Source organism: Mycolicibacterium houstonense (assembly GCF_900078665.2).
Taxonomy (GTDB): domain Bacteria; phylum Actinomycetota; class Actinomycetes; order Mycobacteriales; family Mycobacteriaceae; genus Mycobacterium; species Mycobacterium houstonense.
Genome location: NZ_LT546207.1, coordinates 2,245,190 through 2,301,365 on the forward strand (window position 1 = coordinate 2,245,190; position 56,176 = coordinate 2,301,365).

The following is a 56,176-nucleotide window of genomic DNA, read 5'->3' on the forward strand; positions in this document are numbered from 1 at the left end:
ATTCCCGCCAGACGGCGAATTCGCCTGCAGTGACCCAGATATGGCCCTGCGTCAACTCATCATGGAGGCCGGCTCCGACATTGCCATTCTGGAGCCGACACACTCGGAGCACCGCCTGGGCGAGGCGACCGCGGCGTACTGCACGGCCACCAATCTGTGGCTGGCCAACCACTGGCTGGACAGTCACAACAACTGGCACGAACGCTGGCGCGGATCGGTCTGTGTGGCCATCGAGGAACCGCACCTGGCGGTGTCCGAGATCGAGCAGTGGGCCGAACACCCGTACATGGCACAGGTGCTGATCAAGGCCGAGCCGCGGCCGTCGTGGGGTGATCCGAAGTACGACCCGATCTGGGCGGCGGCCACCAAGCACGACATCACCGTGAGCTGCCATCTGTCCCGCGGTGAATACGAAACCCTACCGACGCCACCGGTGGGGCTGCCGAGCTACAACCACGACTTCATGGTCAGCTACTCGTTGCTGGCGGCGAATCAGGTGATGAGCCTGATCTTCGACGGGGTCTTCGACCGGTTCCCGACGCTGCGCATCGTGTTCGTCGAGCACGCGTTCACCTGGATCCTGCCGTTGATGTGGCGCATGGACGCCATCTACCAGGCCCGCAAGAGCTGGATGGACATCAAGCGCAAGCCCAGCGAATACGTCAAGGACCACATCAAGTTCACCACCCAGCCGCTGGACTACCCCGAGGACAAGACCGAGCTGTCCCGAGCCTTCGAATGGATGGAATGCGAGAAAATCCTGCTGTATTCCAGCGATTACCCGCACTGGACCTTCGACGATCCCCGCTGGCTGGTCAAGCACCTGCCCGAGCACGCGCGTGAGGCCATCATGTTCCGCAACGGGATCGAGACGTACAAGCTGCCCGAGACCGTCCCGGTGCTCGAGGGACAGGTCAGGGTGTTCTGAGATGGCCGAACCGGAGAAGCCCAAGCGGCTCGCGCAAGGCCGCGAACACGTGGTGGCCACCGTCGACGAGATCCCGCCCGGGACACACAAACTGGTACCGATCGGGCGGCACGGCGTCGGTGTGTACAACGTCAACGGCACGTTCTACGCGATCGCCAACTACTGCCCGCACGAGGGCGGACCGCTCTGCTCGGGCCGGGCTCGGGGCCGCACGATCGTCGACGAGGGCGTGCCCGGCGACGCGGTGATGGTGCGCGACAAGGAGTTCATTTATTGCCCGTGGCACCAGTGGGGTTTCGAGCTGGCAACCGGCACCACCGCGGTGAAGCCCGAATGGAGTATCCGCACCTATCCGGTCCGGGTGGTTGGAGATGATGTGTTGGTGATGGCATGAGCGAGCTCGCGAGCGAATCAACGGTTCTGGCAGCAGTTCCGCAACTCAAGCCCGGCGAGAAGGCCATGGAGATCAACGGCGGCAACGTCGTCTACGAAATCCTCGGCGAAACAGGTGATTTCATCGCCCTGACCCCCGGCGGCCGGTTCAGCAAGGATATTCCAGGGCTACGACCGCTGGCCGAAGCCCTGGTCGAGGGCGGCTACCGGGTGCTGCTGTGGGACCGGCCCAACTGCGGCAAGTCCGATGTGCAGTTCTACGGGCAGAGCGAATCGCACATGCGGGCCGAGACGCTCTACCGGCTCATCACCGCCCTGGGAATCGGGCCGTGCTTCATCCTCGGCGGTTCCGGCGGTGCGCGGGACTCGATGCTGACCACCATGCTGTACCCGGAGATCGTGCGAAAGCTGGTGGTGTGGAACATCGTCGGTGGCGTGTACGGGTCCTTCGTCCTCGGCGGCCATTATGTCACGCCGAGCATCCTGGCGGTCCGGGGCCTCGGCATCGAAGGGCTGCTCAATGTGCCGGAGTGGCGCGAGCGGATCGCGGAGAACCCCGCCAACCGGGAGCGCCTCCTCGATCTCGACGCCGACGAGTTCCTCAAGGTCATGCTGCGCTGGCTCAACGCGTTCGTCTCCAAGCCCGGCCAGACCATCCCCGGCGTGCCCGACGAGATGTTCGACAACATCACCGTGCCGACACTGATCATCCGAGGCGGTGAGAACGACTGGGATCACCCCAAGCGCACCTCCCTCGAAGTGAGCTGTCTGATCAAGGGCTCCAAGCTGATCGATCCGCCGTGGCCTGAGGACGCCTGGGAACGCGCCGGCGAGCGGTTCGCCCAGAGCGGCGGGAAGACGTTCTGCCTGTTCGACACCTGGGTGCAGGCCGCCCCCGCGATCCTCGACTTCCTGAGGTCCTCATGAGGGTGGCGAGCACAGTCCTGTCGCCTTCACACCGTCCGGATGTGCACCTCGCAGTTCAGCGAAGCCTCCAGGGCGGTGTGGATGCGGCTTTCCGGGATGCGTGCCAGATCAGACCGGTCCAGGGTCACCGTCACCACGTCCCAGCCGTCGCCGTCGACAGACCGGCTGACTTCGCCCGTCACGCCGAATCCGGCCAGCACGCCGCGGACGTCGTCGTCGGTGCCACGGCTGACGAAGGTGACCACCCCGGCGGCCGGGCTGGTGCCAAACGCCTTGGCGCACAGCTCCATCACGATGGCCTGCAACTCTGGTGCGTTCTCGCCGGCGATCAGCACCTCGACTTCGCGGCGATGCGCGGGCAGTCCGGAGAGCTCATTGTTCAGCACCTCGGCGCCGCGCTCACCCAGCAACTCACGAAGTGTTGCCATGCCGTCGGATAGCTGCTTGGCCCCGAGCTCACCGGCCGGGTCCACTCCGACGCGCACCACCGCAGTTCTCATGCCGGTAAGCCTAGCCGGGGACGGGATGTGACGATGACAGCCGAACTGACGGTCGCGGCATGGCCGGGACTCACCCCGCGTCTGTTGCGGGTCGGGCCCGAAGGCTTCGCCGACTATCGGCACGCGGGAGGCTATGCGCCCCTTGCCGATCCGGACCACCTGCTGTCCGAGGTCGAGGCGAGCGGATTGCTGGGCCGCGGCGGTGCCGCCTTCCCGATGGCGGTCAAGCTGCGCACGGTACGCGACAACGGAGCCGAGGCCACCGGAACCGTGGTGATCGCCAACGGCGAGGAGGGCGAGCCGGCCTCGATCAAAGACCGTTGGTTGCTGCGCAACCGTCCGCACGTCGTGCTGGACGGCCTGCGGCTGGCCGCGGGCATCGTCGGCGCGGACCGGACCGTGGTGTACGTCTCGGACGCTGCGGCGGCCGACAGCGTCGAGCGCGCGCTCGCCGAGCTCCCCGGCGATCTGACCGAAGCGCCGGTCGAATTGCTCACCGTCGCTGCGGGTTACGTGGCCGGAGAAGAGACCGCTGCGGTGCACGTGGTCAACGGTGGCCCGGCCAAGCCCACTGACAAACCCCCGCGCCCGTTCGAGGAAGGGGTCGCTGGCAAACCGACGCTGATCAGCAACGTCGAGACGCTGGCCCACCTCGCCTACCTCCACCAGCACGGCGCCGAGTCGTTCCGCGAACTCGGGACCGACGCGTCTCCCGGGACGTTTCTGGCCACGATCACCGGAGGCGGACGCGCACCCGCGCTGTACGAGCTGCCGCACGGCGTCGCATTCGCCGATCTGCTGACCGTGCACGGGGTCTCCCCCGAACACGTTCGCGGCGCGCTCATGGGTGGGTACTTCGCCGGCTTGGTCAACCGCGACATCGTCGGGGCCACATTGGATCACGAGTCGGTGCGAGCCCTGGGCAGTGGATTGGGGTGCGGTGCGATCGGCATCCTGACCGCTGACTGCCCGGTGGCAGTGGCCGCGTCGGTGCTGGCCTACTTCGACCGGGAGAACGCCGGCCAGTGCGGATCGTGCTTCAACGGCACCGCCGCGATGGCGGCCGTCGCGACCGGGCTACGTGACGGCGTGGCCACCGAGGAGGACGTGGACCGGCTCAAGCGCTGGTCGGTGGTGCTGCGAGGCCGCGGCGCCTGCGCCACCCTCGACGGTGCGGCCAACGTGGCGGCCAGCCTGCTCGCCCGGTTCCCCGACGAGGTGCAGCGCCACCTCGAAAATAGCTGTCAGACCTGCCTTTCCGGCGCTTTCACCGCCGCACGGCCATACGAAGTCGAATCCGGGGTGGTGCTGGTATGAGGATCAAGCTGGATCGAACGTTGTGTGATGGATTCGGGTTGTGCGCCAAGCATGCGCCCGATTACTTCCCCCTGGATGACTGGGGATACGCCGTGCTCAAAGGCGACGGCAACATCTCGGCGGCCGACGAGGACGCGGTTCGCCGCGCCCTGCTCGACTGCCCGGTGCACGCGATCATCGAACTGAAAGACAAGAGAGCCGAGCGCGACGCAGGTTGACCCGCCAAGTGTGGATCACCGATAACTGCAACTGGTAACGTGATTCTCCACATCGAATAACCCGCTTACCACCGGAGACGAGTTGTCACAGATACCGGGACGTCCGCTCCCGACGGTCACCACGCTCAACGAGTACTTCTGGACCGCGGGCGCCGATGGGGTGCTGCGCATCCAGGAGTGTCAGGACTGCAGCGCGCTCATCCACCCACCCCAGCCGGTCTGCCGGTACTGCCACAGCCGCAACATGGGTGTGCGCGACGTGTCGGGGCGGGGATCGCTGGCCGGGTTCACGGTCAACCACCGCTTCGGATTTCCCGATCTGCCGCCGCCGTACGTGGTCGCCGAGGTGGCGATCGCCGAGGATCCGCGGGTCCGGTTGACGACGAACATCGTGGACTGCGATTTCGACGACCTCAAGCTCGGGATGCCGGTCGAGGTCGATTTCCAGCACATCGAGGACGTCTGGCTGCCGGTGTTCAAACCGTCGACGGACACCACGTCCACCCCGCCGGTCGCCGAGCCCGTCGCGCCCCAAGACGTCGCCAACCACGTGCGCCCGATGCTCACCAAGCAGAAGTTCGAGGACCACTCGGCCATCACCGGCATCGGGATGTCCAAGATCGGCCGTCGGCAGATGGTGCCGCCGCTGGCGCTGACCATAGACGCCGCCGAAACGGCCGTCGCCGACGCCGGTTTGACGTTCGACGACATCGACGGGCTCTCCACTTACCCGGGCCTGGCGATCGCTGGGATGGGGGAAGGCGGGGTATCCGCCCTGGAAGGCGCGCTCGGGCTTCGGCCGACCTGGATCAACGGTGGGATGGACACATTCGGCCCTGGTGGCTCCGTCATCGCGGCGATGATGGCCGTCGCCACCGGGCTGGCCCGCCATGTGCTGTGCTTCCGCACGCTGTGGGAGGCCACCTTCGGCCAGCTGGTCAAGGAGGGCAAGATGTCCCCTCCGATGGGTGGCCGCAGCGACAACTGGCAACACCCGTACGGCGCGACCTCCGCGGCGCACACGTTGGCGCAGAACGCCGGTCGCCATTTCGACCGGTACGGCACCACGCGCGAGACGCTCGGCTGGATCGCGCTGAACCAACGCGCCAACGCCGCGCTGAACCCGACCGCCATCTACCGCGAGCCGCTCACCATGGACGACTACCTGTCGGCGCGGATGATCACCACACCGTTCGGCCTGTATGACTGCGACGTGCCGTGCGACGGCGCGGTGGCCGTCATCGTCTCGGCGGTGGATGCCGCTCGCGACCTGGCGAAGCCGCCGATCCTGTTCGAGGCGGTGGGCACTCAGATCATCGAGCGCCTCGACTGGGACCAGACCACGCTCACTCACGAACCACAGGTGCTGGGCCAGAGTGCGCACATGTGGTCGCGAACCTCGTTGCGTCCCGGCGATGTCGATGTCGCCGAGCTCTACGACGGGTTCAGTTTCAACTGCCTGTCCTGGCTGGAGGGTCTCGGCTTCTGCGGCATCGGGGAAGCCAAGGACTTCCTCGACGGCGGCCACAACATCGCCCGCGACGGCGTCATCCCGCTCAACACCCACGGCGGTCAGCTCTCGCACGGCCGCACCCACGGTATGGGCCTGATTCACGAGGCCGTCACCCAGCTGCGCGGCGAGGCCGGCGAGCGCCAGGTCAAAGACGCCCGCGTCGCCGTGGCCAGCAGCGGTGGTCTGACCCCCAGCGGCGTGCTGCTGATGCGCCGGGACGACTGAAGCGTGCGCACGCCATGAGTAACACAGCTCCGCACCCGAGAGTGGTGATGGTCGACGGCGTCCCGATATCGGCGCTGGTTGCCGAATCCCCTGACCCGCGGGCTGTTCTCGTCGCGCTGCACGGCGGGGCCACCACGTCGGCCTACTTCGACTGTCCCGGCCATCCGGAGCTGTCGCTGCTGCGGAGTGCGGTGGCGCAGCGGTACACGGTGATCGCGCTGGACCGCCCGGGATACGGCGCGTCGGCGGCCTACCCCGATGCGATGGCTCGACCCGAACAGCGTGTCAACCTCGCGGTCGGCGCCATCCGGCGCATCGCCGGGGCGGCCGGCCTTTTCGTACTGGGACATTCGATGGGCTGTGAGCTGGCTGTGCACCTGGCCGTGCAGCGGCCCGAGGTGCTCGGCGTTTCACTGGCCGGCACCGGCCGCCGGTATCACCCGGCCGCCCGGGAACTGCTCAAAGACGCATCGCCACAACGTCGTCCGCGCGGTCTGCGCGAGCTGCTGTGGGAACCCGCCCGGCTGTACCCGCCCGATGTGATCGGGGCCGGGTTGTCCTCGGACGGCACCGCGTACGAAGGTGATGTCGTCAAAACCTGGTCGTGGCAAGACTTTCCGGTGCTGGCGGCACAGGTGAAGGTCCCCGTCCAGTTCCTCGCCGGCGAATACGAGAACGTCTGGGAATCCGATGCCGAAGCCCTCGCGAGTATCGGTGCGATGTTCACCGCGTCACCGCGGGTACGGACGGGCGAACTCGCCGACAGCGGCCACAACCTCAGCGTGGGCCTGACCGCTCCGATCTACCACCGCGAGGTGTTGTCGTTCGCCGACGAGTGTGTGAACGACAGTGCCCGCGATGCTGTGAAAACCGATGTGGAAGTGGAGGCAGGTTGATGCGAGTCGGATTTATCGGGCTGGGCAGCCAGGGTGCACCGATGGCCCGGCGAATCGTCGAAGGCGGCTTCGAAACCACGCTGTGGGCGCGACGCGCGGCCTCGCTGGAGCCCTTCGCCGACACCGCGGCCAAGACCGCGGGCTCCCCCGCCGAACTGGCCGCCGCGAGCGATCTGGTCTGCCTGTGCGTCGTGGGCGACGACGATGTCCGCCAGGTGCTCGACGGCGAGACGGGGGTGTTGGCCGGCCTCGCGCCGGGCGGCGTCATCGCCATTCATTCCACGGTCCACCCCGACACCTGTCGCGATCTCGCGGATAAGGCTGCCGCCCAGGGCATCACGGTGATCGACGCCCCGGTGAGCGGTGGCGAGCCCGCCGCGTCGGCCGGCACCCTGCTGGTGATGGTAGGCGGTGACGAAGAGGTCGTCGAGCGGGTCCGCCCGGTGTTCGCCACCTACGCCGACCCGATCGTGCATCTCGGCGGGGTCGGCGCGGGCCAGGTCGCCAAGATCTTGAACAACTTGCTGTTCAGCGCCAACCTCGGCGCGGCCATGAGCGCACTGGAACTCGGTGAGGCACTGGGGGTTCCGCGTCAGGCGCTGTGCGAGGTGATCACGCGAGGCTCGGCCACCAGCAAGGCGCTCAACAGCATCGCGATGTTCGGCGGCACGTTGGACAACCTGGCACCGATCGCCGGGGCGCTGCTGCAAAAGGACTGCCGACACGCGGCCAGCCTGGCCAACGATGCGTCGGCCCCGCAGGGGGCAGTGTTTGATGCCGCCGACAATGCCCTCGCCATCATGAACCATCCCCGCTGATGCGCGTCGGTTTCATCGGCGCAGGCCGGATGGGCGCACCGATGGTGCGGCGCCTGGCCGAGGCCGGCCACCAGGTGCGGGCTCTCGGACGCGACGACGAGAAGCGCGCCGCGGTAGCCGAACTCGGGGCCGAGCCGGTCGATTCGGCGGTCGCGGCGGTGGCCGGCGCCGACGTGACGATCGTCTGCGTGTTCACCGACGAACAGGTGCGGGAGCTCTGCCCGGAGCTGATCGACGCGATGGCGGCCGGGTCGGTGCTCGTGCTGCACACCACCGGCAGTCCCCGTACCGCCGAGGCGCTCGCCCAACGTGCGGCGGCACGCGATATCGCGGTGATCGACGCCCCGGTCAGTGGCGGACCGCACGACATCGCGGCCGGGTCTGTCACGGTGTTCGTCGGGGGCGACGAGTCAGCCGTTTCCCGTGCCCGCGACGTCATGCAGTGCTATGCCGATCCGGTGCTGCACGTGGGCCCGGTCGGGGCCGGGCAACGGGTCAAGCTCGTGAACAACGCCTTGTTCGCAGCCCAGATCGGCGTGGTCGCCGAGGGTGTCCGTCTCGGCGACCGGCTGGGCATCGACGAGGCGACGCTGCTGACCGCTCTCACCCACGGCAGCGCCGCGAGTCGCGCGCTCGGCGGTATCGCGGCCACCGGCTCGGCCGATGCGTTCATCGCACGCGTCGGCGAGTTCATCGGCAAGGATGTCGCCGTGGTCCGCCGGACGGTGTCCGAGCTGGACGGCAACCTGGGCCAGTTGGAGGGCCTGCTCGACACCGCGACCCGGTGAAGGGCCAGGGCAGCACGACCTGATCAGCGCCCATTTCGCGCTTTTCAAACACCCCCAAACGGTTTACTGTTAACTTTACAGTTCAACCGTTTCCCGTAACGCGTCGCAGCGCTTCCGGCCCAGCCCGCCGCGAAGGAGGAGCCAGCCAATGACCAAGGCCCAGGTGATTTTCGATCCGTTCTCCGAGGAATTCTTCAACAATCCCTTCGACATGTACCGACGGATGCGCGAGGACGCACCGTTGTACTACAACGAGGACTCCGACTTCTACGCGCTGACGCGCCATGAGGACGTCGCCGCGGCCCTCAAGGACCACGAGGCGTTCTCCTCTTCGCGCGGCTGCGATCTGGCGATGGTGCAGAGCAACGAGCCGCCGCAGAAGTCGATCATCTTCATGGACCCACCGGACCACCGGCACATGCGCAGCCTGCTGAACAAGGCGTTCACGCCCCGCATGATCCAGTCCCAGCGCGACACCGTCGTCGAGCAGATCGACCACTTCCTGGGCCTGATCGACTCCGACGAGTTCGACGTGGTCCAGGATTTCTCGGGGCCGTTCCCGGTCGAGGTCATCACCCGGATGGCCGGTGTCGATCCGGAGTACCGCCAGCAGGTTCGCCATTGGATCGACACCAGCCTGTCCCGGGAACCCGGGCAGATCGGCTACTCCGAGGCCGGTATGCAGGCCAACATTGACACCGGCATCTACTACTACGGGCTGGTGCAGAAGCGTCGGCAAGATCCGCAGGACGACATGATCAGCCGGCTGATCGCCGCGGAGATCCCCGGCGAGGACGGCCAGATGCGCCGCCTCGATGACATCGAGATCACCGGATTCGCCACCTTGCTCGGCGGAGCCGGAGCCGAGACCGTCACCAAACTCGTCGGCACCGCAATCGTGTTGTTCGCCCGCCATCCCGAACAATGGCAGAAGCTGCTCGACGACCGGGAGAAGGTTTCGGCCGCGGTCGAGGAGCTGCTGCGCTACGAGGGCCCGGTGCAGTACAACGTCCGCTACACCCTCAAGGAGGCCCACGTACCCAGCGGCACCATTCCGGCAGGCAAGCCGGTGTTCTTGATCAGCGCCGCCGCCAACCGTGACCCCGATGCGTTCACCGACGCCGACACCTTCGACATCGAACGCGATCGCACCGAGGCGCAGAACCTGGGCCTGGGCTACGGCATCCACAGTTGCCTCGGGGCCGCACTCGCCCGCATGGAGAGTGCCATCGCCCTGGAGAAGCTGCTCGATTTCATGCCGCGGTACGAAGTGAAATGGGATCAGCTGCAACGGGTTCACATGCAGAACGTGGCGGGTTACTCGAACGTGCCGGTGAAGGTGCTGCGGTGACCAAGAAAGTTCACGTCGACTTCGAGATCTGCGAGAGCAACGCGGTCTGCATGGGGATCATCCCCGAGGTGTTCGATCTCGACGATCAGGATTACCTCCACATTCTGCAGGAGGAGGTGGCGCCGGAGAACGAAGCGCAGATTCGCGAAGCGGTCCGGCAGTGCCCCCGGCAGGCCATCTCGATCGAAGAGGAGTAGCCCGCCGATTCGCCTCCCACTGCGCCGTTTTCGACCCCGGGGTCGCTTCGATCGAAGAATCACGACCCAGGCGTCGAAAACGTCGATCCGGCTACGCCGCGGCGATCACCGCCTTGCCGAATTTTTCGGTGGCTTCCAGGGCATGCGCCAGGCTGTCCCCCGGCAGGGTCACGTGCAGCCACGTCACCCCGAGGGCGGCGAGCTTCTCCACACCGGCCAGATAGGCATCGGCGTCGAAGTCGTCGTCGCCGGGACTACCGCCTTCGAAGTTGTTGAACACGATGTCGATTCCACCCGGATCACGACCGGCCGCATCCAACCGGCCCCGCAGGTCATCGACCCCCGCGGCCAGTGCATCAAGTGAGTCGATGGCCGCGGTGCCCGCGGTCTTGGCGAGCCCCGGCGGCGCGGCGAACGGACACCAGCCGTCACCGTGTCTGGCCACGCGTGCCCGAGCGGCCGAGGTGTTGCCACCGATCCAGATCGGCGGGTACGGATCCGCCGCCGGCCGCGGGTGCGCGGTGATACCGCGGGCGCCGAAGTGCTTGCCCTCGAAGGCGTAGTCGTCGGTGGTCCAGATACCGCGAATCACCTCGAGCGCCTCGTCGAACAATTCGGCGCGCTCATCGTAGGAGACCCCGAGCGCGGCGAATTCGCGTTTGAGATAGCCGACTCCGACGGCCAGCGTGAACCGGCCGCCGGACAACAGGTCGAGGGTCGCGCCGGACTTGGCCACCACGAACGGGTTTCGATACGGCAGCACCACGATGTTGGGTACCAGGCGCAGGGTCGTGGTGTGCGCCGCGGCGAACCCCATCGCCACGAACGGATCGACCGCGTCGTGGCCGCCGGCGTCCAGCCACCGCTGTGACGGAGCCGGGTGGTCGGTGAACCCGAAGCCGTCGAACCCGGCCACCTCGGCCGCAGCGGCCATCGCCGCAACTCCGTTGCCACTCACCAGATCCGGATGGTACGGGTGAGTGTGCATCGGATACGTGACGCTGTAACGCACCGCGGCCGCTTCCGGTCAGGCCGGGAAGCCGGACAGAATGACGCCGTTGCACTCGGCAGCGCGTGCGCGAACCTTGGCCGCCGCCTGGTAGGCATCCGAGTAGTACCACTCGCGCGCGGCGTCTACGGATTCGAATTCCAGCACCACGGTCTGCGTTCCGTGCCAGGCGCCCTCGATCACCTCGGGCTTCTGGTCGACGGCCACGATGGTGGCACCGCCCATCGCCTTCGATGCCAGCTTGGCATACTCGCCCATACCGGCCGGGTCCTTGATGTCCTCGGTGATGATCACGTAGCCCTTAGAAGTTCCAGATGCCATGACCAATCTCTTTCTCTAGTTGTCGATTTGGCTGATCGCCCGTTCCGGGCAGTTCTCTATCGCCTCGCGTGCCGCGTCTTCCAGGCCGGCCGGCACCTCTTCGGGATCGGCAACCGCCCACCCGTCGTCTGACATCTCGAAGACCTCGGGGCACAGTGTCAGGCACATGCCGTGGCCGGCACAACGGTCCTCGTCAACCCGGACCCGCATCAGGTGTCGAACTCCAGATGCAGCTCGGTCAGCCCGCGCAGGATGAAGGTCGGGATGTAGGTGTAGCGCCGGTCGCCGTCCGAGCCATGCCTGGCCTCGGAGATCCGGATGTCGGTGGTCCGGTCGAGCAATCGTTCGATACCGACCCGGGTTTCGGCGCGCGCCAGCGGTGCCCCCGGGCAGCTGTGGATGCCTCGGCCGAACGCCAGATGCTGGCGGGCGTTCTTGCGGGCCGGGTCGAACGTGTCGGGATCCTCGAACCGCCGCGGATCGCGGTTGGCCGCACCGTTGAGCACCATGACCGTGGTACCCGCGTTCAGCTCGGTCTCACCGACGGTCACCGGGCAGCGCGACAGCCGGAAGTCACCCTTGACCGGACTCTCGATCCGCAGGGCCTCCTCGATGAAATTCGGGATCAGGCTGCGGTCGTCACGCAACCGCTGTTGGATCTCGGGCTGTTCACCCAGCACCTTCAGCGCCGTGCTGAGCAGACGCACCGTGGTCTCCTGGCCGGCCGAGAAGACATTGGTTGCCACCCGCGCGACATCACCGACATCGGGGACACTGCCGTCCGGGAAGGTGGCCAAGGCCAAACCGGTCAGGACGTCGTCGCGCGGATTGGCCCGGCGGTCCGCGGTGTAGTCGGCGAACTGGCCGTAGAGGAACTCCAGCGGGCTGTGCGACAGCGATTCCTTACTGGTGCTGCCGACTCCGCCTCCGGAATTCTGCTTGATGCCATCGACGAACGCTTGCCGGTCCTCGTCCGGAATGCCGAGCAGGTCGGCGATCACCAGCAGCGTGAACGGACCGGCGAAGCCCTTGATGAACTCTCCCTCACCCGGCGCCAGGTAGTTGTCGAGCACCTCGTCGGCCAGTTGCCACATTGCGTCCTCGTTCTCCTTGAGGCGCTTGGGCGTGATCAGCCGCATCAGCAGTGAGCGGTGATCGGTGTGGGTCGGCGGATCCAGTGTGGGCAGCTGATCGCTGAACGGCAGTTCGTCGCGATGCTTTTCGATGAGCGCGGTGACCTCCTCGGCACTGCGGCCCTCCAGCGGTACCGGGAAACCGGGGAACGGGCCGGTAACCGACAGGCACGACGAGAAGGTCTCCTCGTCGTTGTAGACCTGCACGGCCTCGTCCCAGCCGGTCACCATCGTCACGTTGTAGTGGTCTTCGCGGGTGACCGGGCACTTGTTCCGCAGAGCCTCGAAGAAGGGATACGGATCATCGACCAATCGTTCATCGCGGAAGAAATCGATACCGGTTGGGTCGATCGCCATATGCTGCTCCCGTTCCGGCCGCACCTAGGAGAATGCGGCTCTCATCTCTGAATAGTAGATTTCCACAGCCCGGGGTGCCCGTCAACGTCAGACCCCTGTCCATCTGCGGCAAGCAGCAAGAATAGGATTCTCGCCCCCGCTTTTCCCCGGTGCTGCCCGTCGTCGCACCGCCCGGCCGGTGGCAAGTCGCCGATGGGACATTAGTTAGACAAACGTCAACTATTCTCTTTTGCCGAATCCGCTGTTACGGTGCGTGATATGCCAAGGGGCCCCGTGGCGGATACTGCTGACGGCAGTCAACGCCGCGCCTCGTTTCAGCGGGCCCGCTCGCACCGGACCAAGCGGGACCTGGTGCAGGCTGCGATGGCACTCTGGCGCACCAACGGCTACGCCAAGACCACGGTTGCCGACATCTGCCGGGCAGCCGGGGTGTCCCGCGCGCTGTTCTACTTCTATTTCCCGGCCAAGGAGGACGTGCTGTTCGAGGTCGGCCTGACCTCGACCCGACTGGCCCAGAAGCGGATCGCTGCGCTGCTGGACGGCGACTATGACCTGATGGCAGTCATCACCGAAGCGCTGCGCAGCCTGGAACGGTCGATGGCCCGCAATCCCCCCGATCTGATCGTCGAGACGATCCTCGAGGGGTACCGCCATGAACACCGCATCCTGGCCACCGGCGGTGCCGACCCCGAGACGCAGGACGCCGACATGTTCGGCGAGTTGTTCACCAGGGCCCAGGTCGACGGAAAGCTCGGCCCGCACGTCGACGTGGCGCATCTGTCCCGGCTGGCGCAGATCCTGGTCAGCGAAGGCGTCCGGCATTGGGCCGGCGGCGGTTTCGGCGACCGGGCTTTCACCGACGTCGTCGCACGTGACATCGGCGCGATGATCACCGGCTTCAACAACACCAATTAGATCGGAGGACCCCGATGGCGTGGGATTTCGAGACCGACCCGCAGTATCAAGAATTACTGGACTGGGCCGACGAATTCGTGACCGAACAGGTCGAGCCGCTCGACCTGGCCTTTCCACACCTGCAGTTCACCCAGTTGGAGGGCAAGCGAAGGGAAGCGATCGATCCGCTCAAGGCCAAGGTGCGCGAAAAAGGTTTGTGGGCCACCCATCTCGGGCCAGACCTCGGCGGACAAGGATACGGGCAACTCAAGCTCGCGTTGCTCAACGAGATCCTGGGGCGCTCACAGTGGGCGCCGATCATATTCGGCTGTCAGGCCCCCGACACCGGCAATGCCGAGATCATCGCGCACTACGGCACCGAGGAGCAGAAGAAGCAGTATCTGCATCCGCTGCTCGAGGGTGAGCTGTTCTCCTGCTACTCGATGACCGAGCCGCATGCGGGTGCGGACCCGACGCTGTTCACCACCAGCGCGGTGCGCGACGGGGACGACTGGGTGATCAACGGCTGGAAGTTCTTCTCCTCCAATGCCGCAACGGCGTCGTTCCTCATCGTCATGGTGGTGACCAACCCCGAGGTCAGCGCTTACCAGGGCATGTCGATGTTCCTGGTGCCCACCGACACTCCCGGCGTCAAGATCGTCCGCAATGTGGGCCTGTACGGCGAAGCGGACAACCACGGCAGCCATGCGTTGATCCACTACGACAACGTCCGGGTACCGGCCGAGGCGCTGCTGGGTGGCGAGGGACAGGCCTTCGTGATCGCTCAGACCCGGCTGGGCGGCGGCCGGATCCACCACGCGATGCGCACCATCGGCCTGGCCCAGAAGGCACTGGACATGATGTGCGAACGCGCGCTGAGCCGTGAGACCCAGGGCAGCCGGCTGTCGGACAAGCAGTTCGTCCAGGGCTACATCGCCGACTCCTACGCCCAGCTGCTGCAGTTCCGGCTGATGGTGCTCTACACCGCATGGGAGATCGACAAGTACAACGATTACAAGAAGGTCCGCAAGGACATCGCCGCGGTCAAGGTGGCCATGCCCACGGTGCTGCACGATATCGCCTGGCGGGCAATGCAGGTCCATGGCGCCCTTGGCGTCACCAACGAGATGCCGTTCTTGGGCATGGTCACCGGTGCGGCGGTGATGGGGCTGGCCGACGGACCGACCGAGGTGCACAAGACGACGGTCGCCCGCCAGGTGCTCCGCGACTACCAGCCGACGACCGACACCTGGCCGACCGAGTGGATCCCGCGTAAGCGTGAGGCCGCGAAGGCGAAGTTCGCCGAGTTCCTGGAGGCCGAGGTGGGCAACCTGTGACGCCATCCCTCAGCGAGATCGACACCGCGCGGCTTGCCGAGTGGATGGACAAGGCCGGGCTGCCGGGCAAGGGTGAGCCGCTGGAGGCCCGCTTCCTGTCCGGCGGAACCCAGAACGTCATCTACGAGGTCCGCCGCGGCGAGCACACCTGCGTCCTGCGCATGCCACCGGCGGGCGCCCCGCCGGATCGGGACAAGGGCATCTTGCGGGAGTGGCGCATCATCGAGGCGCTCGACGGTACCGACGTCCCACACACCGCGGCGGTCGGGATGTGCGCGGACCCCGAGGTGCTGGGCCGGCCGTTCTACCTGATGGGATTCGTCGACGGCTGGTCCCCGATGGACACTCATGGTCGCTGGCCCGAACCGTTCAACTCCGACCTGAGCGCCCGCCCTGGCCTGAGTTACCAACTGGCAGAGGGTATTGCGCTACTGGCCAACGTGGACTGGCGTGCGAAAGGGCTGGCCGATCTCGGTCGGCCTGACGGCTTTCACGAACGTCAGGTCGACCGCTGGATCGGGTTTCTCGATCGGATCAAGAGCCGTGAGTTGCCGGGACTGGAGGTGGCCACCGCCTGGCTGCGGGCCCACAAGCCGCTCGATTTCATTCCCGGTCTCATGCACGGCGACTACCAGTTCGCCAATGTGATGTACCGCCACGGTACGCCGGCGACGATGGCCGCGATCGTGGACTGGGAGATGGGCACCGTCGGCGACCCCAAGCTGGACCTGGCCTGGATGGTGCAATCGTGGCCTTCGCGCACGGACAGCCCGGAACCGTCCGAAATGGGTTACGTCGACATGCGCGGGATGCCCTCGCGCGACGATGTGGTGGCGCACTACGCGAAGGTGTCCGGACGCCAGGTCGATGACCTGGACTACTACCTGGTGCTGGCCAAGTGGAAGCTGGCGATCGTGTTGGAGCAGGGTTTTCAGCGGGCCGGCGACGACGAGAAGCTGCTGGCCTTCGGACCGGTGGTCACCGAGCTGATGCGATCTGCCGCCGAACTCGCCGAGTCCACCGATTACCGGTGAAGGCCGCCGTCTGCCCGGCGTACGGGTCACCCGACGTCGTTCGTGTAGACGACGTCCCCACTCCCCCGCTCGCCGCCGGCCAGGTGCGCGTCCAGGTCGGTGCGGCGGCGGTTAATTTCCCCGACGTGCTGCTCGTGGCCGGCCGGTACCAGATCCAGGTCCCGGTGCCGTTCGTCCCCGGCAGCGAGTTCGCCGGGGTGGTGTCCGAAGTTTCCTCTGACGCCGACGGTTTCGCCGTCGGCGACCGGGTGACAGGTGCCGGCCTGTTCGGCGCGTTCGCCGAGCAGGTGTGCGTTCCGGCGGCCGGGCTGGCCCGGATCCCCGATGGTGTGGACGACCGCACCGCGGCAGCCTTCGGCGTCGCCCACCGCACCGCCTATCACACACTGCGNGTGCAGCTCGCGGCGGCGCTCGGCGCGCGCGTCACCGCGGTGGCCTCGTCGGACGAGAAGCTTGCCGTAGCAGCCCAATACGGTGGGGACGCCCTGGTGAACCACGCCGCGGGAGACTTACGCGCCTCGCTGCGCGAGGCGCTGCCGGACGGTGCGCACGCCGTGCTCGATCCGGTCGGCGGCGAGCTTTCCGAGCCCGCCCTGCGGACGCTGCGTCGGGGTGGCCGGTTCGTGACGATCGGCTATGCCTCCGGCGTGATTCCCCGCATTCCGCTGAACCTGGTGCTGGTCAAAGGGGTTCACGTGCTCGGCTTTCAATTCCAGGACATCGCCCCGGATGAGTTCGCCCGCAACGAAACCGAACTGCGAGAGCTGTTGGTCACCGCGGCGGTCCAGCCGCACATCGGAGCCGTTTACCCGCTGGCCGAGGTGCGCGCGGCGTTGCACCTGGTCGCCGCCGGACGGGCGGTCGGCAAGGTCGTGATCGAACTCAGGGCTCCGTAGGCGGATAGAACTACTCACGCACGATCTCCTCGGCCGTCATCTGCTCACCCGTCGGCCGTTGCGGCAGCAATTTACACCAGCTCGACAGGGTGTAATCCCGATAGGCGCCACTTCCGGATCGGTTCCACATTGCAATCCACAACAGCCCGTGGCAGATTCGCCCCGAACCGGGCACCCGCAACCGATCCTTGACCGAACCGCCCCCGGGCTGCTAAGCAGGTGCACAGCCCTTTCATTACGGTCAGGAGACCAGCCGTGCCCACGTCGACCGAAGCCGATCTGTACTACGACCCCTACAGCGTCGAGCTCAACATGGACCCCTATTCGGTGTTCGCCCGAATCAGGGAAGAGGCCCCGCTGTACCACAACGAGCAGCACGACTTCTACGCGCTGAGCCGCTACGACGACGTGAACAAGGCCGTGATCGACCACGAGACGTTCATCTCCGGTCGCGGGGCCCTGCTCGAGATCATCAAGTCCGGCATGGAAATTCCGCCGGGCACCCTGATTTTCGAGGATCCGCCGATCCACAACATTCACCGCAACCTGCTGTCGCGGGTCTTCACCCCGCGCAAGGTACTCGCGCTGGAGCCACAGATCCGTGAGTTCACCGCCCGTTGCCTCGATCCGCTGGTCGGCGCGGACCGGTTCGACTTCGTCAACGACCTCGGCGAGCAGATGCCCATGCGGGTGATCGGCATGCTGCTCGGCATCCCCGAAGATCGCCAACGCGCCATCACCGACCACGGCGAGGAGACCCTGCAGGGGCAGACGGTCGATGCGCTGGCCACCGGGGAGGTGTTCGCCGAGTTCATCGACTGGCGCGCCGAGCATCCGTCCGACGACATCATGACCGATCTGCTCAACGCCGAGTTCGAAGATGAGACCGGCACGGTGCGCACGCTGCGCCGCGACGAACTGTTGTTGTACTTGACCGTCATCGCCACCGCCGGCTCCGAGACCACCACGCGACTCATCGGCTGGGCCGGAAAGACACTGGCCGATCACCCCGATCAGCGCCGTCAACTGGTGGACAACCCTGCGCTGATTCCCCAGGCGATCGAGGAGATCCTGCGCTGGGAGCCGCCGGCCCTGCAGATCGCCCGCTACGTCACCCGCGACGTCGAGTACTACGGAAAGACGGTCCCGGCGGGGTCGGCGATGCTGATGCTCGTCGGCGCCGCGAACCGTGACCACCGCCGGTTCGCGCCCGACGGTGATGTCTTCGACATCCACCGAGAACAGAAGTCACACATGACGTTCGGTGCCGGTACGCACTTCTGCATGGGCAACGCCCTGGCCCGGCTGGAAGGGCGCATCGCCCTCGAGGAGATCCTGAAGCGCTTCCCGGAATGGGAGGTCGACTGGGCAGGCGCCAAACCGTCGGAGACCGCGGCGGTGCGCGGCTGGTCGGCCATGCCAACCTTCGTGTGACATCGACGTCGACTCTGCGTACAGATCGCGAAATTGGCAGTTTTCACGATCTGTACGCAGACTCAATGAGCTCTACGCAGGCTCGTGTTCACCTGGTCACGGTGCGATTGGCAGGATCGATCTGTCACATGGCCGGGATCAGATCGGCAGGCACCGAGCGGCTGACCATGGTGCCGCAGCGGAACGCCTCGGAGTTGCCGACCCCGCGAGCCTCGGGGTGGTTCACGGCCGCCAGCGCCTGGGCCTTGAAAGCGCGTGCGGCGGCTGACAGTTCGTGACGCACCGGGTCAACACTGAGGTCGGCCGGACACTCGTCGCCCCACAGTGTCACTTCGGTGTATCCCTGTTCCAACGCGCCAAGGACGCCTCGTCGCACGCGCTCGTCGCTGTTGAACAGGTCGGCGGCCACCGCGACGGTCTGCGGGTGTGGTCGGTCCTCCCACGACTCCAGCACCGACTCCAGGGCCATGGTCTCCACCCCGAGGATTGCCAGCGGCCGGACGTCCTCGTCGGCGCCGATCAGCACCGTGACATCCCACCCTGCCATCACCCGGTCGACCAGCCACCCTCCGGCGTACCGGACCGCATCCACCACACAGGGGGCGACCACATCGAGCCGATACCGCATGTCGTCCTCCAATCTCACTGGACGGCTGCCCCGTTGCGGCCGCCCGGCTGCTCTGTGCCCTGCGCCAGGTCCCTCCCCAGCATCTCCGCGTAGCTGTTGAACACGTCCGTCAACGGGAGCGAGGGATCGAGTAGCCATGAGGTCTCCATTCCATTGATGAATGCCAGGATTTCCACGGCCTTGACGGCCGCGTCGAAGTCGGAGCGATAGCGGCCGCTGAGCTGGCCGCGGGTGATGATGTCCGCGACGATGTCTCGCGCAGCCTGCTGCCGTTTCAGCAAACGATCGTGCAGCGGAGCGTCAGGTTGGATGTTCTCGACCAGCAGCACCGTGAACGTGCCGACCAGCTCGGGCGCCCGGACGAACCGTTCTGCGACCCGCTTGATCTCCTCGGCCAGATCGCCGGACCGGTCCGCGTGCGTGTCGTCGTCGAGATCGCGCGCGTCGAGCACCGCGTTCAGCAGGTGCTCCTTGGACTCGAAGTGATGCAACAGGCCGGCCGGCGTGACTCCGACTTCCCTGGCGATCTGAGCCAGCGACGTGTTGCGCCAGCCGTTGCGGGCCAGCAGCTTCTCGGCCACAGAAAGTATCCGCTGCCTGCGGTCTTCCCCCTTGGCCAGGAGCGTCTCATAGGGCCGAGCGGCCCCGGAAGACGCCTCTGCCCCTGCCACTGAAGTCACCGAACTCCTTCGTCCAACCAACCTAGTGAACACACAGTAGGTTGGTTGGACAGGCTGTGACAAGGGTCTCAGGAAAAGATTTTCCCGACCGGCGTCACACCGGCCAGGCGGGCCGGGTCAGAGCCCCAGCGACTTGGCGATGATCACCTTCATCACCTCGCTCGTCCCGGCGTAGATGCGCGCCACCCGGGCGTCCGTGTAGAGCCGGGCGATGGGGTACTCCATCATGTAGCCGTACCCGCCGAACAGCTGCAGGCAACGATCGATGACTCGCGCCTGCATCTCGGTGCAGAACAGTTTCACGCGCGCGGCATCGGCGCCGGACAGCTCACCGTCGACGTGCAGGGCCACCGCGCGATCCAGCATCGCCTGGGCCGCCTCGACCTCCGTCGAGCACGCCGCGAGTTCGAACTTGGTGTTCTGAAACGACGCCACCGGCTGGCCGAACGCCTTGCGATCCTTGGTGTAATCGATGGCCGCGGCGATCGCGGAGCGGGCCTGGGCCACCGACCCCACCGCCACCGTGAGCCGCTCCTGAGCCAGGTTGTGGCCGAGGTAGCTGAAGGCCTCACCCTCCTCCCCCAGCACGTTGGCCACCGGGACCCGGACGTCGGTGAACGAGAGCTCCGCGGTGTCCTGCACCTTGCAGCCCATCTTCTCCAGCTCGCGGCCCCGTTCGAAGCCCGCCATACCGTCCTCGACGACCAGCAGGGTCAGCCCCTTGCGCCGGTTCTCCGGGTCCGTGGAGGTCCGGGCCACCACGACCACCAGGTCGGCCTGGATCCCGCCGGTGATGAACGTCTTGGCCCCGTTGAGCACGTACTCGTCCCCGTCCCGGACCGCGGTGGTACGCATTCCGGCAAGATCAGAACCGGTCCCCGGCTCGGTCATCGCCACCGCCGTCAGCAGCGTGCCCGCGGCCAGCCCCGGGAACCAGCGCTGCCGCTGTTCTTCGTTCGCGTAGTGCAGGAAGTACGGCAAGATCACCTCGAGCTGCGTGCGCACCGTGGACAGCGTCACCAGCGCGCGGGCCGCCTCCTCCTGCAGCACCACGTTGTACCGGTAGTCACCGATGCCCGCGCCGCCGTACTCCTCGGGAATCGCCATGCCGAGCATGCCGAGTTCGCCCATCTGCTTGAAGACGTCACGCGGCATCCGGCCGCCCTTCTCCCACTCGGGATAGGCGGGAACGACTTCCTTTTCGATGAATTCGCGCGCCAGCGCGCGGAACGCCTCGTGGTCCTCGGTGAACAGATTGCGTTGCACTACTTCTCCCTCGCGTCAGTCGATGAGCTCGACCAGCGTGGCGTTGGCGGTTCCGCCGCCCTCACACATGGTCTGCAGGCCATAGCGAATTCCGTTGTCGCGCATGTGGTTGATCATCCGGGTCATCAGCACCGCACCCGGCGCGCCCAGCGGGTGCCCGAGCGCGATGGCGCCGCCGAGCGGATTGAGCTTGGCCTCGTCCGCTCCCGTCTCGGCCTGCCACGCCAGCGGCACCGGGGCGAAGGCCTCGTTCACCTCGAACACCCCCACCTCGGCGAGCGCGACGCCGGCCTTGTGCAGCACCTTCTCGGTGGCCGGGATCGGACCGGTCAGCATCAACACCGGATCGGCCCCGGTCACCGCACCGGCGCGGTAACGCACGATCGGTGAAAGGCCAAGCGCCAGAGCGGACTCGGCGGTCATGACCAGCAGAGCGGCGGCACCGTCGGAGATCTGCGACGAGTTGCCGGCGTGGATCACGCCATCCTCGGTGAAGGCGGGTTTGAGACCCGCCAGCTTCTCCACGGTGGTGCCCCGGCGCACCCCTTCGTCGGCGACCACCGGATCGACGTGATCGGCCGGATCCGGGAACACCGTGATCATCTGGTTCTCGAAGGCCCCGCGATCCTGCGCCGCGGCGGCCCGCTCATGAGAGGCGACCGAGTACTCGTCGAGCCGGGCGCGGCTGAAACCCCACTTCTGCGCGATCATCTCGGCCGAGATGCCCTGGTTGAACGCGAAATCCTTGTACCGCTGAAACACCTTCGGCCCGTACGGGGTGCCGGTGGCGCGGGCCGCCCCGAGCGGGACCCGGCTCATCACCTCGACCCCGCCGGCGACCACCACGTCCTGTTGGCCCGACATGACGGCCTGAACCGCGAAATCGAGCGCCTGCTGGCTCGATCCGCAGGCCCGGTTGACGGTGGTGCCCGGGATGTGTTCGGGCCAGCCCGCGGCCAGCACCGAGTACCGGCCGATGTTGCTGGACTGATCGCCCACCTGGGATACGCAGCCCCAGACCACGTCGTCGACGATGTCGGGGCTGATGCCCGCCCGCTCCACCAGTGCGTTGAGCACCAGTGCGGACAGGTCGGCGGCGTGGAATCCGGCCAGGCCGCCGTTGCGCTTGCCGACCGGGGTACGGACGGCCTCGACGATGACGGTTTCGCGCATGAGATTCTCCGGTTCTGTTGTCTACGACTGCGGGTAGGCCGGGCCTATGGCGCCCTGCTCGCGCAGCACGGCGATCTGCCCGGCGCTCAGGCCGATCCCCTCCAGGATGGCATCGGTGTGCTCACCGAGTCCCGGCACGGCTCCCATGCCCAACTCCATGCCGCTGATCACCGGCGGCGGCAACAGCGCGAAGATCTCTCCGTTGGGGGTGTCGACCTGACGCCACCGGTCGCGTGCCTTCAGATGGGGATGTTCGATGACCTCGCTGGGCAAGTTGTAGCGCGAATTGCCGATCCCGGCCTGATCGGCTGTCTGCTGGATGTGGTCGAGATCGTGCTGGGCGCACCAGGATTCGATGGCCTTGTTGAGCTCGTCCCGGTGCGCGCAGCGGTCGGAGTTCGTGGCGAACCGCGGGTCGTCGGCCAGATCGGGCCGTTCGATGATCTCGCGGGCCAGCCGCTGCCATTCCCGGTCGTTGGTGGTACCCAGCACCACCGTCTGACCGTCGCGCGTGTCGAATGCACCGTACGGTGCCACCGCCGGAGAGCTCATTCCCAGCGGAACCTGGTCGATCCCGGAGTGCTGGGTGTAGGTCAGCTGGTATCCCATGATGTCGGTCATGGTGTCGAACAGGCTGACCGCCACGGCCGGTGCGGCACCGGCGTCGCCCGTGCGTGCCCGCCCAAGCAACAACGCCATGACGGACAGCGCCGAGTACAGACCGGTGGTGATATCGGCCACCGCCGCACCGGGTTTCGCCGGCATCCCGGCGTATCCGGTCGCAGCGCATGAGCCGGATTCGGCCTGCACCAGCAGGTCGTAGGCGCGCTTGTGCGACAGCGGTCCGCCGGGACCGTACCCGTCGATCTCGACCGGGATCACCTGTGGGTGCCGCACCTTGAGGTCCTCGGGCCCGAGGCCCAGCCGCGCGGTGGCCCCCGGCGCCAGGTTCGACACGAAGGCGTCGGCACCGTCGAGCAACCGGTGCAGCACCTCCATGCCCTCCGGTGACTTCAGGTTGAGCGTGATCGATTCCTTGCCACGGTTGGCCCAGACGAAATGGGCCGCCTGACCGAGCACCACGTCGTCGTAGTCCCGCGCGAAGTCGCCGCCGTTCGGGTTCTCGATCTTGATCACCCGGGCGCCGAAGTCGGCGAGCACCCGAGTGCACATCGGCGCGGAGACCGCCTGTTCCATCGCGATGACGGTGATGCCGGCCAGGGGCAGGGTGGACCGGTCGCTCGTAGACTCGCTCACGAACTCACATAACCATGCCGCCATCGACCGGCAGCACCTGCCCGGTGATGTACGACGCGGCATCGGAGGCCAAGAACACGAAGGCACCCGCGACCTCGTCGGCCTCGGCCCACCGCTTCAGCGGGATGCGGTTCATCATGTTGGCAGCGAATTTCTCGTTGGTGCGGATGGTTTCGGTCATCGGGGTGGCGGCCAGCGGCGCCAAGGCGTTCACCATGATGTTCTTCGGCGCCAGCTCACGGGCCAGTGATTTGGTGAACCCGATCAGGCCGGCCTTGGCCGCCGAGTAGTTCACCTGGCCCAGTGTGCCGGTGATCCCGGCCGACGACGTGACATTGATGACGCGGCCGGTGCCGTCGGTGGGGATGTGTGGCAGCGCGGCCTGGGTGACGTGGAAGGTGCCCATCACGTGGATGTCGAAGGTGACCCGGAACGTCTCGTCGGTCAGCTTGGGAAACATCGCCGGCGAGGTGACGCCCGCGTTGTTGACGACGATGTGCAGGTTGCCCTCTGTCAATGCGGCGGCCTGCGCCGCGGCGGCTTCCGCGGCCTCACGGTCGCTGACATCCAACGCGGCACTGTCGGCCTTACCGCCCGCCGTATTGATCCGCTCGGCCACCGCGGCCGCGGCATCACCGCTGATATCGGTCACCAGCACCGATGCACCCGCAGCGGCCAACGCCTCGGACACCGCGGCGCCGATCCCGGCACCCGCCCCGGTCACCAGGGCCGAACGTCCGGCCAGGTCGAAATAGGTCCTCATGGATCTGAATGTCTCCTAGTAGCTCTTGGGCAGTCCGAGAACGTTGGCGCTGAGGAAGTTCAGGATCATCTCCTGGCTCACCGGCGCGATCTTCATCAGTCGGGATTCCCGGAAGAACCGGGAGATGTTGTATTCCTCCGAGTAGCCCATGCCGCCGTGGGTCTGCAGCGCGCGGTCGGCCGCGCCGAATCCTGCATCGGCACAGAGATATTTGGCCATGTTGGCCTCCCGACCGCACGGCTTGCCGTTGTCGTAGAGCCAGGTGGCCTTGCGCAGGATCAGCTCGGCGGCGTCCAGGCGGGCCAGCGAGTCGGCCAGCGGGAACTGGATGCCCTGGTTCATGCCGATCGGCCGGTCGAACACCACTCGTTCGTTCGCGTACTTGACCGCTCGGTCCAGCGACACCCGGCCGATGCCGAGGGCCTCGGCGGCGATCAACATCCGTTCCGGGTTGAGCCCGTGCAGGATGTAGGAGAACCCCTTGCCCTCCTCGCCGATGCGGTGTTCGGCCGGGATGCGCAGATCGTCGATGAACAACTCGTTGGAGCTCACCGCGTTTCGGCCCATCTTGTTGATGGGCCGGATCTCGACGTGGTCGCGGTCCAGGTCGGTCAGGAACAGTGTGAGCCCCTCGGTCGGCTTCCCGCCGCGCCGCTCCACGTCCTCGCGGGTCTCGGTCCGGGTCAGCAGCAGGATCTTCTCGGACTCAAGGGCTTTCGAGATCCACACCTTGCGGCCGTTCACCACATAACTGTCGCCGTCCTTCCTGGCGAAGGTGGTGATACGCGAGGTGTCCAGCCCGGCACCGGGTTCGGTGACGCCGAAGCAGACGTGCAGATCGCCGTTGACGATCCTTGGCAGGGTCTCCTTCTTCATCTCCTCGGAGCCGAACACCACCACGGGCTGCATCCCGAAGATCGACATGTGGATCGCGCTGGCGGCGTTCATCGCTCCGCCGGAGCGGGCGACTTCCTCGGCCAGGATCGTGGCCTCTGTGATGCCCAGTCCGTGGCCGCCGTACTCCTCGGGGATGGTCATCCCCAGCCAGCCCCCGCCGGCGATGGCGTCGTAGAACTCCTGCGGGAACTCGTGGGCCTGGTCCTTGGTCATCCAATAGTGATCGTCGAACTTGCCCGCCAGCTCCGCCACCGATTTGCGAATCAGCTGCTGGTCCTCGGTCAGCTCGAAGTTCATACCGCCCGACACTGTTGTTCTCCTATATTCTTCGGCCGTTCGTCTCGGCGTTCAGTCTCGCGCGCCGGCAACGGCTTTGGCGTTGGCCTGGAAGTCGGCGAAGGTGGCGCCCGTCTTCTCCTTGTGGCTCAGGGCGCGGATCGACACGTCATGCCCCTCGGCCTGCTTGCGCAGGGCACCGACGGTCGCCTGGTCCTTGGGGACGTGGACGAACGGGTCGAAGTGGTACAGCCGCATCGCGTTCTCATGGGTGATCTTGTTGATCTCGTCGTCGGGCACCTCGTAGGTGTCGAACACCGCGCTCAGTTCCTCCGGGGCCCCGGGCCACATCGAGTCGCTGTGCGGGTAGTCCATCTCCCAGCAGATGTTGTCCACGCCGATCTCGTGGCGGTTCTTCACCCCGACCGGGTCGGAGATGAAGCAGGTCATGAAGTGCTCACGGAACACCTCACTGGGCAGCTTGCCGCCGAAGTCCTGATGCGTCCACGTCGAGTGCATGTCGTAGGTGCGGTCGACCCGGTCGAGGAAGTACGGAATCCACCCGGTGCCGCCCTCGGACAAGGCGATCTTGAGTCCCGGGTAAGCCTTGATCGGGGCCGACCACAACAGGTCGGCCGCGGCCTGGACGATATTCATCGGCTGCAGCGTGATCATCACGTCCATCGGTGCGTCCGGGGCGGTGATCGCCAACTTGCCCGATGAACCGATGTGCACGTTCATCACCGTGTCGGTGTCAACCAGGGCTTCCCACAACGGCTTCCAGTACTCCAGGTCGTGAAAGGACGGGTAACCCAACGTCGACGGGTTCTCGGTGAAGGTCAGCGAGTGCACACCCTTCTCCGATACCCGCCGGACTTCCTGGGCACACAGTTGCGGGTTCCAGATCGCCGGGATGGCCATCGGGATGAACCGACCCGGGTTCGATCCGCACCATTCGTCGATGTGCCAGTCGTTGTAGGCCTGCACGAGCGCCAACGAGAACTCGTCGTCGTCCGTGGCGAACAGTCGCGCGGCGAATCCGGGGAAGGACGGGAAGTTCATCGTCGCCAGCACGCCGCCGGCGTTCATGTCCTTGACGCGCTCATTCGGGTCGTAGCAGCCCTTGCGGATCTCATCGAGCCCCTGGGGCTCCAGCCCGTACTCCTCCTTCGGACGTCCGGCCACCGCATTGAGCGCCACGTTCGGGATCACCGTGTCGCGGAACTGCCAGGTGTCGCTGCCGTCGGGGTTGTGTACCAGCCGCGGCGCCTCATCGCGGTATTTGGCAGGCAGATGATTCCGGAACATGTCCGGCGGCTCGATGATGTGGTCGTCGACGCTGATCAAGATCATGTCGTCTTTGTTCATGCCTCGCTCCGTTCGTCGGCCGTCACATTGATTCTCTATACGAGAAAACTAGCTTCTCGTTTGGAGAGAATCAATGTCTGACACCGCTGACGAGCAGATTTGGCCTGGTCACCACGTCATCTCGGGCGTTGTTGTTGACCATCGGCGCAAAAGATGGAAACCTCTTAGTCGGAAATGAGAACCTGATTCTCGCAACCGAGAGTCCCGGCCCGGTCATCGAGAGGAGAACCGCCCCGTGCGCTTGGCCCCCCTGCCCGCCGAGGAGTGGGACGACGACGTGCGTCGAGCACTGTCGGTCATGCTTCCCGAGGAGCGGCTCAATCCCGAGGGAGCGGGCACCGCGCTGTCGACGCTGGCCCGACACCCCGCGCTGACCAAGGCCTTCCTGCGGTTCAGTAACCATCTGCTGTTCCGTTCGACGCTGGATGCGCAGATGCGCGAACTCGCCATCCTGCGGATCGCGCACCGCAAGAGGTGCGAATACGAGTGGACGCACCACGCTTTCATCGGCAAGGCCGAGGGCCTGACCGACGAGCAGATCGCGAGCAGTACCACCGGAGAAGGCTGCACTCCCCTCGACCAGCTGGTGCTGAACTCCGTCGACGAACTCGACGGGCAGGCCCAGATCTCCGACGCCACCTGGACCGCACTGAGCGACCACCTCGATGAGCGCCAGCGCATGGACCTGGTCTTCACGATCGGCGGCTACGGCCTGATGGCCATGGCTTACAACACCTTTGGAATCGCGCCGGAATCCGGCCACTGACTCAAGAAGAAAGTAGAGGTAGATGATGGCGTTTTTCCCGAAGCCGGACGTCGGCAGCTGGACCGAGAACTGGCCCGAACTCGGCACCGCGCCGGTCAACTACGAGGACTCGATCGACCCCGAGCACTGGAAGCTGGAGCAGCAGGCCATCTTCCGCAAGACCTGGCTGCAGATGGGTCGCGTCGAGCTGATCCCCAAGAAGGGCAGCTACATCACCCGGGAGCTGCCGTCGGTCGGTCCAGGCACCTCGATCATCATCGTCAACGACGGCGAACAGATCCGCGCGTTCTACAACCTGTGCCGCCATCGCGGAAACAAGTTGGTGTGGAACGACTACCCGGGCGAGGAGGTCTCGGGTAGCTGCCGCCAATTCGTCTGCAAGTACCACGCCTGGCGTTACAACCTCAAGGGCGACCTCACGTTCATCCAGCAGGAGCAGGAGTTCTTCGACGTCGACAAGGCCGACTACCCGCTCAAGCCGGTGCGCTGCGAGGTGTGGGAGGGCTTCATCTTCGTCAACTTCGACGACGATGCGGTTTCGCTGGAGGAGTATCTCGGCGAGTTCGGACAGGGCCTCAAGGGCTATCCGTTCCACGAGATGACCGAGCACTACAGCTACCGCGCCGAGATCAAGTCCAACTGGAAGCTGTTCATCGACGCGTTCGTCGAGTTCTACCACGCCCCGATCCTGCACATGAAGCAGGCGGAGAAGGAGGAAGCCGAGAAGCTGGCGAAGTTCGGCTTCGAGGCACTGCACTACGACATCAAGGGCGATCACTCGATGATCTCGTCCTGGGGCGGCATGAGCCCGCCGAAGGACCTGAAGATGGTCAAGCCCATCGAGCGCATCCTGCACAGTGGCCTGTTCGGGCCGTGGGATCGCCCCGATATCAAGGGCATCCTGCCCGATGAGTTGCCGCCGGCAATCAACCCCGGCCGGCACAAGACCTGGGGTCAGGACTCGTTCGAGTTCTTCCCGAACTTCACCCTGCTCTTCTGGGTGCCGGGCTGGTATCTGACCTACAACTACTGGCCCACCGGTGTGGACAGCCATATCTTCGAGGCCGACCTGTACTTCGTGCCGCCGAAGAATCTGCGCGAGCGGCTATCCCAGGAGCTGGCCGCGGTGACGTTCAAGGAGTATGCATTCCAGGACGCCAACACGCTGGAAGCCACCCAGACCCAGATCGGCACCCGGGCGGTCCTCGATTTCCCCCTGTGCGACCAAGAGATTCTGCTGCGGCACCTGCACCACACCGCGCACAAGTACGTCGACCGGTACAAGGAGTCGCTGGCCAACAACGGTGCGACCAACGGCAAGCACGCCGCCGCCAGCGATGCGGCTTCACAGAAGGATCCCGCAAATGTCTAAGCTGCCAGAGGAATTCGCCGACTTGGAGCGATTCAGCGACTGGTGCCTGCCCACCGAAGAGGAGCGCTATCAGAAGCGTCTCAACTCGACCATGGACGAGATGCAGGAACTCTACGACGCAGGCATGGAACGACTCGAGGACATCATGGTCTATGTCGATGCCCGCTTCCCGCTGGCGAGCATGCCCGATGACGCCAAGGCGTTGGTGCATCTCGGTCAGTCCATCGTGATGGTGAGCTTCCCGGTCGAGGTATGGAAGCAGCCGCGGGTGTTGGACAGCGGCGCGGCGTACATCAACCTCATCAAGGAGCCGGTGGTCTAACCGATGCTGACCCTCAAAGCCGCGGGTCTGGTCGACGTCGATGCCGGGACGATCATTCGTCCCGGCATTGTCCGTGTCGACGGGGACCGCATCGTTTCAGTCGGAGAAACCGCTGTCGGCTCTGCCGACGAAGGCGAAGTGATCGATCTCGGTGACTCGATCCTGCTGCCGGGCCTGATGGATATGGAGGTCAACCTGCTCATGGGCGGCCGGGGCGAGAACCCGGGCCTGTCCCAGGTGCAGGACGATCCCCCGACCCGCGTGCTGCGCGCGGTGGGCAACGCCCGCCGTACCCTGCGCGCCGGGTTCACCACCGTGCGCAACCTCGGATTGTTCGTCAAGACCGGCGGATACCTGCTCGACGTCGCCCTGGGCAAAGCCATCGACGCCGGCTGGATCGACGGCCCCCGCATCATCCCGGCCGGACACGCCATCACCCCCACCGGCGGCCACCTCGACCCGACGATGTTCGCCGCATTCATGCCCGGCGTGCTGGAGCTGACCATCGAGGAAGGCATCGCCAACGGGGTCGACGAGATCCGCAAGGCCGTGCGCTACCAGATCAAACACGGCGCCCAGCTGATCAAGGTGTGCTGCTCGGGCGGCGTCATGTCGCTCACCGGAGAGGCAGGCGCCCAACACTATTCGGACGAGGAACTGCGCGTCATCGTCGACGAGGCGCACCGCCGCGGACTGCGCGTCGCCGCCCACACCCACGGCGCCGAGGCTGTGAAACACGCCGTCGACTGCGGTATCGACTGCATCGAACACGGCTTCCTGATGGACGACGAAGCCATCCAGATGCTCGTCGACAACGACCGGTTCCTGGTCACCACCCGCCGTCTGGCCCAGGCCATGGACGTGTCGAAGGCGCCGAAGGTGCTGCAGGACAAGGCCGCCGAGATGTTCCCGAAAGCCGAGACCTCGATCAAGGCCGCCTATGAGGCCGGGGTGAAGATCGCCGTCGGCACCGATGCACCCGCCATCCCGCATGGCCGCAACGCCGACGAACTCGTCACCCTGGTGGAGTGGGGCATGCCCCCGGCCGCGGTGCTGCGCTCGGCCACCACCATCGCCGCCGACCTGATCAACGTCACCGACCGGGGCCGACTGGCCGAAGGCCTGCTGGCGGACATCATCGCGGTGCCCGGCAACCCACTCGAGGACATCAGCGTTACACAGCATGTAGATTTTGTAATGAAAGGCGGTAAGGTTTTCCGCAATGAGCACATCAACTGATTCCCCGACGCGGACCGAGGATCTCATCGAGATCCAGCAGGTGCTGGCCAAATACGCGGTGACCATCACCCAGGGCGACATCGACGGTCTGATCAGTGTTTTCACCCCCGACGGTACGTACAGCGCATTCGGCGAGACGTACACACTCAATCGCTTCCCCGTGCTCGTGGATGCCGCACCCAAGGGCCTGTTCATGACCGGCACGGCGCTGATCGAATTCGACGACGACACACGCAATACCGCAAAAGGCACCCAGCCGCTGTGCTTCATCGAGCACTCCAAGCACGACATGCGCATCGGCTACTACCGCGACACGTACGAGCGGACCGCCGACGGCTGGCGGCTCAAGACCCGCGCGATGACCTTCATCCGGCGCAGTGGCGACCACGACCACGGCCGGCCGCACGCGATCGGCAGGCCGGAAGCCGGATGAGCGAGCTTAGCGAGCGAATGACAGATCTGGAATGCGGGAGCCGAGCATGCGAGGCAACCGCATGAGCGAGCTTTTCGAACCCTCCGCTTTCCGCACGGCGCTGCGGGATTGGCTCGCCGAGAACGACCTGACGCCGCCAGATGACCAAACGCTTTCAGGTCACATGCGCCAGTTCGCCCGCGTCCAGAAGGCGCTGTACGACGGTGGTTGGAGCCGCTACGGCTGGCCCGAACATGCCGGCGGGCTGGGTGGTCCGGAGATGTTGCGCGCCATCGTCGGTGAGGAGATCGTGGGCCGCAGGCTGGCCGAGCCCGGCCCCTATTCGATGCTCGAAGTGCTGGCGCCGACGATGATCGACTATGCGCCCAAGGAACTCGCCGCTGAGATGGTGCCGAAACTGCTCTCCGGCGAAGAGCAATGGTGCCAAGGGTTCTCCGAGCCGGGCTCGGGTAGTGATCTGGCCTCGCTCACCACTCGCGCGGTGCAGCGCGAGGACGGCAAGTGGGTCGTCAACGGCCAGAAGGTCTGGACCAGCTTCGCCCAGTATTCGCACCGCTGCATCCTTCTCACCCGCACCGGCGACGCAGATACGCCCAACCACCAGGCGATCACCGCGTTCTTCGTCGACACGGACTCCCCGGGCATCTCGGTGCGCCCATTGCGCACCATGCATGGCGTCGACGAGTTCTGCGAGGTGTACCTCGACGATGTCGAAGTGGACGCCGGCCGCATGCTGGGCAAGCCCGGCGATGGCTGGCAGTTGGCGATGGATCTGCTGCCCTACGAACGCTCGACCTGTTTCTGGCAGCGCATCGCGTATCTCTACTCACGCCTCGATGCCCTGGTCGAGGCGGTGAAACGGCAAGGGCAGGTGGTCGATTCGGACCTCGGCGAGGTCTATCTGGCCCTGCACACGCTGCGCTGCCGGTCGGCGGCCACCCAGCACCGCCTGGCCGATGGCCACAAGCTGGGCCCGGACACCTCGATCGACAAGGTGCTGCTGGCCAATGCCGAGCAGTTGCTGTACGACACCGCACGCAACCTGCTGCCCGGCGTGATCGAACTCGAAGATTCCGAATGGCGTACCGAGTACCTGTATTCGCGGGCCGCCACCATCTACGGCGGCACCGCAGAAGTGCAGCGCAACATCATCGCGCGACGCCTACTGGACCTCGGGAAGGAGTGAGGCGTGGGTTCCGCAACTGATTCGGAAATGGACGTCGAGTCGCTCGGCCTGCTCGAAGACACCCTCAGAAAGACCATGCTGTCGGCCTCGGGCCCCGAACTGGACACCGCCCTGGCCGACCTCGGCTGGGCTGAGATGCTGTCGGACATGCCAGAGGTCGCCATGCCTCTGGTGTTCCGGCTGCTCGGCGAAACCGGCTCGCACGCCTCGGTTCTCAACGACGTGCTGTTGGAGACCATCGGCGGCCTGCCCGGCGGCCCCCCGCCGATGCCCTATGCCGGCGGCGGCTGGGTGGTCTGGGAACGCGCGAGCAGCGCCGAGAACGCCACGCTGGGTGGGCTGCCGCTACGTCAGGTGCCCGACGGCCAGCTGCTGCGGGTGTCCGAGGCGCGCCGCGCCCTGGGCTGGTGGCTGGTCGGTTCGGCCCGGGCGATGCTGGCCCTGGCTCGGCAGCATGCGCTGGACCGGGTCCAGTTCGGTAAACCGATCTCGTCGTTCCAGGCCGTGCGACACCGGCTGGCCGAGACGCTGGTGGCCATCGAAGGCGCCGAGGCGACGCTCAGCCTGCCCGGTGCCGACAACGTCGACCTGAACTCGTTGCTGGCCAAGGCGGCCGCGGGCAAGGCGGCCCTGACCGCCGCCAAGCATTGCCAACAGGTCCTCGGCGGCATCGGGTTCACCGCCGAACACGAGCTGCACATACATGTGAAACGCGCCTTGGTACTCGACGGATTGCTCGGCAGCTCACGGGAACTCACCCGCAAGGCCGGCGCCGGGTTACGCGCCCGCGGGACCGTGCCACGCCTGGCGCAGCTGTAGCACGCGCTAGGGGGTGACAGGCTCGGCGAAGACTGTGACGGTCGAGCGGCCCCGCAGGACGGTCGAGCCGCGTACAGCCCAGTGCTGCCCCTCGTCGGCGTCGGCATGGGCCAGCGCGCTGCCCGAACACAGCACGGTCGATTCGCGGTCCTTGGCGTGGTCGGCCAGCCGGGCGGCTTCGTTGACGGCATCACCGATCACGGTGTATTCGTAGCGGTTCTCGGCACCGATGTTGCCCGCGAATACCGATCCGCATGAGATGCCCACGCCGAACTCGACGTCCGGTAGTTGGTGCAATCGCGGCACCAGTGCCCGCGCGGTGGCCAACGCCGAGGAGGCCGGATTATCCAGCCGCAGCGGTGCGCCGAACACGGCCAGCACTGCATCACCCTCGAACTTGTTGATCAGGCCGTGATTCCGCTCGACGGTTTCCACCACGATCTTGAAGAACCCGTTGAGCAGCTGCGCGACCTCCTGGGGCGGCCGCGAAGCGCCGAGCACGGTCGAGCCGACCAGGTCGACGTAGAGCACGGCGGCCTCGCGGACATCCCCGGTGACCGCACTTCCCTGCTGTAGCGCGTGGCGGGCCACGTCGACCCCGACGTAGCGGCCGAACAAGTCGCGCAACCGGTTCCGCTCGGCCAAGCCGGCCAGCATCCGGTTGAATCCGGATTGCAGGCGGCCGATCTCGGATGACTCGTACACCTTGACCGAGACACCGGACCAGCCTCGTTCGACCGCTTTCATGGCGAGCACGACCTCGCCGATCGGGTCCGATACCGACCGTGCCACCAGAAACATCGACCGAAGGCCGAAGACCAGGGACACGATCGCGAGCACGAGCACCGCGGCTTCGACCGGCGCGGTCTTCTGCACGAACCAGCCGTTGGAGCGTGCCAGCACGATCAACGCGATTCCCGCCAGAGGCAGTCCGCTGAACAGGGTCCAGATGGTGACAAGCCGAGCCAGGACGCCGGGCATCCGGACGATCGCCGCCGAAGAGGCAGTCAGCGACGCGGCGACGATGGGCCGCAACATCCGTTGAGTGACCAGGAATCCCATGCACGCGGCCGCCACGCCGCCGAACAGGATCGCACCGCCCATCACATAGGCGACGCCTCCCCCGGCGCCGAGGTTCAGCACCGTGTACACGAGCGCGCTCACGGCCCAGGTGGTGAACTGGATGATGGTCTGTCGGGGTGCGATACGCATGGCGGCGCGCTGCTGTTGTGGGGTCGGATTCTCACCCGCGGCAAACCATTTGAATGTCGGATGCACGTTGACCCAGCCGACGACGGTATCGACGATCGCCGCCGCGACCATCAATGCGATCAGTGCGACGAGATTCGCCTGGGTCAGCAGCTCGCGGGCGTCACCGACGGTGTTGCGGCTGAGCGCCAGCACTACAAGGGTCACCGCGGCGGCCGCAGTGGTCTGCGCGTAGATCTGCCTCGCCGCGTAGCTCACGCTGAGCCGAATCGCCCCCATTTCAGAGGCCCGGATCTACTTGATGTTCTGCTTCATCCCGTCGATATCCATCAGCACCGGCCATCCGCTGACGCTAAGCGCATTGCCGTGCCCGGTCTGGTGAATATCGAACACCGATTGGATCGCGGCGTAGAAACCCTGTACGTCGAGGGTCTGATTGACCGCGCGCTTGGCCTGGCGCAACGCGAATGCCGGCATCTGCGCGATCTGCGCCGCCAGCTCCGCGGTCTGGGCGTCGAGCTCGTCACGCGGCACCACCCGATTGACCATGCCCGTGTGCTCGGCCTCCTCCGCGGTCAGCGCCCGGCCGGTGAACAGGATTTCTTTGGCCTTACGGGCACCGAGTTCCCAGGTGTGGCCGTGGTACTCGACACCACCGATGCCCATCAGCGCCACCGGATCGGAGAACAGCGCGTCGTCAGCGGCCAGGATCAGGTCGCACGGCCAGCAGAGCAGGAGACCGCCGGAGATACAGCGGCCCTGGACCGCCGCGATCGACGGCTTGGGCACATTGCGCCAGCGCAGCGTGTACTCCAGATAGCGCCGCGACTCATGCTCGATCAGGAACTCCAGGGTGAGCTTGTCGGGTACGGGCCCGCCACCGCGCAGGTCATGGCCGGCGGAAAAGTGCTTGCCGTTGGCCCGCAACACGATCACCTTGACGTCCCGGTCGTCGGCCGCCCTGGTCCATGCCGCGTCGAGCTCGTCGAGCAGTTCCGGGTTCTGTGCGTTGGCGGCCTCGGGCCGGTTCAGCGTGATCGTGGCGATCGAATCAGTGGCGTCGTAGTCGATGTACACGGGTTTCCTTTGCTCACAGCTGACTATCGGCAACCGCCGTCGCGACGCGGCCACTATCGATGAAGTGCCGCCGCTGCGGCGCATTTGGTGCGAAACCCTTCTTCTGAAAGGACTTCTATAATTCCCGACATGAGAATACTATTCTCATACCACGAAAGTTACAATCTCCGACACGTTGGCCGCGAGGGGGTCTGGCAGCACAATGGCAAGGCGTTCTCCGGTACAGTCAGTTCATGTTCTCCCCACTCGACAAGCGTCGGAGCAGCCAGTGACTACCGCTGGCGAAGAACCGGCCTGGAAGCAACGAGCTGTCGAGCGGTCGATCAAAACAGCCAAGTTGCGCGCTGCACAACGCGTGCAGCGGTTCCTGGATGCCGCCCAGGCGATCATCATCGAGAAGGGCAGCACCGACTTCACCGTCCAAGAGGTCGTGGACCGCTCCCGGCAATCGCTGCGCAGCTTCTACCTGCAGTTCGACGGTAAGCACGAGCTACTGCTGGCCCTGTTCGAAGATGCGCTGAGCCGCTCTGCCGACCAGATCCGCGCCGCCACCTCCACCCAGGGTGAGCCGATCGAGCGACTCAAGGTCGCCATCCAGCTGCTTTTCGAATCATCTCGGCCGGACCCGGCCGCCAAGCGCCCACTGTTCACCGACTTCGCCCCCCGCTTGCTGGTCTCGCACCCCTCGGAGGTCAAGGTCGCGCACGCGCCGCTGCTCGCGCTGCTCACCGAGCTGATGGAGGAAGCCTCGGCGGCAGGTCAGTTGCGCCCCGGGATCAACCCCCGGCGCATGGCCGCGATGACCATGCAGACGGTGATGTTCGTCGCACAGTCCAGCGGCGGCGCCGATGAGGCATCCGTCCACCCGATCACAGCCGACGAGGTCTGGGATTTCTGCGCCAACGGATTCGCCGCCAGCTAGCTGAGAATTTCCTTCTCGGAAGATCAGAACACTCCTCGCCCGATGGCGGGCCTCGGATCTCCGGACTCGTCGCGAATGCGGCGGGCAACCGGTGCCCGGCGCGGTCAAAGTGCTCGCACGTTGGTCGGTCGGCACGCTTTCCCACTCACGACCGGCCGTTGTTCACGTCTTCGCAGGCGTCAGACCGCCGGCGACGCGGATGGATCAACGCGGCCGGCATTCTGCCGGGTATCGCCGCGATCGACCATCCCAAGACGCCTCCGGATGACGCGAATGGCCGCGATTTCCGCTGGCCACACTTCCAACCGCGCCGAGCAGTGGAAACCCCACACCTAACCGGCCTCACGGTGCGTTCACGCGACAGCATGAGAACTAAATTCTTCTTTTGGAAGAGCGACAACTGCTAGAAACGCATCTGCCGTTGACACGGCAGGCGACCCGGTGACAGAGTGCTGAGCAGCTGCACAGAATTTCGCGATCAGGTAGCTCAACAGAACTGGGGTAATCAATGACTGGACGGGTGGAAGGAAAGGTCGCGTTCGTCACCGGCGCGGCCCGTGGCCAGGGACGGAGCCATGCGGTGCGGCTGGCGCAAGAAGGCGCCGACATCATCGCGATCGACATCTGCGGACCGATCCGGCCCGGCGTGGAGACCGCCATCCCGGCCTCCACCTCCGACGACCTGGCTGAAACCGCGAACCTCATCAAGGGGCTCAACCGCCGCGTGGTCACCGCCGAGGTCGACGTGCGCGACGCCGATGCGATCAAGGCCGCCGTGGACAGCGGCGTCGAGCAGCTCGGACGGCTCGACATCATTGTGGCCAACGCCGGTATCGGCAACGGCGGCGACGTGCTGCACGAGACCAGCCAGCTGGACTGGGACGAGATGATCGACATCAACCTGTCGGGCGTCTGGAAGTCGGTGAAAGCCGCTGTGCCGCACCTGATCGAAGGTGGCCGCGGCGGCTCGATCATCCTGACCAGCTCCGTCGGCGGGCTGAAGGCCTACCCGCACTGCGGTAACTACGTGGCCGCCAAACACGGGGTCGTCGGGCTCATGCGTGGCTTCGCCGTCGAGCTCGGCCAGCACAACATCCGCTGCAACAGCGTGCATCCCACCCACGTCGCCACGCCGATGTTGCACAACGACGGCACATTCAAGATGTTCCGGCCGGATCTGGAGAATCCGGGCCCCGACGACATGGCGCCGATCTGCCAGCTGTTCCACACCCTGCCCATCCCGTGGGTCGAGGCCGTGGACATCAGCAACGCCGTGCTGTTCCTGGCGTCCGATGAGGCCAGGTACATCACCGGTGTCACGCTGCCGGTCGACGCGGGAAGCTGCCTCAAGTAGGTCCGTCCCCTAGCCCGGACCGAGTGTTGCGGCGCCGGTCTGCGGGTGGCGGTACCAGCCACCCGCAGCCCGAGTGCCGCCATCGACATGAATCGTCTGGCCGGTAATGTAGCCGGACAGGTCAGAAGCCAGAAAGACTGCCGTTCCGGCTATTTCGTCGACGTGCCCGGCCCGCCCCAGCGGAATGCCGTCCGCGATGCCGGGCGGCGGCCCGTCCGGCGACAGAGCCAGCAGACCCTCGGTGAGGGTCAGATCTGGCGCGATCGCGTTGACCCTGATGTTGTGGGGCGCGAGCTCGAACGATGCGGTCTGGGTGTAGTTGACGACGCCGGCCTTCGCCGCCGCGTAGGCAGCATAGCCGGGGGCGGCGCGCACACCCTCGATTGACGTGAGATTGATGATGCTGCCGGGCAATTCATCGGCGACCAGCCGACGGGCCACCCGTTGAGTGCACAACAACACGTGGCGCAGGTTGCTCTTGTACAGCGCGTCCCAACCGTTCTCCGTCGTCTCCAACAGTGGCGAGGAGAACACGCCGCCGGCATTGTTGACCAAGATCCGCACCGGCCCGAGCTCGCCGGCGGTCCTCGCAAGCGCGGCATCCACCTGTTCGGCGTCGCGCACATCGGCGACGATGCCCAACGCGCCGATGGCTTCGGCGGATTCCCTACAGCGGTCCGCATCGCGCTCCCAGATCGCCACCGAAGCACCGAAAGCCGCCAGACCGGCCGCGATGCCCCTGCCGATGCCGGCGCCGCCGCCGGTCACCACGGCCACCTGTCCGGTGAGTAGAACATCAGAAGGGTTGATAGCCACAGCTATTCAGGCTATCGCGGCGATCCTGGTCAGCGGGCCGCCTTGCGCCGACCACCTACCCCGGGTTCGGTGCCGATCACGCCATCTTCGGCCAGTGCGGTGATCTCGTCGTCGGACAACCCCAGTTCGGTCAGCAACTCGTGATTGTGTTCGCCCAGCAGCGGCGCCGCCCGTCGGTGCAGTTCCCGTGGACCGTTGGCCAGCGAGACGGGCAATGTGCTGTGCGGCGCGGCGTTGTTCACCGGATGGCCGACGTGCTCGAAAAACCGACGGAATCTCAGCTGCGGCAATTCCAGCTGCCGGTGCGGCTGCATCACCTTGGCGACCGGAACACCCGCAGGCCACAGGATTTCGACGATCTCGTCGCCACTGCGCGACCGGCACCAGGCAGCCAGGCGCGTATCGATCAGGTCGTGGTGGGCACGCCGGCCGTCGGCGGTGTCCAGCCGAGGATCCATCGCCCAATCCGGCTGCCCGATCGCGGACCGCAGCGCGCCCCATTGGGCGTCGGTGCCGACGGCGATCGCCACCCAGCTGTCATCACGGCCGAACTCGTCGATCTCGGCGCTCTGGTAGATGTTCTGCGGCGCCGCCGCCGGACCGCGGTTTCCGTCGCGCTGCAACAGGGCGCCGTAGGCGGAGTATTCGATGATCTGCTCGGCAGCGATGTTCAGCGCCGCGTCGACCATGGCGGCCTCCACCTGCAGTCCCTGCCCGGTGCGGCGGCGGTGTTCCAGTGCCAGCAGCAATCCCGTCAGAGCGTGCACTCCGGCGTTGGGGTCACCGACCGAATACGGTTCGAACGGGGGGCGATCCGGGTACCCGGTGAGCCAGCTCAGCCCGGACGCATCCTCGATGATGTAGGCGAATGCCGGGTTGTCGCGCCACGGCCCGTCCAGCCCGAAACCGGGCATCCGGACCATGATGATGTCGTCTCGAAGCTCCCGCAATGAGTCGAAGTCGAGGCCGATCTGTTCGATCACCCTGGGTGTGAAGTTCTCCACCACCACATCACAGGTGGCGATGAGGCGGCGCAGCAGGTCGCGGCCCGGCTGGGTCTGGAAGTCCAGGGTCAGGCTCTTCTTGTTGGTGTTGAGCGCGCTGAAGATCGGTGAGCGCTCCCACCACTGCTCCACGCCGGCCGGGATGCCGGCGATCAACCGGGTGCCGTCCGGGCGAGGAGTCGACTCCAGATGGATCACCTCGGCGCCGAGCATGCCGAGCGGGTGCGTGCAGGACGGTCCGGCCCAGAAGGTGGTCATGTCGAGCACCCGCAGTCCGCTGAACGGCAACCGGTCCCCGCTCGGATTCCCGATGGGTGCGTCGCGGGGCGTCAGCTCCGCGCCCCGGATCTCCTCGGTGTGCTCGCCGAGCCGGGGAGCCGGCGCCGGCTCGCGCAAGGTGGTACCGGAGAGCCGGTATGGCACGGCAGGTTGGGTGAACCCCTGCTGCGGATTGCGGACGAACGCCTGCCGCTGCACGAAATGATCCATGTCGGTGACGTTCTCGCCGTTGCCGACCGGGGAGTTGGGGATCCGGAAAGCGGACGCAAGATCTCGGACGTCGTCCACATTCTGATCGCGCAGCCAGCTGTACAACGCCTCGGCATGCAGGTTGGCCTGCTCGGTGATCGTCAGCTCTGAGGTCTCGTCGATCCACTCGTCGTGACCCGACATCGCGCACAGGTCCCACCACTGCTGGGCGGTGCCGCATCCGAGCGCCACCAGGCCGTCGGCGGCCTGCGCCACCCCGGGCACCGTGGGCCGGCGTTCGGTTCGCCATGGCCTGCCGAGCATTTCGAAGTAGGTCACCGGGTAATACGTCAGCCCGAGAATCTGTGCCTCGAGCGCGGACAGGTCCACGAACTCGCCGTGTCCGTCGCGCAGCGCCCGCTCCCGGAACGCCAACGTCATCGCCGCCGCGTAGGCACCGGCCAGCCACTCGCCCACCTGTCCCCCGATGGACACCGGCGCCCGGTCCTGAACGCCACGACCGATGCCGATCGCGCCACCCGACCACGCCTGCAGGGTGAACTCGGTGGCGGGACGGTCACTCCACGGTCCGTCCAATCCGAACGGCGTGATCGAGGTGACGATCAGATGGGGGTGCCGCCGGAAAAGCTCCTCGGGCGTCACAGATTGTGCGACAGCCGATTCCGGTGACCACATCACCGCATCGGCCGCGGCCACCAGCCGGTTCAGCAGGGATGGATCATCGGGGTGGACGACCACGCTGCGCTTGCCGCCGGCGAGAAAGGCGAAGAGGGCACCGTCTTCATCGGCTGCGATGTGCGCCCCCGACGCCGACCACCGGCGCAGCGGATCACCCTCGGGGGCTTCGACCTTGATCACATCGGCGCCACCGTCGGCGAGGAGCTTCGTGGCATACGACCCGGCGATCCCTGAGGACAGGTCGACGACGGTGTAGCCGTGCAGTGGTGAACTCATGCGCCTATTCAGGCTTGGCCCGGTTCTTCTTCGACAGCCGGAAGTCGGGCGGGAACTTGCTGTCGTTGTCGTTGACCGCGGCCGACAGACCCGAATCGATCGATTCGAACATGTCGAGGTCGTCGTCGCTGTCGTTGGCCACCCCATTGCCCATCGACTCGAAAAACGCGCTCAGCAGGCTGCCCATGTACTCACCCTGCTGCTGTTTGAAGATCTCGAAGAACATCTTCTGTTGAAAGACGGTGTCCACCGGCCGGTTTCGGGTACAGGCCAACGCGTACTTCTGCACTTCGTCCTCCAGCTGGTCGCGGGGCACCACCTTGTTGAGAAAGTTGCAGTCGTACATCTCCGCGGCGGTGAACGGCCTGCCGGTGAACACCATCTCCTGGAACTTGCGCAGGCCCATCATCTGGACCCAGGTCCACATGCGTGGCCCCCAGCCGTGATACCGGAATGACGGATGGCCGAACAGGGCGTCGTCCGAGGAGATCACCAGGTCGGCGTCCGCACACTGGTAGAAGTGCCAGCCGTAGCAGTAGCCCTTGGCCTCGACGATGCTGATCTTCTTGAAGTCCTGTAGCGCCCGGTTACCGGCCTGGGAGTTGGCGTACCAGGCGCTGATCGTGGCGCCGTTGCGGAAGGTGCCCTTGGGCGGGTACGTGACCGGACCGGCGCCCGAAACATCTCGGTCCTCCAGGCGCAGCTCGGCCAGCCGCACCGCCGGATTGTCGTTGCCCTCCATGAACTCCGGGAGGTCCGCACCGCTGCCCAGGTTGTCCCCGACGCCGCGGATGATCACCACCTTCACGTCGTTGTCGGCGTTGGCCGCCCGCAGCACATCGGCGTAGCGGAGCCGGGCCATCGACGTCGGCGCGTTGAGGAACTCCGGCCGGTTGAACGTGATGGTGGCGATCTTGGTCTTGGGGTCCTTGTCGTAGAGGATGATCTCCTCGGGTGTGGGACGCTCAGACATGTGCCGCCTCGCTGCCTGCCGGGGCCTCGGTGAGCACCTCGGGACCATTGGAACCGATGACGACGGCATCGCGGCTGAACACCGCGCCGACGCCGGGCTCCCAGACATAGGCGGTGATCGCGAGCACCATGCCCTCCTCGAGGTAATCGGTCTCGGCGGTCTGCCGCAGGCTCGGGGACACGACGGGCGGGTCGAATCCCAGCCCGAGGCCGTGCGCCACCGGCATGGCCGGCAGCGCCTCCCCGGCCTGTTGGTACGCATCCAGCAGTGCACTGGTCGGTTTACCGGCGCGGCACGCGTCAACGAGCCGGTCCCACAGATCATCCCGCCGCCGGTACAGCGATCGGGCCGCATCAGTCGCTTCGCCGACGCACACCGTGCGCGCGACCTCGGCGACGTAACCGTCGGCGAGCACACCGGCCGACAGTGCCACCAGATCCCCGTCGCGCACCCGGCCGTCGCCGTCGGCACGCCGCCACGGATGGTCCTTCGACGTGACCCAGGCAGCGTCCTGCGTCGCCGGGGTACTCACGCCGCCCGCGGCTTCGGCCTCCAACACCGCACCGGCGAGGCGATTCTCGGTGGTCCCTGGAGCCAGTTCCGCGATACCTCGCGCCAGACCCGCCTCGGCAACCACCAGTGCGCGCCGCAGCGCCGAGATCTCCTCGGGCGTCTTGACCCGCCGCGCGGCCCGCATCGCCTGCTCGCCGTCGACCAGCTCGGCGTTCGGAAATGCCATCGGCAACAGCTTGGCGAACGTCGGTGTCAGGGCGTCGGTTCCGACCCGCTGTGCCGTATCGGCGCCCTTGATAGTCTGTAGCACGGTAATGAGCGTCATCGGGTTCCAGGCCAGACCGTAAAGATTCTCGTGGGGAATCTCCTCGGGGATGCCCTCGTCCCACGTGCTGTTCAGATGAATCTCACCGGTCTCCCGGACGAAGGTGCAGATCGGCCCGAACGGCCGGGTACCCACCACCCACAGCTGCGGAGCGCCGGAGATGTAACGGACGTTGGCCTGCCTGCCCAGTACCAGCACGTCGAGGTCGTGGGCCTCCATCTGGGCGAGAGCGCGCTCCCGACGGCTGACGCGCAACGCCCGTGCGTCGGCCTCGATTTCAGTTCCCACTGGACACCTCATACGGGTCGTACGGATATGCGGTCAGCGGCATCCAGCCGCCCTCGGTGACTACCACGATCTCCTCGCCGCGATAGCCGCCGGTGCCGTCCTCCCACACCACCGGCTCGAACACCAGCAACATGCCATCCGGGAAGACGAAGTTGTCGTCCCACTCCTGACCGAGATCCGTTCCGATCATCGGCATTTCGGCCGCGCTCGTCCCGATACCGTGTCCCAGGTAGAAATGCGGCAGCCACGGCTTCTGGTCGCCGGCCGCGGCCGTCGCCGCGCGGCCGAGGTCGCCGCAGGTGGCACCGGCCTTGGTCACCGAGAGCACCGCGTCGACGATCCGGCTCCACTTGTCGAACTGCTCCTGCTGCGCCGCAGTCGGGTCCTGTCCGACGATCCAGGTGCGGCCATGGTCGGAGCAGTAGCCGTGATAGGCGATGGACACGTCGGTCCACAGCACATCTCCCTGCTGCAACTCGCGCTCGGTAGTGAGCAGGGGAAGCGCGAGATCACCGGTGGTGGTCCAGGTGCCTTCCGCCCGCGATGCCGGCATGGCCTGCCAGATCGAGTCGAACATGTTCGTAGTGGCCCCGAGTTCGAAAGTCCGCCGCACGAATTCGGCGGACAGGTCGATCTGCCGCACCCCGGGCACCACCGACTTGTGGATCTCGGCGATGGCCTGCTCGGTGATCTGGCAGGCCCGGCGCACACAGGCGATCTGGTCGATCGTCTTGACCAGCTTCGCCGCGCCGATCACCGGCGCGGCATCGATCGGCGGGGTGGGGAACAGCGTGCTGCCCGCCCGCCGCATCGCCCCCGTCAGTTCGTCGGTGGCGATGGTCGCACCGGCCGGTACCAGACCGGCGAGGGTCCTCGCGAATTCCGCTACCCCCTCTTCGAATTCGAGGTACACGGGGCCGTGCAGGTGATCGTCGGGCAGGCCCGATTCCATCGACGCGCCCTCGCGGAACGGCAGGAACAGATGCGGGTGCTCGTCGTCCGCCAGCACGACCGCGATCGGCCGCTCGACATGCGAGAGCCCCGCGTCGGCCAGTGGCCAGGCGATGCCGGTGGCATACATGACGCTGCCGTTGCCGAGCAGCACCAGCGCGTCCACTCCCTGGTCGGCCATCGCGGCGCGCAGCCGCACGCCGACCTCTCGCCGCATCCGGGCGAGGTCAGGTTCGTCGGGAATGTCGAGCGGGGTGTAGCCGGTCCGGGCGATCTGGGTGACGCCGGACAGCGTCGCGCTCGTCATAGGAGCCCCAGGAACTTCTGGATGTTGGTGGAGACGATCTTGACGGCGTTGTCGGGTCCGACCGCCTCGACAACCGTCGCCAGTGACTTCTCCGAGTATCCGAAGGTGCTCTCGTTGTGTGGATAGTCGCTGGACCACATCACGTTGTCGACGCCGATCTCGTCGATCAGCCGCAGCCCCAACGGGTCCACCATGAACGACGCAGCCATGTGCTTGTCCCAGTAGTGCCGGACATCGTGCTGCAACTCGTGGTTGAACATGTGCCGGTAGGAGGCCAGCATGTGCTCGGCATCCTGCAGCGCAGTGGGCACCCAGGCGATGCCGCCCTCGAACCAACCGACCTTGAGCTTCGGATGCCGATCCAGGATGCCCGAGAAGACGTATTTGGCGAACTGCTCGCGGAACGAGTCGACGTTGACCATCATGCCGACCACGACGCTGTTGTTCTCGCACGGAGTCTTCGGTGGGGTCTCGCCGATGTGGTGGCTGACCGGGATACCGGACGCCTCGATCTCGTCCCAGACCGCATCCATCGCGGTGCTGCCGTAGTCGTAGATGTTGCCGTCGTCGTCCTTGCCCGGGTTCAGCGGCAGCAGGAATGTCTTGAGTCCCAGGGACTTCAGTTCCTCAAGGGTGCTGCGGGTGCCCTTGGGATCCCACCAGTTGATCAGCCCGACACCGTAGAAGTGGCCGTCGGACTGCTCCTGCAGGGCGGCGATGTGCTCGTTGTAGATCCGGAACACCCGCTCGCGCAACGCCTTGTCCGGGTAGTGGAACAGGGCCAGCACCGCGTTGGGGAACGCCAGCTCCTTGTCGATGCCGTCCTCTTTGAGCTCGCGGATGCGGGCGGCGATGTTGTTCGACGCGGCACCGGCCAGGTCGTCGTACTGCATCAGCACGCGGCCGAAATCGCCTCCGGTCCAGGCTTTGCCCTTCATCCCGACCATGTAGGCGCCGTCCTCGTACCAGATGCGCGGCGCGGCACCTTTGAGTTCTTCGGGGAAACGGTCGTAGAAGATGTCATCGGCCACCGAAATGTGGTTGTCGGCCGAGAAGATCTCGGTGCCCGCCGGCAATCCGAGGTCACCGGTGGCATGGCCCTTGCGGTGCTTCGGCGCACCGAAGCCCTCGGGTGGATAGAGGGTCGTCGAAGCAGTCATGTAGGTACTCCAATCGGGCTGTAGGGGCTGAGGGCCGGTTTACCGGCAACTACCAGGCGACGGGGAGTTCGTAGACGCCGTAGGCGAGGCGGTCGTGCTTGAACGGCACCTCGTCGAGCGGAATGGCCAGGCGCAGAGTCGGGATCCGGCGCAGCAGGGTGTGGAAGACGATCTGCAGTTCGGCGCGGGCCAACTGCTGCCCGACGCATTGGTGCCTGCCGTAGCCGAAGCCCAGTTGCTGGCTCGCGTCGCGGCTGAGGTCGAGCTTGTCGGGCTCCGGGTAGGCCTTCGCGTCCCAGTTCGCCGGGGACAGGTCGATGATGACACCGTCACCGGCGCGGATCGTCTCGCCGCTGATCTCGATGTCCTCCAGCGCCACCCGGCGCTGGCCGGTCTGGATGATGGACAGATAGCGCATCAGTTCTTCGACCGCGTTGGCGATCACCTTCGGATCCTCGGCGTTTCGCAGGAAATCGGCCTGCTCGGGGTTCTCCAGCAGCGCCAGGATGCCGATCCCGATCATGTTGGCGGTGGTCTCGTGCCCGGCGATCAACAACCCGGTGCCCAGCTGCGCGGCCTCTTTGACGCTGATCTCCCCGGCGGTGACCCGGTCGGCCAGGTCCGACACCGCGTCCTCGGCCGGGTTGGCCTGCTTCTCCTCGACCAGATTGATCAGGTACTGGTGCAGGCTCATCGCGCCCTTCTGCATGGCATCCGCCGCGGCGTACCGGGCCAGGCCGGCGTTGGCGTGCTCCTGGAAGAACTCGTGGTCCGCGTATGGGACACCGAGCATCTCGCTGATCACCACGGTGGGCACCGGCAACGCCAGCTTGGCGACGAGATCGGCGGGTTGCGGCCCCGCCAGGACCTGGTCGATGCACTCATCGGTGATCTTCTGGATCGCCGCGCGCAATCCCTCGACACGACGAAACGTGAAGGGCTTGGACAGCATCCGGCGGAACCGGGTGTGTTCCTCGGCATCGGAGGTGAACACCGAGCGCGGCCGCTTGTCGACGGTGGAGAGCATGTGCTCGTTCCAATGCGGAAAGCCCTCGATCCGGTCGTCCACACTGATCCGGGAGTCTGCGAACAGGGTCCGGGCCTCTTCGTGGCCGGTGATCAGCCACGGGGTGCTGCCGTTCCAGATCTTCACGCGGAACAGGCCTTTGGGGTGGCCCAGCATCGGCGGCGGCGGCGCGAACGGGCACGCCGCGTCGCGCTCCATCGGGTATTCGGGAATGTCGGTGGCGGCCGGGGAGTCGGTGAGCGTTTCAGACATGAGTCGGTGTCATTCCTCGATCTGGATGGCTAGGGCTGGGCAGGCCGCCGCTGCGCGGCGAGTGTTGTCGGTCTGGTCCGGTCCGGGGGCGGTTTCTCGGAGGACGACGACGCCGTCCTCGTCGCGCTGGTCGAACACCTCGCTGGCGTTGAGCACGCACTGGCCCGAGGACACGCACTTGTCCTGGTCGACGCTGACTTTCATGAGCGATCGCTTTCCTGGGTAACCGGCGCCATCCACAAGCCGACGATGGCATCGATGAGTCCCGACGCCGCACCCTGCCAGGACGCCCGGGGCACATCGGCTCCTTGCGCCATCGCCCGTTCCCGGTCGGCGCAGCTGTGCATCAACAGATTTCGCGCCATGATGTTGCGTTCGGCGCGGATCTCCTCGGGCAGTTCGGGCAGGCAGTTGGTCATGCCCTCGATCACCTGCACCAGAGACGGCGAGCTCAGCGCGTCGCGGACGACGATGTCGTGGTAGGCCGGGTCGGTCATCACCTGGGCGGCGAACCGGGCGTACCACGTCGGGTTTCCCAGCGCCGCAAGATGATCGGTGAGCGGCTGAACCAGGCACGCGACCCAGTCCCGGAGCCCGGCCGAGTCGTCGATATCGGCGACCATCTGCTCGCGCAGGTACTCGATCGGGCCGCGGTGCTTGTGCTCGATGGCGCGGACCAGGTCGGTCTTGGTGCCGAAGTGGTAGCCGACCGCGGCGTTGTTGCCCTGCCCGGCCGCCTCGCTGACCTGCCGGTTGGACACCGCGAACACCCCGTGTTCGGCATAGAGCCGCTCGGCCGCCTTGAGGATCGCCTCCTGCGTACTGCTGGCCCGATCGGCGCGAGCGGTCCGATTGGCTGCTGTCACCGTTACAGTCAACGCCCCTCCTGTAATTAAGTCAAGCAGTTGATTTAATTCGTCGCCGCCCCGCCGACACTACGGTTTCTGATGAAATAACCGGATTACTGCAGCAGAAACCGTAGTGTCGGCGGGGTCATTTGGGCTTGCGGACGATGACCTTGCCCGCGACCGTGCCGCCGTCGATCGGCAGCACGGTTCCGGTGACGTAGCGCGATCGATCGGTGGCGAAGTAGAGCGCCGCCTCGGCGACGTCCTGGACGGTGCCCTCCCGCTTGAGTGGGCGGTCAATGCGCATCTGGGCCCGAATCCCGGCCTCGAACTCCTCGATGCGCTCGCGCTCCTCGGGCGAGGCCGACTTGGCCACGATCGCGGTGCGGATGTTGCCCGGGGCGATGGCGTTGACCCGAATCTCGTAGTGGGCCAACTCGATCGCCGCCGACTTGGTGAACTGGATGACCGCAGCCTTGGACGCCCGGTAGGTCATCACCCCGCCACCGGCCTGGATACCACCGATCGAGGTCAGGTTGAGGATCGAGCCGCCGCCGTGCTCGGACATGTACCGCGCGGCATCGCGGGTCCCGGCCATGACGGCGCGGACGTTGACCCGCATCACGGTGTCGAAATCGGCCAGATCGTCGTCGAGGAAGCGGCGGTGCATCCGGCCGGAGACCCCGGCGTTGTTGACGATGACGTCGAGGCCACCGAAGGTTTCGATCGAGGTCGACACCAGACGGCCCACCTGATCGACATCGCTCACGTCGGTGGACAGGAACCGGGTGTTCTCCCCCAGCTCCTCGGCCAGTGCCTTGCCGCGGTCCTGGTCGATGTCACCGATCATCACCCGGGCGCCTTCGGCGGCGAACCGCCGCACCAATCCCTCACCCAGTCCCGATGCACCGCCGGTCACCACCGTGACTTTTCCGGCCAGCTCGTTGCCTGTCATTGCACCTCTTTCAGGAATTTCAGCAGCACCGCGGTCAGTGCGGTGGGCTGTTCGATCTGCGGGCAGTGCCCGGCGCCGGGAATCACCGCGCTGCAGGCATCGGCGATCTGGCCGGCGATTTCGGCGGCCCAACCGGACGGCAGCAGCTTGTCGTGTTCCCCCTCGATGATCATGGTCGGCACCCCGATGCGGTCGTAGTCCCGTTGCGCCGACGGCATAACCGGCGGTTCCAGGCCGGGCCGTCGAAACCGGGCCGCCGCCAAGCTTTCCCACGCCCCCGGCGCGATGCTCGACTCGTAGCGCCGTTGCACGTACCCCTCGTCGTCCGGATAGGCCGGACCGGCGAACAGCGCGGTGACAATGCGTCGCATCCCGTCCAGAGTGGCGTCGTAGTCGTACAGCGCGGCCGAATGCTGGTTGCGCTGGATCTCCCCTCCCCCACAGATCGCGGTGAGCGATCGCATGGGTAACCGCGGATTCTCCGACGTGGCGTCCACCAGAAGATTGACCGCACCCATCGAGTTACCGACGAAATGCGCTGAGCCGACGCCGAGTTCGGCGCAGAACCGGGCGACGTGCCGGATCCGCAGCCCGCGTCCGTCGGTGAAGTCGATGACCTTGGCGCTGCCACCGAAGCCCAGCATGTCCGGGGCGAGCACGCGGAAATGCTCGGCCAGTTCGTCGATCACCCGCTCCCACGCCAGTTCGGCGCTGACACCGAACTCGCCACCGTGCAACAGGACGACGGGGTCCCCGGACCCGGCTTCGAGGTAGCCGGTGGTCAAACCGTCGACGTCGATGGTCTTGCGTGCGAAGTCCACGGCCACACGATACTGATGTTTTCTGAATTGGAGAACATCATTCTCGGATCTCTGAGATGATCGGAGTGCTTACTCAGGCAGACCGGTCATGCGTAGCGTCATAGCAATGCTGGAGGGGTCGGAGATCCGGTGCGGATTCGCCGTCGCGGCCGACGAGGGCATGTGGCGACTGATGCCGGCAATTGTCCATCCACTCGTCGTCGGACGGGCTACTCAGTGACCTCACCGTTTGCCGCAGCCTCGAGCGCTACAGCGACAGCTTCAAACTCCGCCAGCGCAGCGGCCAGGTCCTCCACGATCTCGCGGGCGATCACGTCCGGCGCCGGGAGGTTGTCGGCATCCTCCAGCGATTCGTCGCGCAGCCACGAGATGTCTAGGTTCACCTTGTCGCGGGCGATGAGGTCGTCGTAGGTGAATGTTTTCCACCGCTCCGACTCCACGCGCTCCTCACGCGGTTTCCTTGACAAGTAGGCGTCAACGAACTCAATTAGGTGGTGGCGTCGCAGCGGATTCTGCTTGAGCGCGAAGTGCTGGTTGGTACGCAGGTCGTACACCCACAGCTTGGTAGTCCACGGCTGCTCGGCCGCTGGCTTCTTGTCGGGGCCAACGTCTCCGGCCGCGGAAGGTTGAAGATCAGCCGGGCGCGCGGTTCCGGATCGAACCCGTTGGTGAAGTGGGTTTCGACGCCGGCAGCCTCGAACACGAACGGCAGCCGGCCGTCCCGAGTCTTCGCCTTGATCCGCACCTCAGCGGGGAGCCCATCGGCATACATCGCCGATTGCCATTCCACACCGGAGAGCGGCGTCCCGACGGGTTTGGCCTCCATGACGCCGACGACCGCCTTGTCCACGTACAGCAGGTAGTCGACCCGCGCGTGGCCTGGCTTCAGCACCACTTCGCGGACAGCGGCTCCTTGCCCGGCAAAGATGTTGAGGTCTTTCTTGTCCTGTATCAACCAACCGGCCTGGGTGAGCTGCTCGTCGATGAGTTTGCGGGCACGCGCCTCGGCAGGTAGCCGGGCTGCATCATCCGAATCACTCATCGCAGTGAGACTATCGACGCCAACCCCGCGAACGCCAGCAATCACACCATTTCACGATATTGATGACGACACACCAAATCCAGCAATGAATATGCGACTCTGTTGCCGAGCAGTTCTGCGCAATCGGTCGTACCTCGTGGCCTTCGGCTGTTCATGTCTTTGGTAGCCACCCCGACCACGACGGGGACAGGACGAATCCGCGGCCCTGCGGATCCTTACACGCCGTTGTCCCCGAATCGTCCACCCCGCAGATCACTCCATCAACGGTGATCGAATGCAGCGCGGGAAGCGTTTTGACGCCTGCCGAGCGATCATCAGACGGAACAACGGGCTTCAATCCTGAGGAAGTGCCGATCCAGTTGACACGCGGTGCACCTTTCGACGTTGGAGACGCCGGCGGTAGCCCAGGAAGATCGTTTCCGATGCACTGCGCCTGTCCCGATAGAAAGTTGCAGGTAACGCCGTCAGGCGTGCGGAAATACACTTGTTTAGAAGGTATACCGGGTGTCGAAGCATCTACCGCATATTCTCCGACATCGACAGGAGTGTAGCTCCCCAGATCAGGGAACCTCGGAGGATCCGCATGCGCGCTACAGGCGCTCAACAGAGCAACAACGAGAACGCCCGCACCCGCGGCAAACGTCTTTGCGATCATATCTGTCCCATCGGAATAGACTAGTATGGCGTTATCAACGGTCAATTGTTCGGGTTTACTCGGAACTGTCCAACGGTGTATGGGCTGCCAGTGTCCGTATTCCATTGACTTACCCAAATGTCCATATTGTCGAGCGTCGCGCCGGGCATTATGTACCCACCATAGTTCTGCGGAACCTTGCCTGGTTCGCCCCAGTGGCCACCCTCCGCTACGACCGTCTTCGATGAGTCGGCGAATATCTGAGTTGGGTCGCCGCCAGCGCCAACTAACACCTCGACGTTCCCCGTACTGCCATTGAATCCCGATAGAACCGGCCTTCCGTCAACTTCACGGAAGCTCAACTCGCCGTAGCGGTCAGGGCCTACTGGGATGGTGGCAACCTCCCCCGGTTTGCCCCAATCCTGCCCTGTCCACGGCTGCCAGGCATCGCGGTTCGTAACTTGATCAGCGTCAACCCGGTACATGGTGACGCCCTGGTTGCGGTCAAAAGTATCCGCGGCGATGTACACATTGCCGTCGTCAGCCTCGAATCCGCTTATCTGGGAGGGAACGCTGCCCGGCGCACTTGCCCGATGGTTCGGGTCGTTCGGTAGCGGAGCCGGCGCGGATTCCCATGGTCTCCATGAATCCCGACCTCCATTCACATCGACAGGGACCAGGCCCCGCCCGTTCGAGAGGTCGGTGCCCTTATTGACCTCCACGAGCCAGGATCCCCCTTTGGGAGCTAAACCTTCGTTTGTGTTGGTGCCCACCACCATCATGACGGTACGTCCGTCTTTCATCGTGATGCTGCCTGAAGGCAGCGCATTGTTGGCACCGGCCTCAGCCACCGCCTTCGGGAGAGGGAACAACACGTTGGGACTGCCGTCTGGTCCGGTGATTGGCTCGCCGAATTGTGGGCGCCCATCCGCGTCGAACGTGACGGGAACTGCGACCGACGGATAGTGTGTTCCGTCGCCTTGCTTGTCACCTGTGTACGAGTCGCCAAAGATCGCGATCTTCTGACCATTCGGCAATTCGATGATTTCGCCGAGATCGGCGGCCTTGATACCGGGGATTCCGGGGTAAGCACCCGTCCCTGCCACAGGCCCCAGGTTGCGAACGTCACCCTCCGCCAACGGTCCGTCTGAAATCCCCGGCAACAGCAGATCTTGCAGTGTGGTCGGCGCATCGCCAGCAGGGACCCCCGTAGCGGTCGAAATCGCCTGCGCCAGATCACCATCGACTGCAGCGCCAGCAGCTAGAACTTTTGCAATCCGCGCTTGCAGATCGGTGACCTTGTCCGCGACCTTTTGCGCTGCCTCGGCATCGAGGTGTGCCGTATCGGGCGGCATCACCTGGTTGGTGTCCGCGTTGACCTGAATGCCCGGTGCCTCGGCGGCATAATTCAGTAGGTCACGAACATCATTCGCCACGGTCTCGGCGTCAGCCTCGCAGCGGTCCATCGCAGCAGCCGCCGCCTTCAGTTGCCCTGAGGCAACATCGTGCAGTCCCGCGATCATCAACATCGAACTCATCGCCGCACCAGCTGCCTGACCATCCCACGTCGATAGCGTCGCCAGCGACTGGTAAAACTCCGACGAATTCGAGTGATTGTCAGCCATGTCGCGAGTGCCCTTAGCCAACTCGGCGATCTCAGGAGGCAGGAAAAGAAGCTCCCGCAGCGTTAACGACACCTAAGTTCCTCAAAGCTCCGAACCCGCATCATCAATCCCTGCGGCTGCAGTTTCGTCGGTCTTTTCATAGCCGGTCGCCGCCTGCCGGTGCCCCTCGGCATGTCGGGCGAAATGCTCGCCGAACCGCAAGCCCTGCTCTTCCCACGCCGCCAGCATCTGTGGCAACGCGGTGGCAGCCTGACCCGATCCCAGAGCGGTCCCGCCAGCCCGAGCGTGCGCCCCCTGGTGCTTCTCGACGAAGCTATTGGCCTGGCCGTCGAGCCGATCCGCCGCCACACGCAGCTCGGCAGGATCTACCTGCAACGGCTCATTTGCCTTGGACATCGCTATACCCCCCGCCCAGCAACCTAGGTATACGCAAAGAGTACACCCGCCGATTACCCAGCCAACGCATCAACCGCTAGTCCCACAAACCAGGCAGCGCCTCAGCGAGGCGCAAGAGAACCCACCGTGATTCTCGACGACTGAGCGGACGGTTGTCAGCCAACCTCGCTTACGTTTTCGAGCACTTTCACCGCGCTGCCCCACTCGACCGGGCGAAGGTCAGCACCTGATTGGCCAGCATGTCGAGCTGATTCCGAACCGGACCGTCCGCCAATGCGCCTGACTCGTCCCAGATCTGGTCGGCGGAGTTGATCGCCACCCCGAGCGGGGTGGGCCAGGCGCGCAGTGCATGACCGATGGAGCGCAACTGTCCCAGCGTGCCCACCGCGGCCTGCCAACCGTAGGCACAGCTGATGCAGCCCCACGGGGTGTTGTCCAGGTACACCCGCGGGTCTTCCCGCAGATCCTCGATGTAATCCAGCGCGTTCTTGACCAGACCGGAGATCGCCCCGTGATAGCCGGGTGAGCCCACCACCACGGCATCGGCATTACGCAACGCCGAGACGAACTCGAGGGCCGCGGGTGTGCGCTCCAATGAATGCGGCGCATACATCGGCAATTCCAGATCGGGGCCCGCGAACATCCGGGTCCGGCCCCCTTGGCGTTCCACGGATTCTAGGCAGTACCGCACCGCACGTTCGGTCGAGGAGTCGGCGCGAAGGGTGCCGCCGAGACCGACCACGAACGGAATCTTCTCAGGAGATGTCACGGTCCCTCACTTGATCGCAATAGGGTTCACCGGCGAACCGACGGCCCCGGTGACACGCAGCGGCGGGGCGACGAGCTGGAATTCGTAGACGCCGTCAGCCGCGCAGTCGGCGGCCAGCGCACCCAGGTCCCAATACTCGCCGAACATCAGGCCCATGTCGCGCAAACACAGCAAGTGCATCGGCAGGAACGTGCCCTCGACCCCGTTGGCCGGGTCGGGATCTTCGACCATCAGATTGTCGGCCGCGACGGCGGCCACCTGAAGGTCGTGCAGCCACGACGCGCACCGCCAGTCCAGTCCGGAACCCGGCTCGGCGCCATCGCCGGTGGCCAAAAACCTGGTCCACCAACCGGTATGCACCACCACGATATCCCCGGGCGTGATGGCCACACCCTGTGCGCGGGCCACGTCGTCGAGCTCGGCCGGGGTCACCGGGCTGCCCGGTGGCAAGAACTGCTCGGCGCCGCGGTGGCGCACCACATCCAGCAGCACGCCGCGGGATGTGATGCCCTTGCCGTCGACCTTGTCGATGCCGCAGTGGAAGGCGCCGAAGCTGGTGACCGAATCCGCCGGGAACCCGTTGTAGAGCTTGTCCTCGTAGTAGACGTGCGACAGCGCGTCCCACTGCGTGGCGGCCTGCAGCGGCATGACGATCATGTCGTCGTTGAAGCGGAACGGGTTGTCCACGAAGAACTCGCTGACCTGGTGGGCCACCGTGTTGCGCAGCCACTGCGGGCCGTACCGGGCCAGCGTGTTCGCGTCGCCGCCGTCCACCGTCATTACGTGGGTCGGGTTCTGCCGGAACTGGAACGCACCCTGCGGCCCGGCCGAGGAGAAGTCACCACCCAGCGCGAACACCTTGCCCTTCCTGACCAAGGACGCGCCCTCGGCGACCTTGTCCGGGGTGATCAGGTTCAGGGTGCCCAGCTCGTCGTCGTCACCCCAGCGACCCCAGTTGCGCACATCATCGGCGACCTTGCGGAAGTCGCTCATCGTCCCGGCCAAGCTCAACTCCTCTGATCAGCGTCGTCTACAGCATCGACCAGGTCGGCCTCCCGTTGGGCGAGAATGCCGCCGTCGGCCCAGATCGCCTGCCCGGTCACATAACTGGCCGCCGGACTACCCAGGAACGCCAGCAGTGCTGCCTGTTCTGCAGCATCGGAGTTCCGTCCCAGCGGCGTGGTGAACGAATCGAGATACTGCTGCCCGTAGGCCTCGCGCAGCTGATCGAGAATGGGCGTCGCGGTCACCCCCGGGGCGGTGCAGTTGATCCGGATGCCCCGGGCCCCGAACTCGGCGACCCGGCGCATGCCGTAGAGGATGATCGCCTCCTTCGACAATCGGTAGCCGCCGTCGGCCAGGGCCTCCGGATTCTCGGCACACCACCGCAACCCCTCGTCGACCGACCGGGTCCGGAGCAGTCCCGCTGTGGTGGCGCGGTTTTCGCGGTAGCCCGACGCCGCCAGCGAGGACACCGAGGTGATCGATCCCCCGCCGGCGATACGGTCCTCCAATGCCTCGGTGAACTGCCGAGTGCCAAGGAAGTTGATCCGCACCACCAGCAGTGGATCACCGATACCCGAGGACACGCCCGCCACGTTGAACAGCGCGTCCACCGGGCCCTCGACTGCGGCGGCGGCGCGGGCGACGGACTCCTGGTCGGCCAGGTCGAGTTGGACGAATGTCTCTGGCCCGTGCTCGGGCCCGGCCAGATCCAAGCCGGTCACCCGGGCGCCGAGTTCACCCAACGCGCGGGTGACCTCGGCGCCGATGCCCGACCCGCAGCCGGTGACCACGACGTGTTTGTCGTCGTAGCGCACCAACTCGCTCAACCGGGTCACGGTCAGCCGGCTGATTCGCGGGCCGCCTTCTCGGCCGCGGCCGCCTTGACCCGGCCCTCGTTGATCTCGGCCATGGCCTCGGGGATCTCACCGGCGGTGAACTTGTCGCGACCCGTGGGCAGGCCACCGAAGGCGTAGGTCTCGTCGAACAGCGGCGCGTCGGACGGACGGCGGCGGGACTCGACCTTCTCGACAATTGCCTCCAGCCTCTTGGCCTTGTCCGCCACTGCTTTCGCGTCCCGCTCGATGAACTCGGGCAGGATCTCCTTGCCCATGATCTCGATGGACTCCATCGTGCCCTCGTGGCTGCGCGGGTTGAGCAGCAGGATGATCTCGTCGACCCCGCTGGCCTCGTAGCTGCGCAGGAACTCACGCACGGTATCGGGCGAGCCGATGGCCCCGCGACCGGGACCGTAGGCCAGTGTCGGATCCTCCTTGACCGCCTCCTGGTAGCGCTCCCAGACCTTGGTGCGGCCGGGGGTGTGCATGCCGGTGAGGTAGTAGTGCATGATCCCGAACGAGAAGAAGCCACCGCCGATACCGAGACGCTTGAGGGCCTCGTCGTCGGATTTCGCCACCATCATCGACAGGTCACCGCCGATGGCCAGGATGTTGGGATTGATCGCCGGGGTGATGGGGGCACCCTGCTCTTCGAATTCCTTGTAGTACCCGTCGACCCGCTCCTTGAGGGCT

Annotated in this window: 59 protein-coding genes (2 of these 59 cut by a window edge); 25 read left to right on the forward strand and 34 right to left on the reverse strand. The window is 65.8% G+C overall.

Translation table 11 applies throughout. The features are described 5' to 3' along the window. The 3 genes in view from BN4332_RS11190 to BN4332_RS11200 are tightly spaced (at most 1 nt apart) and all read left to right on the forward strand, a layout consistent with a single transcriptional unit that may run on beyond the window. Positions 1–928, forward strand: the 3' portion of a protein-coding gene (locus BN4332_RS11190; RefSeq protein WP_066898502.1) for an amidohydrolase family protein. It extends 227 nt beyond the left edge of the window; the window shows 928 of its 1,155 coding nt (coding positions 228–1,155); the start codon falls outside the window, past its left edge; its stop codon occupies positions 926–928. A 1-nt stretch (position 929) separates the two neighbouring features. Further along, positions 930–1,322: a Rieske (2Fe-2S) protein gene (locus tag BN4332_RS11195; RefSeq protein ID WP_066898503.1), complete on the forward strand. Its 393-nt coding sequence runs from the start codon at positions 930–932 to the stop codon at positions 1,320–1,322. Next, positions 1,319–2,248, forward strand: coding sequence for an alpha/beta fold hydrolase (locus BN4332_RS11200; RefSeq protein ID WP_066898504.1), 930 nt, complete (start codon positions 1,319–1,321; stop codon positions 2,246–2,248). Before BN4332_RS11195 ends, BN4332_RS11200 begins: the two co-directional genes overlap by 4 nt. Before the next feature lie 26 nt (positions 2,249–2,274). On the opposite strand, the gene BN4332_RS11205 is transcribed toward BN4332_RS11200, so the two are convergent. Then, positions 2,275–2,748 carry a hypothetical protein gene (locus BN4332_RS11205; protein ID WP_066898505.1) on the reverse strand — a complete coding sequence of 158 codons (474 nt, stop codon included), beginning with the start codon at positions 2,746–2,748 and terminating at the stop codon, positions 2,275–2,277. A gap of 27 nt (positions 2,749–2,775) precedes the next feature. Here BN4332_RS11205 and BN4332_RS11210 point away from each other — a divergent pair, with 27 nt between their 5' ends. The 8 genes from BN4332_RS11210 to BN4332_RS11245 all read left to right on the forward strand — a co-directional run bounded on the left by BN4332_RS11210 (position 2,776) and on the right by BN4332_RS11245 (position 10,071). Continuing rightward, positions 2,776–4,065, forward strand: coding sequence for an NADH-ubiquinone oxidoreductase-F iron-sulfur binding region domain-containing protein (locus tag BN4332_RS11210; RefSeq protein WP_066898506.1), 1,290 nt, complete (start codon positions 2,776–2,778; stop codon positions 4,063–4,065). Next, complete coding sequence (locus BN4332_RS11215; RefSeq protein ID WP_066898507.1) at positions 4,062–4,283, forward strand: ferredoxin; 222 nt, start codon at positions 4,062–4,064, stop codon at positions 4,281–4,283. The genes BN4332_RS11210 and BN4332_RS11215 overlap by 4 nt, the downstream gene beginning before the upstream one ends. A gap of 82 nt (positions 4,284–4,365) precedes the next feature. Further along, positions 4,366–6,021: a thiolase C-terminal domain-containing protein gene (locus tag BN4332_RS11220; RefSeq protein ID WP_066898508.1), complete on the forward strand. Its 1,656-nt coding sequence runs from the start codon at positions 4,366–4,368 to the stop codon at positions 6,019–6,021. Positions 6,022–6,035: 14 nt separating this feature from the next. Continuing rightward, complete coding sequence (locus BN4332_RS11225; RefSeq protein WP_066898509.1) at positions 6,036–6,917, forward strand: alpha/beta fold hydrolase; 882 nt, start codon at positions 6,036–6,038, stop codon at positions 6,915–6,917. Then, positions 6,917–7,735: an NAD(P)-dependent oxidoreductase gene (locus BN4332_RS11230; RefSeq protein ID WP_066898510.1), complete on the forward strand. Its 819-nt coding sequence runs from the start codon at positions 6,917–6,919 to the stop codon at positions 7,733–7,735. Before BN4332_RS11225 ends, BN4332_RS11230 begins: the two co-directional genes overlap by 1 nt. Next, entirely contained in the window at positions 7,735–8,523 is a 789-nt protein-coding gene (locus BN4332_RS11235) for an NAD(P)-dependent oxidoreductase (RefSeq protein WP_066898511.1), read from the forward strand. The genes BN4332_RS11230 and BN4332_RS11235 overlap by 1 nt, the downstream gene beginning before the upstream one ends. A 148-nt stretch (positions 8,524–8,671) precedes the next feature. Further along, a complete protein-coding gene (locus BN4332_RS11240) occupies positions 8,672–9,874 on the forward strand; it encodes a cytochrome P450 (protein ID WP_066898512.1) in 1,203 nt (400 codons plus the stop codon). Continuing rightward, positions 9,871–10,071: a ferredoxin gene (locus tag BN4332_RS11245; protein WP_066898513.1), complete on the forward strand. Its 201-nt coding sequence runs from the start codon at positions 9,871–9,873 to the stop codon at positions 10,069–10,071. Before BN4332_RS11240 ends, BN4332_RS11245 begins: the two co-directional genes overlap by 4 nt. A gap of 91 nt (positions 10,072–10,162) precedes the next feature. Here BN4332_RS11245 and BN4332_RS11250 read toward each other — a convergent pair whose 3' ends face one another. From BN4332_RS11250 to BN4332_RS11265, 4 genes are read right to left on the reverse strand one after another with little or no spacing between them, the layout of a single operon-like run. Further along, complete coding sequence (locus BN4332_RS11250; RefSeq protein ID WP_276079712.1) at positions 10,163–11,059, reverse strand: LLM class F420-dependent oxidoreductase; 897 nt, start codon at positions 11,057–11,059, stop codon at positions 10,163–10,165. A 39-nt stretch (positions 11,060–11,098) separates the two neighbouring features. Beyond that, complete coding sequence (locus BN4332_RS11255) at positions 11,099–11,401, reverse strand: DUF1330 domain-containing protein (protein WP_066898515.1); 303 nt, start codon at positions 11,399–11,401, stop codon at positions 11,099–11,101. Positions 11,402–11,416: 15 nt separating this feature from the next. After that, positions 11,417–11,611 (reverse strand): ferredoxin, encoded by a 195-nt coding sequence (locus BN4332_RS11260; protein ID WP_066898516.1) that lies wholly within the window; start codon positions 11,609–11,611, stop codon positions 11,417–11,419. Further along, entirely contained in the window at positions 11,611–12,891 is a 1,281-nt protein-coding gene (locus BN4332_RS11265) for a cytochrome P450 (RefSeq protein ID WP_066898517.1), read from the reverse strand. The genes BN4332_RS11260 and BN4332_RS11265 overlap by 1 nt, the downstream gene beginning before the upstream one ends. Before the next feature lie 258 nt (positions 12,892–13,149). Here BN4332_RS11265 and BN4332_RS11270 point away from each other — a divergent pair, with 258 nt between their 5' ends. The 5 genes from BN4332_RS11270 to BN4332_RS11290 all read left to right on the forward strand — a co-directional run bounded on the left by BN4332_RS11270 (position 13,150) and on the right by BN4332_RS11290 (position 18,486). After that, the gene (locus tag BN4332_RS11270) at positions 13,150–13,806 is read left to right on the forward strand and encodes a TetR/AcrR family transcriptional regulator (protein ID WP_066898518.1); all 657 of its coding nucleotides are present in this window, start codon (positions 13,150–13,152) and stop codon (positions 13,804–13,806) included. Between the two features lie 14 nt (positions 13,807–13,820). Then, positions 13,821–15,122 carry an acyl-CoA dehydrogenase family protein gene (locus BN4332_RS11275; RefSeq protein ID WP_066898519.1) on the forward strand — a complete coding sequence of 434 codons (1,302 nt, stop codon included), beginning with the start codon at positions 13,821–13,823 and terminating at the stop codon, positions 15,120–15,122. A gap of 44 nt (positions 15,123–15,166) precedes the next feature. After that, complete coding sequence (locus tag BN4332_RS11280) at positions 15,167–16,156, forward strand: phosphotransferase family protein (RefSeq protein ID WP_066898587.1); 990 nt, start codon at positions 15,167–15,169, stop codon at positions 16,154–16,156. After that, on the forward strand, positions 16,153–17,052 hold the full coding sequence (locus BN4332_RS11285; RefSeq protein WP_066898520.1) for an NADPH:quinone oxidoreductase family protein: 900 nt from the start codon (positions 16,153–16,155) through the stop codon (positions 17,050–17,052). Before BN4332_RS11280 ends, BN4332_RS11285 begins: the two co-directional genes overlap by 4 nt. 312 nt (positions 17,053–17,364) lie before the next feature. Further along, the gene (locus BN4332_RS11290; protein ID WP_235654263.1) at positions 17,365–18,486 is read left to right on the forward strand and encodes a cytochrome P450; all 1,122 of its coding nucleotides are present in this window, start codon (positions 17,365–17,367) and stop codon (positions 18,484–18,486) included. A gap of 124 nt (positions 18,487–18,610) precedes the next feature. On the opposite strand, the gene BN4332_RS11295 is transcribed toward BN4332_RS11290, so the two are convergent. From BN4332_RS11295 to BN4332_RS11330, 8 genes are all read right to left on the reverse strand, one after another. Further along, the gene (locus tag BN4332_RS11295) at positions 18,611–19,114 is read right to left on the reverse strand and encodes a hypothetical protein (protein ID WP_066898589.1); all 504 of its coding nucleotides are present in this window, start codon (positions 19,112–19,114) and stop codon (positions 18,611–18,613) included. A gap of 14 nt (positions 19,115–19,128) precedes the next feature. Further along, positions 19,129–19,785, reverse strand: coding sequence for a TetR/AcrR family transcriptional regulator (locus BN4332_RS11300; protein WP_066898521.1), 657 nt, complete (start codon positions 19,783–19,785; stop codon positions 19,129–19,131). A gap of 126 nt (positions 19,786–19,911) precedes the next feature. Further along, the gene (locus tag BN4332_RS11305; protein ID WP_066898522.1) at positions 19,912–21,060 is read right to left on the reverse strand and encodes an acyl-CoA dehydrogenase family protein; all 1,149 of its coding nucleotides are present in this window, start codon (positions 21,058–21,060) and stop codon (positions 19,912–19,914) included. Between the two features lie 15 nt (positions 21,061–21,075). Beyond that, positions 21,076–22,233 carry a thiolase family protein gene (locus tag BN4332_RS11310; protein WP_066898523.1) on the reverse strand — a complete coding sequence of 386 codons (1,158 nt, stop codon included), beginning with the start codon at positions 22,231–22,233 and terminating at the stop codon, positions 21,076–21,078. Between the two features lie 21 nt (positions 22,234–22,254). Beyond that, entirely contained in the window at positions 22,255–23,490 is a 1,236-nt protein-coding gene (locus tag BN4332_RS11315) for a CaiB/BaiF CoA transferase family protein (RefSeq protein WP_435405158.1), read from the reverse strand. A gap of 4 nt (positions 23,491–23,494) precedes the next feature. Then, on the reverse strand, positions 23,495–24,253 hold the full coding sequence (locus tag BN4332_RS11320) for an SDR family NAD(P)-dependent oxidoreductase (RefSeq protein WP_066898525.1): 759 nt from the start codon (positions 24,251–24,253) through the stop codon (positions 23,495–23,497). 15 nt (positions 24,254–24,268) lie between these two features. Further along, complete coding sequence (locus BN4332_RS11325) at positions 24,269–25,447, reverse strand: acyl-CoA dehydrogenase family protein (RefSeq protein ID WP_066898526.1); 1,179 nt, start codon at positions 25,445–25,447, stop codon at positions 24,269–24,271. A 51-nt stretch (positions 25,448–25,498) separates the two neighbouring features. Then, positions 25,499–26,794, reverse strand: coding sequence for an amidohydrolase family protein (locus BN4332_RS11330; protein WP_066898527.1), 1,296 nt, complete (start codon positions 26,792–26,794; stop codon positions 25,499–25,501). A 235-nt stretch (positions 26,795–27,029) separates the two neighbouring features. Here BN4332_RS11330 and BN4332_RS11335 point away from each other — a divergent pair, with 235 nt between their 5' ends. From BN4332_RS11335 to BN4332_RS11365, 7 genes are all read left to right on the forward strand, one after another. Then, positions 27,030–27,560: a carboxymuconolactone decarboxylase family protein gene (locus tag BN4332_RS11335; protein ID WP_066898528.1), complete on the forward strand. Its 531-nt coding sequence runs from the start codon at positions 27,030–27,032 to the stop codon at positions 27,558–27,560. Between the two features lie 25 nt (positions 27,561–27,585). Further along, positions 27,586–28,932, forward strand: a complete 1,347-nt coding sequence (locus BN4332_RS11340; protein ID WP_066898590.1) for an aromatic ring-hydroxylating oxygenase subunit alpha — start codon at positions 27,586–27,588, stop codon at positions 28,930–28,932. Next, positions 28,925–29,254, forward strand: coding sequence for a hypothetical protein (locus tag BN4332_RS11345; protein WP_066898529.1), 330 nt, complete (start codon positions 28,925–28,927; stop codon positions 29,252–29,254). Before BN4332_RS11340 ends, BN4332_RS11345 begins: the two co-directional genes overlap by 8 nt. Before the next feature lie 3 nt (positions 29,255–29,257). Then, positions 29,258–30,493, forward strand: coding sequence for a metal-dependent hydrolase family protein (locus BN4332_RS11350; protein ID WP_066898530.1), 1,236 nt, complete (start codon positions 29,258–29,260; stop codon positions 30,491–30,493). Then, a complete protein-coding gene (locus BN4332_RS11355; RefSeq protein WP_066898531.1) occupies positions 30,477–30,926 on the forward strand; it encodes a nuclear transport factor 2 family protein in 450 nt (149 codons plus the stop codon). Before BN4332_RS11350 ends, BN4332_RS11355 begins: the two co-directional genes overlap by 17 nt. 61 nt (positions 30,927–30,987) lie before the next feature. Further along, positions 30,988–32,112, forward strand: a complete 1,125-nt coding sequence (locus tag BN4332_RS11360) for an acyl-CoA dehydrogenase family protein (RefSeq protein ID WP_066898532.1) — start codon at positions 30,988–30,990, stop codon at positions 32,110–32,112. Between the two features lie 27 nt (positions 32,113–32,139). Continuing rightward, positions 32,140–32,931, forward strand: coding sequence for an acyl-CoA dehydrogenase family protein (locus BN4332_RS11365; RefSeq protein WP_066898533.1), 792 nt, complete (start codon positions 32,140–32,142; stop codon positions 32,929–32,931). A gap of 6 nt (positions 32,932–32,937) precedes the next feature. On the opposite strand, the gene BN4332_RS11370 is transcribed toward BN4332_RS11365, so the two are convergent. Next, complete coding sequence (locus tag BN4332_RS11370) at positions 32,938–34,419, reverse strand: adenylate/guanylate cyclase domain-containing protein (protein ID WP_066898534.1); 1,482 nt, start codon at positions 34,417–34,419, stop codon at positions 32,938–32,940. Positions 34,420–34,434: 15 nt separating this feature from the next. Beyond that, a complete protein-coding gene (locus BN4332_RS11375) occupies positions 34,435–35,217 on the reverse strand; it encodes an enoyl-CoA hydratase (RefSeq protein WP_066898535.1) in 783 nt (260 codons plus the stop codon). Between the two features lie 202 nt (positions 35,218–35,419). Between BN4332_RS11375 and BN4332_RS11380 the strand changes: the two genes are divergently transcribed. Then, the gene (locus tag BN4332_RS11380) at positions 35,420–36,139 is read left to right on the forward strand and encodes a TetR/AcrR family transcriptional regulator (protein ID WP_074133041.1); all 720 of its coding nucleotides are present in this window, start codon (positions 35,420–35,422) and stop codon (positions 36,137–36,139) included. 508 nt (positions 36,140–36,647) lie between these two features. Beyond that, positions 36,648–37,493, forward strand: a complete 846-nt coding sequence (locus BN4332_RS11385; protein WP_066898537.1) for a mycofactocin-coupled SDR family oxidoreductase — start codon at positions 36,648–36,650, stop codon at positions 37,491–37,493. A 9-nt stretch (positions 37,494–37,502) separates the two neighbouring features. Here BN4332_RS11385 and BN4332_RS11390 read toward each other — a convergent pair whose 3' ends face one another. The 19 genes from BN4332_RS11390 to BN4332_RS11485 form a co-directional block, all read right to left on the reverse strand. After that, positions 37,503–38,309: an SDR family NAD(P)-dependent oxidoreductase gene (locus BN4332_RS11390; RefSeq protein ID WP_066898538.1), complete on the reverse strand. Its 807-nt coding sequence runs from the start codon at positions 38,307–38,309 to the stop codon at positions 37,503–37,505. Positions 38,310–38,338: 29 nt separating this feature from the next. Further along, positions 38,339–40,756 carry a CaiB/BaiF CoA transferase family protein gene (locus tag BN4332_RS11395; RefSeq protein WP_066898539.1) on the reverse strand — a complete coding sequence of 806 codons (2,418 nt, stop codon included), beginning with the start codon at positions 40,754–40,756 and terminating at the stop codon, positions 38,339–38,341. 4 nt (positions 40,757–40,760) lie between these two features. Then, a complete protein-coding gene (locus tag BN4332_RS11400) occupies positions 40,761–41,729 on the reverse strand; it encodes an enoyl-CoA hydratase/isomerase family protein (protein ID WP_066898540.1) in 969 nt (322 codons plus the stop codon). Next, positions 41,722–42,855, reverse strand: a complete 1,134-nt coding sequence (locus tag BN4332_RS11405) for a M24 family metallopeptidase (RefSeq protein WP_066898541.1) — start codon at positions 42,853–42,855, stop codon at positions 41,722–41,724. Before BN4332_RS11405 ends, BN4332_RS11400 begins: the two co-directional genes overlap by 8 nt. Then, positions 42,845–44,113, reverse strand: a complete 1,269-nt coding sequence (locus BN4332_RS11410; protein WP_066898542.1) for a M24 family metallopeptidase — start codon at positions 44,111–44,113, stop codon at positions 42,845–42,847. The genes BN4332_RS11405 and BN4332_RS11410 overlap by 11 nt, the downstream gene beginning before the upstream one ends. Continuing rightward, positions 44,110–45,273, reverse strand: coding sequence for an amidohydrolase family protein (locus tag BN4332_RS11415; protein WP_066898543.1), 1,164 nt, complete (start codon positions 45,271–45,273; stop codon positions 44,110–44,112). The genes BN4332_RS11410 and BN4332_RS11415 overlap by 4 nt, the downstream gene beginning before the upstream one ends. Positions 45,274–45,322: 49 nt before the next feature. Beyond that, the gene (locus BN4332_RS11420) at positions 45,323–46,552 is read right to left on the reverse strand and encodes a cytochrome P450 (RefSeq protein WP_066898544.1); all 1,230 of its coding nucleotides are present in this window, start codon (positions 46,550–46,552) and stop codon (positions 45,323–45,325) included. A gap of 9 nt (positions 46,553–46,561) precedes the next feature. After that, positions 46,562–46,756 (reverse strand): ferredoxin, encoded by a 195-nt coding sequence (locus BN4332_RS11425; RefSeq protein WP_066898545.1) that lies wholly within the window; start codon positions 46,754–46,756, stop codon positions 46,562–46,564. Beyond that, the gene (locus tag BN4332_RS11430) at positions 46,753–47,418 is read right to left on the reverse strand and encodes a TetR/AcrR family transcriptional regulator (protein WP_200820290.1); all 666 of its coding nucleotides are present in this window, start codon (positions 47,416–47,418) and stop codon (positions 46,753–46,755) included. Before BN4332_RS11430 ends, BN4332_RS11425 begins: the two co-directional genes overlap by 4 nt. Before the next feature lie 127 nt (positions 47,419–47,545). After that, positions 47,546–48,355, reverse strand: coding sequence for an SDR family NAD(P)-dependent oxidoreductase (locus tag BN4332_RS11435; protein WP_066898547.1), 810 nt, complete (start codon positions 48,353–48,355; stop codon positions 47,546–47,548). Then, positions 48,352–49,176: an alpha/beta fold hydrolase gene (locus BN4332_RS11440; protein ID WP_096867070.1), complete on the reverse strand. Its 825-nt coding sequence runs from the start codon at positions 49,174–49,176 to the stop codon at positions 48,352–48,354. The genes BN4332_RS11435 and BN4332_RS11440 overlap by 4 nt, the downstream gene beginning before the upstream one ends. A gap of 209 nt (positions 49,177–49,385) precedes the next feature. Beyond that, positions 49,386–49,616, reverse strand: coding sequence for a methyltransferase (locus BN4332_RS34270; protein ID WP_066898549.1), 231 nt, complete (start codon positions 49,614–49,616; stop codon positions 49,386–49,388). A 47-nt stretch (positions 49,617–49,663) separates the two neighbouring features. After that, complete coding sequence (locus BN4332_RS11450; RefSeq protein WP_066898550.1) at positions 49,664–50,218, reverse strand: hypothetical protein; 555 nt, start codon at positions 50,216–50,218, stop codon at positions 49,664–49,666. Positions 50,219–50,914: 696 nt separating this feature from the next. Then, positions 50,915–52,549 carry a DUF4185 domain-containing protein gene (locus BN4332_RS11460; protein WP_066898551.1) on the reverse strand — a complete coding sequence of 545 codons (1,635 nt, stop codon included), beginning with the start codon at positions 52,547–52,549 and terminating at the stop codon, positions 50,915–50,917. Between the two features lie 9 nt (positions 52,550–52,558). After that, positions 52,559–52,873, reverse strand: a complete 315-nt coding sequence (locus BN4332_RS11465; RefSeq protein ID WP_066898552.1) for a WXG100 family type VII secretion target — start codon at positions 52,871–52,873, stop codon at positions 52,559–52,561. A gap of 187 nt (positions 52,874–53,060) precedes the next feature. Then, complete coding sequence (locus BN4332_RS11470; protein WP_066898553.1) at positions 53,061–53,642, reverse strand: NADPH-dependent FMN reductase; 582 nt, start codon at positions 53,640–53,642, stop codon at positions 53,061–53,063. A 6-nt stretch (positions 53,643–53,648) separates the two neighbouring features. Further along, positions 53,649–54,635 (reverse strand): cyclase family protein, encoded by a 987-nt coding sequence (locus tag BN4332_RS11475; protein WP_096867071.1) that lies wholly within the window; start codon positions 54,633–54,635, stop codon positions 53,649–53,651. Positions 54,636–54,649: 14 nt separating this feature from the next. Next, entirely contained in the window at positions 54,650–55,483 is an 834-nt protein-coding gene (locus tag BN4332_RS11480) for a coniferyl-alcohol dehydrogenase (RefSeq protein ID WP_066898555.1), read from the reverse strand. A 2-nt stretch (positions 55,484–55,485) separates the two neighbouring features. After that, positions 55,486–56,176: the 3' portion of an LLM class flavin-dependent oxidoreductase gene (locus BN4332_RS11485; RefSeq protein ID WP_066898556.1), read on the reverse strand. 617 nt of this gene lie beyond the right edge of the window; only the last 691 of its 1,308 coding nucleotides appear in the window; its start codon lies off the right edge, out of view; it ends in the stop codon at positions 55,486–55,488.

What these genes read in the sequence shown, in the direction of transcription:
- BN4332_RS11410 (WP_066898542.1), bottom strand. Translation starts at nt 44,113, where the DNA reads ATGACGAGCGCGACGCTGTCCGGCGTCACCCAGATCGCCCGGACCGGC.
- BN4332_RS11360 (WP_066898532.1), top strand. Translation starts at nt 30,988, where the DNA reads ATGAGCGAGCTTTTCGAACCCTCCGCTTTCCGCACGGCGCTGCGGGAT.
- BN4332_RS11420 (WP_066898544.1), bottom strand. Translation starts at nt 46,552, where the DNA reads ATGTCTGAAACGCTCACCGACTCCCCGGCCGCCACCGACATTCCCGAA.
- BN4332_RS11330 (WP_066898527.1), bottom strand. Translation starts at nt 26,794, where the DNA reads ATGAACAAAGACGACATGATCTTGATCAGCGTCGACGACCACATCATC.
- BN4332_RS11400 (WP_066898540.1), bottom strand. Translation starts at nt 41,729, where the DNA reads ATGTCTGAGCGTCCCACACCCGAGGAGATCATCCTCTACGACAAGGAC.
- BN4332_RS11255 (WP_066898515.1), bottom strand. Translation starts at nt 11,401, where the DNA reads ATGGCATCTGGAACTTCTAAGGGCTACGTGATCATCACCGAGGACATC.
- BN4332_RS11425 (WP_066898545.1), bottom strand. Translation starts at nt 46,756, where the DNA reads ATGAAAGTCAGCGTCGACCAGGACAAGTGCGTGTCCTCGGGCCAGTGC.
- BN4332_RS11395 (WP_066898539.1), bottom strand. Translation starts at nt 40,756, where the DNA reads ATGAGTTCACCACTGCACGGCTACACCGTCGTCGACCTGTCCTCAGGG.
- BN4332_RS11240 (WP_066898512.1), top strand. Translation starts at nt 8,672, where the DNA reads ATGACCAAGGCCCAGGTGATTTTCGATCCGTTCTCCGAGGAATTCTTC.
- BN4332_RS11365 (WP_066898533.1), top strand. Translation starts at nt 32,140, where the DNA reads ATGGACGTCGAGTCGCTCGGCCTGCTCGAAGACACCCTCAGAAAGACC.
- BN4332_RS11355 (WP_066898531.1), top strand. Translation starts at nt 30,477, where the DNA reads ATGAGCACATCAACTGATTCCCCGACGCGGACCGAGGATCTCATCGAG.
- BN4332_RS11200 (WP_066898504.1), top strand. Translation starts at nt 1,319, where the DNA reads ATGAGCGAGCTCGCGAGCGAATCAACGGTTCTGGCAGCAGTTCCGCAA.
- BN4332_RS11250 (WP_276079712.1), bottom strand. Translation starts at nt 11,059, where the DNA reads ATGCACACTCACCCGTACCATCCGGATCTGGTGAGTGGCAACGGAGTT.
- BN4332_RS11225 (WP_066898509.1), top strand. Translation starts at nt 6,036, where the DNA reads ATGAGTAACACAGCTCCGCACCCGAGAGTGGTGATGGTCGACGGCGTC.
- BN4332_RS11215 (WP_066898507.1), top strand. Translation starts at nt 4,062, where the DNA reads ATGAGGATCAAGCTGGATCGAACGTTGTGTGATGGATTCGGGTTGTGC.
- BN4332_RS11325 (WP_066898526.1), bottom strand. Translation starts at nt 25,447, where the DNA reads ATGAACTTCGAGCTGACCGAGGACCAGCAGCTGATTCGCAAATCGGTG.
- BN4332_RS11195 (WP_066898503.1), top strand. Translation starts at nt 930, where the DNA reads ATGGCCGAACCGGAGAAGCCCAAGCGGCTCGCGCAAGGCCGCGAACAC.
- BN4332_RS11320 (WP_066898525.1), bottom strand. Translation starts at nt 24,253, where the DNA reads ATGAGGACCTATTTCGACCTGGCCGGACGTTCGGCCCTGGTGACCGGG.
- BN4332_RS11265 (WP_066898517.1), bottom strand. Translation starts at nt 12,891, where the DNA reads ATGGCGATCGACCCAACCGGTATCGATTTCTTCCGCGATGAACGATTG.
- BN4332_RS11295 (WP_066898589.1), bottom strand. Translation starts at nt 19,114, where the DNA reads ATGCGGTATCGGCTCGATGTGGTCGCCCCCTGTGTGGTGGATGCGGTC.
- BN4332_RS11230 (WP_066898510.1), top strand. Translation starts at nt 6,917, where the DNA reads ATGCGAGTCGGATTTATCGGGCTGGGCAGCCAGGGTGCACCGATGGCC.
- BN4332_RS11465 (WP_066898552.1), bottom strand. Translation starts at nt 52,873, where the DNA reads ATGTCCAAGGCAAATGAGCCGTTGCAGGTAGATCCTGCCGAGCTGCGT.
- BN4332_RS11450 (WP_066898550.1), bottom strand. Translation starts at nt 50,218, where the DNA reads ATGAGTGATTCGGATGATGCAGCCCGGCTACCTGCCGAGGCGCGTGCC.
- BN4332_RS11340 (WP_066898590.1), top strand. Translation starts at nt 27,586, where the DNA reads ATGGCGTTTTTCCCGAAGCCGGACGTCGGCAGCTGGACCGAGAACTGG.
- BN4332_RS11345 (WP_066898529.1), top strand. Translation starts at nt 28,925, where the DNA reads ATGTCTAAGCTGCCAGAGGAATTCGCCGACTTGGAGCGATTCAGCGAC.
- BN4332_RS11310 (WP_066898523.1), bottom strand. Translation starts at nt 22,233, where the DNA reads ATGCGCGAAACCGTCATCGTCGAGGCCGTCCGTACCCCGGTCGGCAAG.
- BN4332_RS11475 (WP_096867071.1), bottom strand. Translation starts at nt 54,635, where the DNA reads ATGAGCGACTTCCGCAAGGTCGCCGATGATGTGCGCAACTGGGGTCGC.
- BN4332_RS11235 (WP_066898511.1), top strand. Translation starts at nt 7,735, where the DNA reads ATGCGCGTCGGTTTCATCGGCGCAGGCCGGATGGGCGCACCGATGGTG.
- BN4332_RS11370 (WP_066898534.1), bottom strand. Translation starts at nt 34,419, where the DNA reads ATGGGGGCGATTCGGCTCAGCGTGAGCTACGCGGCGAGGCAGATCTAC.
- BN4332_RS11290 (WP_235654263.1), top strand. Translation starts at nt 17,365, where the DNA reads ATGGACCCCTATTCGGTGTTCGCCCGAATCAGGGAAGAGGCCCCGCTG.
- BN4332_RS11270 (WP_066898518.1), top strand. Translation starts at nt 13,150, where the DNA reads ATGCCAAGGGGCCCCGTGGCGGATACTGCTGACGGCAGTCAACGCCGC.
- BN4332_RS11380 (WP_074133041.1), top strand. Translation starts at nt 35,420, where the DNA reads ATGGCAAGGCGTTCTCCGGTACAGTCAGTTCATGTTCTCCCCACTCGA.
- BN4332_RS11260 (WP_066898516.1), bottom strand. Translation starts at nt 11,611, where the DNA reads ATGCGGGTCCGGGTTGACGAGGACCGTTGTGCCGGCCACGGCATGTGC.
- BN4332_RS11415 (WP_066898543.1), bottom strand. Translation starts at nt 45,273, where the DNA reads ATGACTGCTTCGACGACCCTCTATCCACCCGAGGGCTTCGGTGCGCCG.
- BN4332_RS11280 (WP_066898587.1), top strand. Translation starts at nt 15,167, where the DNA reads ATGGACAAGGCCGGGCTGCCGGGCAAGGGTGAGCCGCTGGAGGCCCGC.
- BN4332_RS11350 (WP_066898530.1), top strand. Translation starts at nt 29,258, where the DNA reads ATGCTGACCCTCAAAGCCGCGGGTCTGGTCGACGTCGATGCCGGGACG.
- BN4332_RS11275 (WP_066898519.1), top strand. Translation starts at nt 13,821, where the DNA reads ATGGCGTGGGATTTCGAGACCGACCCGCAGTATCAAGAATTACTGGAC.
- BN4332_RS11385 (WP_066898537.1), top strand. Translation starts at nt 36,648, where the DNA reads ATGACTGGACGGGTGGAAGGAAAGGTCGCGTTCGTCACCGGCGCGGCC.
- BN4332_RS11205 (WP_066898505.1), bottom strand. Translation starts at nt 2,748, where the DNA reads ATGAGAACTGCGGTGGTGCGCGTCGGAGTGGACCCGGCCGGTGAGCTC.
- BN4332_RS11435 (WP_066898547.1), bottom strand. Translation starts at nt 48,355, where the DNA reads ATGACAGGCAACGAGCTGGCCGGAAAAGTCACGGTGGTGACCGGCGGT.